Below are 57,671 nucleotides of genomic sequence, written 5' to 3' on the forward strand. Positions count from 1 at the left end.
GCCCGGCCATGGTGAAGACAAAGGCTTCGCCCCCGGGAAGAAGCATCGACGGCAGCCCCGACTCGGCGACGGCCAGCAGCCGTTGGGCGAGCGGACCACTGCATGTCCGTCTCCGTATCAGCCGCGATCAGCCAGGTGGCGCAGCTTCTCCGGCCAGATCCCGTGCCGGCCCGGTGACAGGATCCCGTTCGGGTCCACCGCGTCCTTGATCGTCTCGCAGAAGCGCCGGTACGCGTGGTCGTTGAAGGAGTACTGCGCCGACGCCAGATCCATGAAGTCCAGGTGTGCGCGGTATTCGCCGTACCCGCGCCGCCCCGCCTCCGCCACGAGCACCTTCAGCGCGTCGTAGGCCCGACGGCACTGCTCCGCGTCCCGGTAGTCGTAGTTGAGCCCGGTGACGTACAGCGCCGTCCGCTCATTGATGATCAGCAGCCCGCCGGCCACATTGACCCCGACCTGCTCACGCACGATCCGGTCGAAGAGGTCCACGACCTCCCGGACATCGGTGCCGACCAGCGGAATCGCGGGCGAGAAGCCGATATGGGCGACGCCCTCCGGAATGGCGTCGAGCAGGTCGAGCCCGGGCAGACCTCCCTGGCACTTGTCGGGGATCGAACGGATCTCGCCGTACTCCTGCGGTCCGTACGTCCGCTCGAAGAGCACCTGCCCGCCGGGAATCGCGCTCCAGGCCGCCCGGATCTTCGCCAACTGGTGCTCCACGACGGGGCCGTCCCCCCACAGCGCCCCGCGCAGCGCCCACCTGCCTAGCCCGGTGGCGTCGGCCATCTCGTCCAGGGTCTCCTCGCTGAAGGCGCCGTCGGCACCCGCGAAGCGGCCCATCACATCGGGGAACTGGGCCGCCAGCGTCACGGTGTTGTACATGCTCGGCACCCCGCGCAGTGTGCCGTCGAGGCGGAGCCGGCGGACGATGTCGATGGCCTGTTCCAGGTGCTCGTCCCGCGGCACCGTCAGGAAGAAGGGCGCGTACGCCTCCGGGCGCGGCATCAGCCAGTAGCCCATCCGCGTCACGATGCCGAAGTTGGACTGCACGAACAGGCCGTCGAGCACCGGTCCGAGGCCGCGCTTGTAGGTGTGCCAGGACTTGTTGTCCGGGATGGCACCCATGCCCGTACGCAGCAACTCGCCGTTGGCCAGCACGACTTCCATTCCGCACGGGGCCATGAAGTCGGCGCCGTAGGGCTGGTAGGTGATCCCGCAGTCGAGGGAGTTGCCGATGACGCTGCCCCAGCCGAGGTCGGGGACGGTCACCATCAGGTCCTCGTTGCCGGACTCCTTCAGCGCCTCGTACAGGTCGATCCAGCGCACGCCCGGTTCGACCACCGCGTACGCCAGGTCGCGGTTGATCTCCAGGACACGGTTCATCCGGGTCAGGCTGACCACGACGGTCGCCTTGAGGCGGGGCGAGGAGCCGCCGTAGCCGTAGTTGCGGCCCTGCGAGGAGGTCCAGATCGGCACCCCGAACTCGTTCGCGATGCGGACGACCGCCTGTACCTCCTCGGCGCTGCGCGGCAGCAGGACTGCGGCGGGGTCGTAGGTGTCGTCGTCGCGGTGCCAGTACTTGTCGCGGTACTGCTCGTGGAAACGGCCCTCACCGAGGACGACACCGTCCTCGCCGAGCACGTCGACGAAGCGCCGCAGTGCCTTTTCGCTGAGGTAGGTGCCGTCATCGACGGCGTCCGTGTTCGTGTTCGTGTCAGTGCTCATCGCGCGGCCTCCACCACGGTCTCGGTGCCGTCGGCGGGCGGGGCGGCGGGGGGCCAGCCGGCCGCTGCCTCCTCCAGCACCGAGCGCATGGAGCGAGGCGCCCGCCCGGCAAGGGTCTGGACGGCGTCGCTGAGGGACGACATGTGTCCGAGGCGGATCGCCCGGCTGAAGGAGACCATGTCGTCGCTGTTCCACGGGATCGGAGAGGCGGCGATCGCCTCCTCGTCGTACTCCCGGGGCACGCCCATGGAGTCGAAGATGGCGTACTGCTCCTCGTCGCTGATCGGGACGTACGCGATACCGGCGCCGCTGATCTCGGCGATCATGGCGCACACCTGCCGGTAGGACAGTTCCTCCGGGCCGGTGATCTCGTAGGCCCGGTCGTCCTCGCCGCGCCCGAGCAGCGCACCGACGGCCGACGCGGCGCAGTCCTCCCTGGAGACGAACCCGACCGTGCCCTCGCCCCAGGCGCCGACCATGCTGCCCATGGCGACGGCGCCCGGCGCGATGAAGTAGGCCACCGCCTGTGCGTACTGGGCGTCCCGCAGGGCGTTCCAGCGCAGCCCCGACTCGCGGAGCATCTCCTCGGTCGCGCGGTGCTCCAGACAGACGACCGCGTCGTTCTCCGCGGTGCCGGCGCCGACGATCGAGGTGTAGGCGAGGTACCGCACCCCGGCGCGCCGGGCCGCGTCTATCGCGTTGCGGTGGAGACCGATCCTCGTACCGACCTGGGCGGTGGACACCAGCAGCATCCGCTCCGCCCCCTTGAAGGCCGGTTCGAGGCTGTCCGGATCGGCGAAGTCGGCGTACCGGACATGGACGCCACGGTCGACGAAGGACTGGAGCCTGTCGGGCGCCCGCGTCGTCAGGATGACCTGGTCGGCGGGGACCGACTCCAGCAGCAGTTCCGCCGCGGTCTGAGCCAGCCCTCCGCCGGCACCGGTGATGAGGTACACGTGCACTCCTTTGGTGCTCGCCGACCCGGCCCGCCCGGGTGGTGCTCGCCAACCGTACTCTTTGTATGACGAGACGACAATCACTCTTCATTTCGAGCCTCCCATGGGTTCCGCCCAGTCCACGCCTCGGGCGGCGATGAGATTTGAGGGCGATTTGCCTCTGGACGCCGGTTTCCGTGACGCGCTACCGTCTGCCTCGCGTCGAAACATTGTATGACCAGACGACAATCACACAGATTGGGATCCATCTGGAACCCGTCTGGAATCAGTCACCAAGTCAGGAGGGGTCAGTGCCGACCCACCCGCTCACAGCTGAACCGGAAGCCGTGCTGGCGGTCGACGGCCTACGGAAGCACTTCGGTCCGACAGTCGCCCTCCAGGACGCCGCACTCCGGCTGTTCCCCGGCGAAGTACACGCACTCGTGGGGGAGAACGGCTCCGGGAAGAGCACCCTGGTCAAGATCCTCAGCGGAGTGCACCGCCCCGACACCGGCTCCATGACGACCGGGGGCAGGCCCTTCACCCCGCGCACTCCGGCCCATTCACTGCGCGCCGGCATCGACACGGTGTTCCAGGAGGTGCTCGGCGTCGAGAACCGGTCCGTCCTGGACAACCTGTGGCTCGGCGCGGACCGTCTGCTGCGCCCCATGACCCGTGACGCCGGCCGCCGTGCCAGGGCGGCGGAGATCCTCGCCGCGCTGCTGGTCACGCCGCCCGACCTGGACGCTCCCTTCGGCTCGCTCCAGCTCAGCGACCGCCAGGCCTGCGGCATCGCCCGGTCGCTGCTGCGCGACCCCAAGGTGCTGATCCTCGACGAGGCGACCTCCGCGCTCGACCACGACACCCGCACCCGCCTGTTCGCTCTGGTGAGACAGCGGGCGGCGCTGGGCATGAGCATCGTTCTCATCACCCACCGGATGGACGAGATCCGGGAGATCGCCGACCGCGTCACCGTGCTCCGGTCGGGCCGCACCGTGGGCACCCTCGGCGCGGACTGGGAACACGACGAGATGATCCGCCTGATGACGGGTGGCACGCACCTCGTGCAGGACACGGCCCGCGCGGTCCCAGACGCCACAGCCACCGATTCCGCCCCGGCTGCCGCCACGGATTCCGCCATCGAGGCCCGCCCGGTCGTTCTCAAGGTCACCGGCTCCCGCCTGCGGCCGAACGCGGAACCGTGCCGGGCACAGTTGCGCCGGGGCGAGATCGTCGGGCTGGCCGGCCTGGAGGGCCACGGCCAGGACGACTTCCTCCGCCTCCTCGTCGGGCACGGCGACACCGACGGCGTCGTACGGATCGAGGGAGACCGCGAACACCGGGTGACCGGTCCGGGTAAGGCGCGGGCTCTGGGCATCGCGTACGTGGCGCGGGACCGGCGCGGAGAGTCGATCCTGCCGTGGATGTCCATCCTGGACAACTTCGCCATCGCCACCGCCGAACAGGACGTCAGGAAAGGGCTGCTGTCCGAGCGCGCCGCCGAGACGCGGTTTGGCCAGTACGTGGAGCGGCTCGGCATCAGGTTCGGCCGTACGTCGGACGCGATCACCACGCTGAGCGGCGGCAACCAGCAGAAGGTCGTCATCGCCCGCTGGCTGGCCGCCGACCCCGACGTCCTGCTGCTCAACGACCCGACGAGGGGAATCGACGTGGGAGCCAAACGCGACCTCTACCGGCTGCTGCGCGAGTTGGCCGGGCAGGGGCTGACCGTCGTCATGCTGTCCTCGGAGGTCGACGAGCACGTCGAGCTGATGGACCGCGTCCTGGTGTTCCGGGAGGGCTCGCTCGCCACGGAACTCACCCGGGAGGAGCTGAACAGGGAACGACTCGTCGACGCCTTCTTCGGCGGAGCGGCGGTGGCTGCCTGATGAGCACCGTCGGCCATGCCTCCCGCACATCGCCCCAGGTCCCCGACCGGCCCGCCCGGCGCACGGGCCCCACACCTCGGCGCACGCTCAGATCCCTGTTCGCACGCCACACCTATCTCTTCGCGCTCCTGCTGGCGGCCACGCTCCTCATCGCCAACCTCGCCCTGCAGCCCCGTTTCGGAGTCACCTCCCAACTGGCGGCCCTGGCCCCGCTGGGCATCGCCGCCATGGCGAGCGTGCCCTCGATCATGAGCGGACGCGGCGGCATCGACCTGTCGGTCAGCCCGCTGATGACGCTGAGCGCCCTGCTCTACGCGACCCAGCTCCAGCCGGCCGGCCTGGGCGGATACGTCGCCCTGCCCCTCCTCATGGTGGCGGGCGCGCTGGTCGGCACCCTCACCGGTCTGCTCATCGTCGTGGGCCGGCTTCAGCCGATCGTCGTCACCCTCGCGATGTTCTTCGTCCTCACCGGCGTCGACCTCAAACTCTCTCCCAGTCCCACCACCGTCTCCGGCTCCTGGATGGCCGGCTTCGCGGGGTCCATGGGACCGGTCCCGGGCGGCCTCGTCGCGCTGGCGGTCCCCGCCGCCGTCTGGCTGCTGGTCACCAGGCTGACGACGTACGGCAGCCTGCTGCGTTCCGTGGGCGGCAACGACGTCACGGCGTTCACCAGCGGAGTCCCCGTCGGCGCCGTGCGCGTCCTCGCCTATTCCCTGGGCGGCGCCATGGCTGCGGTGGGAGGCCTGGTCCTCATCGGGCTGGCGTCCACGGCCGAGGCCGGCACGAGCACCTCCTACACGCTCATCGCCATCGCCGCCGTCTCCCTCGGCGGCATCCCCCTGCAGGGCGGGGGCGGCGGAATCGCCAACGCGCTCGCCGGCGCCGCCGCCATCTACCTGTTGCAGAGCCTGCTCGGAGTGCTCCAGGTGTCCCAGACATGGCTCCAGGTGATCTACGGCGTGCTGCTCATCGGCGCGGTGCTCTTCGGTGCCGTCGCGGCACGCGAACTCAAGGAAGGGCGATGATGACCACGCAGCAAGGCTCGCTCGACAGGGCGCCCCTCGCCCCCGGCGGCGACATGCCGGCACCGGTGGCCGCGCACGGGCCCTCGGCCGGACAGCGGCTCCTCTCCCTCCAGCGGCGGTTCCCGCTCGTCCAGCTCCTGCTCACCGTGGCCGTTCTCGCCTGGGGCGCGGCCGTCATGCCGGGATTCCTCGGACCGTCGAGCATGCGCTCGGTCCTGGTGCTCTGCGCGCTCACCGGCCTCGCCTCGATCGGACAGACCCTCGTCGTCCTGATCAGGGGGATCGACCTGTCCCTCGCCGGGTTCATCGTGGCCGGGGCCGTGACCGTCACCCAGTTCGGCGACATCCCCGGAGTGCCGCTGCCCGTCATGCTCGCCGTCGCGGTCGCCTGCGGCGCCGCCATGGGCGGTCTGGTCGGCTATCTGTGCCACCGCTTCGGCATCCACCCGATCATCGTCACCCTCGCCGCGGGCTCGATCGCCGTCGGCGTGACCTCCGTCCTCAGCGGCGGCGGCACCGGGACGGCGGCCCCCGCCTGGGTGAGCCGGCTGAGCGCCCCCATGTCGTCGACCTTCGGAATCCCCGTACCCCCCGTGGTGGTCATCTGGGGACTCGCGATCGCCGTCGTCTCCGTCGTCCTGCACCGCACCCGGCCCGGCCGACGGCTGCTGGCCACGGGGGCGAGTCCGGTGGCCGCGGACCTCGCCCACATCAGCACCCGGAAGGTCTGGGTCACGGTGTACGCCGTCGCGGCGGCCCTCGCCATCCTCGCCGGCGTCGTCCTGGCGGGGTTCGCCGGGAACGTCGACAACCGGCTGGGGAACCCCTATCTGTTCCAGAGCATCGCCGCGGTCGTCCTCGGCGGTACGGCGTTCGGCGGTCCCGGGAGCTACACCCGCACCACTGTCGGCGTCCTGCTGCTCACCGCGGTCTCCACCGTGCTCGTCGGGCTGGGCTTCCAGGACGCCGACCAGCAGATCCTCAACGGCGTCGTGATCCTCGCCGCGATGGCGGTCTACGGCCGCGAGCGCAGGCTCCGCGACCAGGTCTGACGTCTCTCTCCCCCCTTGTTCTCCCCCCCTTGTTCTCCCTCCCTTGTTCCCCCCTCCCCCGTTCTCTCCCTCTCCCCGTGTCTCTCCTCATGTTCCAGAAGGGCTTTCCATGAACAGATCCAGCTCCCGCCACTCCCGCGGAATCGTCGTGGCGTCGTCCACCGGGATCGTCCTCACGGCCCTGCTCGCCGGCTGTGGCGGGGCGGGCGGCACGGTCGCGTCCGGCGCGACCGACACGCAGGGGAAGGCGTCCGCCGCCTGCGGTGCGGTGCCGACCATCGCGCCCAAGGACCCCGACGGCGCTGTCAAGGCCCTGCCCGCGGAGCTCCAGAAGGCCTACAACGCCTACGGCGAGGACGTGTTCGCGAGCGCCTGGCGGGACAAGAAGAAGCTGGGCCGCCCCGCGAAGGTCGGCCTCTCGTATCTGCCGGCGTCGAACGCGTTCGCCGCGTCCGTCGTCAAGCAGCTGGACGCGAGCTTCGCCGAGGCGAAGGCCAAGGGCCTGGTCCAGGGCACACTCGTCAAGCGGATCATGACCGATCCGGCGACCATGACCCCGGCCGAGCAGATCCGCGGCTACAACGAACTGGTCGACTCCGGCGTGGACATCATCTACATCACGGCCCTCTCGGGCGACGCGATGGTCTCCGCAGTCGACGCGGCCGGCAAGAAGGGCGTGGTGACGGTCGCGCTCTCCTCCACCATCCGGTCCAAGTACGCCGTGAACGTGGCCGAGAACTCCTACCTGAACGTCGCCCGGCCGGCCGCCCTCGTCGCCAAGCAACTCGACGGCAAGGGCAACATCGTCGTCGTTCGCGGCTTCCAGGGACTGTCCACGGAGACGATCGGCTACAAGGCCCTCAAGGACGTTCTCGCCGCATGCCCCGACATGAAGGTGCTCGGCGAGGTCAACGGCGCCTTCGTGCCCCCCGTCGCCAAGGCCGAGCTGCTGAAGTTCCTCTCCAGTCACCCGCAGAACGTCGACATGGTGGCGCAGCTGGGCGTCATGGGCTCGGGTGTCTACGCGGCCTTCGACTCGACCGGCCGTAAGGTCCCCAAGGTCGTGGACGCCGGTGCGTCCGCCTCGTCGCTGGCCTCCTGGAAGAAGCTCGAGACGGCCGACGGCTACGAGACCGCCGGGACGGGCGGCAACGGCACACAGGAGGCGAAGGCCTGGTTCACCGTCGGAATGATGGTGCTGGCGGGAGAGGGCCCGAAGATCGGCACGATCACGCGCGAGCCGTCGGTGATCACCAAGGCGAACCTGGCCGACTACCTGCCCGCGGGCGCGACGCCGAGCGATCTCGGAGAGGTCATGGACGGCGAGGCCTGGATGCCGCAGGAGTACCTCGACAAGTTCTTCGACCGCCCCGCCGCCCCCTCGGCGAGCTGAGGACCGGGACCGTATGAACGTGTCATCGAGCAGGAGCCGCCGGCAGCAGGCCGGCGGCCTGCTCGCCGGCCGGACCGCCCTGGTCACCGGCGCCGCCTCGGGCATCGGGCTGGCCACGGTGAGCCGCTTCGCCGACGAGGGAGCGCGGGTCCTGGCCGTGGACCTGGACGCCGAAGGGACGGCCCGGGCGGTGGCCGGGATCAAGGGGGCGGTCCCGGTCGGTGCCGACGTACGGGACAGCGGTCAGGTGGACGCCGCGTACGAACGCGCTCTCACCGAGTTCGGGCGGCTCGACATCGCGGTGAACGCGGCAGGCGTCTCGGGCGCCCAGGCCGACATCTGCGATCTCACCGACGAGGACTTCGAGGAGGTCATGGCGGTGAACCTCGCCGGGACGTTCTACTCGGTGCGAGCCGCCGTGCGGCTGATGCGTCGCAACTCCCCGTCGGGCGGGTCCGTCGTCAATGTCTCCAGCGTGGGAGCCCTCGCCAACTTCCCCCTGCCCGCCATGTACCCGGCCTCGAAGGCCGGCGTGCTGGGACTGACCCGTGCGGTGGCCGCGCTCGTGGCGGACGACGGGATCCGGGTCAACGCGGTGGCGCCCGGGGCGACGGACACCCCGATGCTGCCGGCGGACCAGGAGATCCGCAGTGCCGTCGTGGGCCTCGGGGTGATGCGACGGGCAGCCTCCGCGGAGGAGATCGCGCACACGATTCTCTTCCTCGCCGGCGACGAGTCGGCGTTCTACACGGGCCAGACCCTGTCACCGAACGGCGGGTACGTCATGCACTGACCCGCAAACGCGTGCTGGACCACGCGGGCCCTGGCTTCCCGGCGGCGCGGATCAGAGAGAGGCGGTGCGGCGCGGTTCAGAGAGAGGCGTTGCTGAACGGCAGCCCACTGGTGGCGGACAGCCCCTCCAGCCCCGCCCGCTTCGCCTGCTCGATGTGGTGGTTGCTCGCACGCACGGCAGCGTCAGGATTGCGCGCCTCGATCGCCTCGACCATGGCGCGCAACTCCTGCGCACTGCGGGCCGTGCGCCCCGGCTGGGCCAGCGAAGTGGCTCGCAACAGGCTGAGGCGGGCCTGGACACCGCCGAGCGTGGAGTGGACCGAGCGGTTGCCGCAGCCGCGCAGCAGGACGTCGTAGAAGTGGTCCTTCGCCTTGAGGATCCGCAGGGTGTCACCGTCGCCGTTCACCACATCGGCCAGTTGTTCGAGCGCGGCACGCAGTTCCGCCACCTGGTCGTCCGACGCGACCTCGGTGAACCGGCGCACGGCGAGGGCCTCCAGGGCGGCGCGCAGTTCGTAGAGCTCCAGGGCCTCCTGGAGTGAGGGCACCACGACGACGGCACCCTTCTGCGGGATGGTCTTGACCAGGCCCTCGGCCGCCAGCTCGCGCAGAGCCTCGCGGATGGTGGTGCGCGAGACACCGATCTCCTCGATCAGCTCGCGCTCTACCAGTCGCTGACCAGGCGCGTAGTGGAAGCTGAGGATGGCCTGACGCAGCACATCGAGCACCTGCTGACGCAGAGGAGCGGCGACCCGGCCCACCTGGGCGGCCAGATCGACGGATTCGGCGGAGCTGCGGGGTGCTGAGTTGCCTGATGCGGTCACGGGATCAGGATACGGTACGGCGATCGTACAACCCAGCGGCGGCGAGCCTCCGCGCGCGAATTTCACGTACCGACGCGGGAAGTTCAACCGCGTGACACATGGGCCGGGCGTCGGCATATTAGGAAACGATGTAGTGTCGTTTCCTAAGCGATCGAGAGGAGCGCCGTGAGTGCGACGAACACCCGCCCTGCGGGTCGGCCCATGAGTGCGGAGCGGGAGCGGGCCCTTCTGGACGCCGCACTCGCGGTCCTCCGCTCCGTCGGCTACGACAAACTGACCGTGGTGGCCGTGTGCGAGCTGGCGGGAGCCAGCACCAAGACGGCCTACCGGCGCTGGGCCAACAAGGACGAGCTGCTCGTCGCGGCGCTCCGTCGCGCCGTCGAGCGCGAGGTCGACGGCGTACCGGCTCTAATCCGCGAGGACAATCTGCGGGCGGCACTGATCGCGAACCTGCAGGCGCAGGCCGACTCCTACCGCGCCTCCGCCAACCTGGTGATCGGGCTGATCGTGGCCTCGCGCGTCGACGGCGATCTCGGCGCCATGGCCCGCCAGGTCATCAGGCAGCACGAGACCACGTACTGCGGAGTGCTGCTCCAGGACGCCGTCGCACGTGGTGAGGCACGTCCCGATGTCGATCCCGAGTTCGTGGCCGACCTCGCACGTTCGTTCTTTCTGCACGAGATCCTCGTCCGCGACGAACCCCCGGGTCGCGAACGCATTCGCACCTTCGTGGACCAGGTCCTGGTGCCGCTGTGCGCACCCCGCGAAGCCTGACACTCCCTGACAGAAAGAGGTACGACGTTGTCGGACGACTACAGCGCCAAGTACACCGAGATAGACCACTCGGTCGCCCCGGTGACACTGGAGGACGAGAAAAGTCACTTCGAGGCACTCGCGCTGCCCTCGAAGCAGACCGACCTCTGGGAGGAGACCGCTCTGGGAGTGGTCGCGGAGTCGGGCGATCACGACGTCCTGCTGTGGGCGGCCGGGTACGCGCTGTTCGGTAACGGCAAGGGCGTCTGGGGTCCCGGAGCGTCCGCCGAGCGTGAGGTGCAGCTCATCGTCGTACCCAAGTCCCAGCGGGGCACGATGACCGACAACGACTTCGTGCGTGTCGGCTGGACGCCGACCGAGCGCCTGCGCGGCGAGCAGCTCGTCATCACGGAAGGAAGTGACGAGGTCACCTGGGACTTCGACGGCCTGCGTTTTGTCGCCCTACCGCCGCAGTGGCGTCTGGAAGGGGCTGCGGGCGACGCGGAGTTCGACCTCACCTACCGGACGAAGGGCACCCCGCTGTGGAACTGGGGTCCGTTCTCCGAGGCGGACAAGCAGGACCGCGCCGGTTACGACGTGTTCGTCGAGGTCGACGGCACGATCCGCACCCCCGCGCACGACCTTGAGCTGACCAACGGCTATGGCGTGCGCGAGCACATCATCACCGGGCAGTCGAACGACCCGGTCGCCAACCTGCCCGCGCCGAACTGGATGTGGTGGCTCTACACCATCAAGGACGACGTCAAGGTCAACTTCTTCCAGCCGCGCGACGGACTCCAGCTCGGCTTCGTCAAGTTCGCCGACCAGCAGGTGAACGTCGCGACGGGGCGAGGTGACATGGACTTCGCCGTCACCGAGAAGTGGGAGGACCCTCGCACCGGAATGAACCTGCCGGTCAAGTGGCGGCTCGCGATGGCGAACGACGGGGCCAAGGTGGATGTCGAGATCGCCGCCCACGGTCGCGCGTATAGCCACTGGCCCACCGCGAACGGCACGCGCATGTACTGCTACCTGCTGTCCACGATGACCGGCACCGTCGATCTCCCGGACGGGCGAACGATCGAACTCGACAATCACCTCACCGTCAACTCGTTCTGCCGTACGGTCCTCACCGCACGGGAGACGAGCCAGGGCGCCCGCGGTGACATGGTCTGACCAGGCGTTCAGCTCGCCAGGGAGGCGGCCCGTCTCCGCCCGGTGAGCGGTGATGGTGCCTGACAGACTCCCGTCCGGCGCCTCAGTCGGTCGGACCCTGTGTCGCCACCCACCAGCCCGCGACCTGGGCGCGGGTTCCGACGCCGAGCTTGGCGCGGATGTTCTGCACGTGGAAGTCGACCGTGCGCACTGAGAGGACCAGCCTGGCGGCGATCTGCCGATTGCTCATGCCTCTGGCCACCAGCGCGGCCACTTCCCGTTCCCGGCGCGTCAGGGGGCCGGGAGCGGGGGCCGGGTCGACGTCGCCGGCGAGGGCACAGTCAATGGCCTGACCGGGGTTGTCGTGGCCGCCACCGACCGCGAGTGCCCTCTCGTACCCCTCCTGACCCAGTGCCCGTACGACCGACTGTTCGCACCGTGCGTGGTCGTCGTCCAGCGGCGGACCGAACGCGGAGATGGCCGCACCCACTTCGCGCCACAGCCTGCGCGCAGAGCCGAGTATCCGGCCCGCTCGCTCGTACTCGCCGTACGAAGCGACGATCCAGGCGAGCGTCTCCAGCATCAGCGCCGCGCTGAGCGGCTCGTTGAAGCCCCGCTCGATCTCGAGCGCGGCCTGGATCAGCCCCAGGGCTTCCTCACGCTCACCCTGCCTCCACGCGTGGCAGCTCAGCGTCCACATCGCGTGCGCGCGTGCCCACCGCTCACCGTGCGCCTCCGCCGACGCGACCGCGCGTCGGCCGGTCTCCTGACCCTGCGGATCTCCCAAGTCCATTTGTACGGCACCCAGTTGGAACAGCTCGAACAGCGCCGGCACCTCGCCCGTGGCCTTCGTGTGGGCGGCGACCGCACACTCGAACAACGGCAGCGCCTCCGCCAGCCGCCCCTGGAACGCCGCCCGCACGCCCCGAAGGCCCATGACCTGCGCACGCAGCGCCAGGTCGTCCTGCTGCTCGGCCAGCTCGCCGGCCTCGGCCAGCCACCGGTCGGCCGCCGCTCGGTCGCTCTGCAGCAGCGCCACCCAGGAAGCGGCGCACAGCGCCCGGGCGCGAGCCGGGGTGGGTTCGGGCGCGGCGGCGAGCGCGCGGCCGAGTTGCCGTCGCCCTTCGGCGAGGTGTCCGCCGGCGCACCAGTGGAAGCGCAGCGCCGCGGCCAGCGCGAGGGTGGCCTGCGAATCGTCGTCGAGCGCCAGCGCGGCCAGCAGATTGGCGTGCTCTGCGCGCAGTCGGGTCAGGGCCTCCTCCTGGCCCGGGCCGTACCAGCGGTCGGCGATGCGCTCGGCGAGGGCGAGGTGGAAGTCGCGGTGCCTGAGCATCAGGCGCTCTTCCTCGCCGGACTGGGCGAGCCGCTCCCGGCCGTATTCGCGGATCGTCGTGAGAAGCCGGTAGCGGGGCAGGCCCTCGTGCTCGGTGGGCAGGACGACGGACTGGGCGACGAGCCGGTCGAGGACGTCCAGCACCTCCCGCGTGGGAAGGCCCTCTCCCGCGCAGACGTCCTCGGCCGCGTCCAGGCCGAAGCCGCCGGCGAAGACCGACAGCCGGTTCCACAGCAGCCGATCGGCGGGGGAACACAGCTCGTAACTCCAGTCCATCGCCGCGCGCAGAGTGCGCTGGCGAGGTCGTGCGGTGCGGCTGCCCCCGGTGAGCAGCGCGAAACGGTCCTCCAGCCGTACCGCTGCCTGTTCGACGGTCAGCGTACGGAGCCGGGACGCGGTCAGCTCGATGGCCAGCGGCAGCCCGTCCAGTTCGGCGCACAGCCGGGTGACGGTGGCCGAGTTGGCGTCGGTGATCCGGAATTCGGGCCGTACGGCGCAGGCGCGGTCCCGCAGGAGTTCGACGGCCTCGTCCGGCACTCTCAGGGGCCGCACGGTGAACACATGCTCGCCGGCGATGCCGAGCGTCTGGCGGCTCGTCGCCAGGACACGCAGTCCGGAGCAGGCCGACAGCAGCGCGCCCACGACTTCGGCGCACGCGTCGACCAGGTGTTCGCAGTTGTCCAGCACGATCAGCGCCCGTCGCTCGGCCAGGCGCTCGGCAAGGCTGTCGAGGGCTGGTCTGTCGCCCAGGTCCACGATGCCCACGGCGGTGGCGACCGTCGTCGCCACCGCCGCGTGGTCCTGCACCGGGGCCAGGTCGACCAGCCACGTCCCGTCGGGAAATGCCTTCCTGGCTACGGCTGCCACCTCCAGCGCCAGCCGCGTCTTGCCCACCCCGCCCGTACCGGTGAGGGTCAGCAGCCGCCCCGCGCCCAGGACACGGCAGACCTCCGCGATGTCATCGCGCCGGCCCACGAACGTGGTGAACGCCTCGGGCAGGTTCCCCGCGCGCGACGCAAGAACGGTCATATCAGTAGCCTCCCACAACTGACATTTTACATATCAGTCGCACCGGGTCCGGTGCGGGTTCCACACCCTCGTGCCGTCATCTCGGAGAGAGTTCGCGATTCTTCAGCGGGAACTGGCGATGACAGAGTACAAAATTGATATGACCAGTTCTGCATTCTCACTCGCCCAGTCGGCAAGGATCCCGTAAGTGACCCCCGCCTCCCTCAACGCCCAGACAGCCGCGCTCGGGATCGCCCTCGGACTGGTGTTCTCACTCGTCTGCTACCTGACCACCAACCTCTCCCCCGGCGGGATGGTCACCCCTGGCTGGATCGCCCTCACGCTCATCACCGATGTGCAGCTGACCGGACTGATGGCCGTGGTCGCGGCCTGCACGTTCCTCACCACGAAGCTGATGCAGCGCAACGTGATCCTCTACGGCAAGAGACTGTTCGCCGCTGTGGTGCTGTGCGCGGTGCTGATGCAGACCACCGTGACGCTCACCCTCAGTCACGAGTTTCCGCTGCTCTACACCACGCAGACGCTGGGCTTCATCGTCCCCGGACTGATCTCCTACCAGCTGGTCCGCCAGCCGCTCACGGCCACGCTCGTCTCGACCACCGCGGTGACGACGGCAACGTACGTGGTGCTGCTCGCGGGACTGCTGCTCGGCGCCCTGCCCACCGGCTGACCCGCCGCCGCCAAATTCAGCCTTCCCTCAACAGGAGTACAGGCCTTGCACCATGAGCCTGACAGCGAAAAGAACCGACTGGTTCGCCGCACCGCGCTCTGGACGATCGCCGCGGCGGCCGCCGGGTACGGCTTGGGCCGCCTCGGGCCCGACAGCGGCGCCGGCGACCGGGGTACAGGCGCCGGCCCGAGCACTCGGCCCACGGAGGGCTTCGTCTTCCAGCGGCTGTCCGGCCCCGCCCGCACCGTGGTACGCACGGCCGACGGCAGCACGCTCGCCACCTTCACCGACGGCGCCCGTACCGCCGTACTCGTCGGGCCCACCCGTACCTTCAGCGAGCCGCGGACCACCACTGCCACGGTGACCACGGACGCCTGGGTGCGGGTGCTGCCGTACGAGTGGCAGCGGGGCGCGGAGAAGCGCGACTGGTTCGCGCGCTGGCTCTCCAAGGTGCTGGGTGACACCAGCCCGGACGTCTTCGACGTGGCCTTCCAGTACAGCAGCGCCGGAGCGCCCGACATGCACAACGCCGCCGGTGTGCGCTATCGGGGCACCGCGCACTTCGGCCCACGCAACCCCGAGGTCGACGACGCCTTGGCCTTCGCCTATTACGACCAGCGGTCCGACTTCTACGACTATCTGGGCATTCGCTGGACCTTTCCGGACGGCAAGCGCGTACGGCCGGACAAGACCCGGTACGGCAGCGTCGACTGTTCCGGCTTCCAGCGCCTGTTGTGGGGCTATCGGATGGGCATCCCCCTGCACCACACCAATACCGACTCCGGCGGCACCGGCCTGCCGCGCCGTGCCTTCGCCATCGCCGCCCACGGTCCCGGGCGTCTGCTGATCCCCCACACCGGAGAACGGGTCACCGACCTGAGCTCGCTCCAGCCGGGCGATCTGGTCTTCTTCGCCATCATCAGGGAACGGCCGAAGCTGATCGACCACGTCGGCATGTACATGGGCCTCGACAACCGCGGCCGCCACCGGTTCTACTCCAGCCGCTCCGCCGCCAACGGGCCGACCATGGGCGATCTGTCGGGCCACGCGCTGCTGGACGGCACCGACTTCTACGCCCGCGGTCTGCGTGCCGCCCGCCGTCTGTGAAACATCGCCCTACCCGACCGCTGTTCCGAGAAGGGCCACCATGACCGCCACCTCAGCCGCCCAGCACACCAGCGCCGGCCGCCGCTCGGCGCTGAAGGGCCCGTTCCGTGGACCGGAAGCCGCCCCGCACTGGGAGCGCCCGGCGCTGGCCTCGGTCCTCGTCGTCGCCACGGTGCTGTACGCCTGGGGCATCGACCACGCCGCGATCCACCCGTACTACAGCGCGGCCGCGCGATCCATGGCCACCAGTTGGCGCGCCCTGTTCTTCGGCGGGCTCGACCCCAGCGGTTCGATCACCATCGACAAACTCCCCGGCGCCCTCTGGCCCGAGGCAGCCGCCGTCCGGTTGTTCGGCCCGCACACATGGGCCTTGGCGCTGCCGCAGGTCGTCGAGGGGGTGCTCACCGTCTGGTTGCTCCATCGCGTCGTACGGGCCTGGGCCGGACCGTTCGCCGCACTGATCGCCGCGCTGGTCCTCACGCTCACCCCGGTGACCGTGGTCCTCACCAGGGCCACCATCCCGGACACCACGCTCACTCTGCTGCTGGTCGCGGCCGCCGGAGCTCTGGAGAAGGCGGTGCGTACCGGGCGGCTGCTCCCGCTGATCAGCTGCGGTGTGTGGGTCGGGCTCGCTTTCCAGGCGAAGATGCTGCAGGCGTGGCTGGTACTGCCGGTCTTCGCCGTCGTGTACCAACTCGCCGCGCCGGGCACGCCGTTGAGGAGGGCCCTTCGCTGCCTGCTGAGCGGTGCGGTGTCGCTGATCGTCTCCTGCTCCTGGATCCTGCTCGTCCGGGCGACTCCCGCCACCGACCGCCCCTACCTCGACGGTACGTCCGACAACAGTCCGTTCAGCCTGGTCTTCGGCTACAACGGCCTGAGCCGCTTCGGCAGCGATCCCAGCGCGTTCGGCGCCGCCGCGGGCACCGCCGCCAGCCGCACCACGGGAAACACCGGCTGGGGCCTGCTGATCAACCACACGGTCGGCCCACAGGTCGCCTGGTTCCTGCCGCTGGCCCTGCTTGCCGCCGTACTGGGCGTCGCCTGGCGCAACGGACAACCGCGAACCGACCTGCCGCGCGCGGGATTTCTGCTCTGGGGCGGCTGGCTGGCCGTGCACGCCATGGTGTTCAGCATGTCCAACGGCAACCACGCCTACTACACCGCCGTGATCGCACCGGCGCTCGCCGCACTGGCCGGCGCCGGACTCGCCCTTTTCCGGGGCGAGTACGAGGCCGGCGGCCGGCGGCGCGTGGCCCTGCCCTCGGCGATCGTGGTGACGGTGGCGTGGGCGCTGGTGCTCGACCGGCCCACCCGGTTCCTTCCCTGGCTGCTACCGGTCGCCGTGATGCTCGCGGTGTGCGGCGCGCTCGGTCTGTGGACCGCAGGGGCGCGCACCCCCCGCCGGATGGTCCACTACGCCCTCGCCGCGGGGATCGCGGCCACCCTGGTCGTACCGGCAGGCTGGGCCTTCTCGTGCCTCGAACCGCTCTACGCGGGGGCCTCCGCCGCACCGGTGTGCGGTCCGGTCGGCACCTTCCACCACGACGCCGTCCGCCATCGCGCGTCTCTGCGCAGGGTAGGGCTCGACCAGCCCGGCGCCCGCGACATCGCCCTGCTCCGCTACCTGACCGCGCACCGCCACGGGGAGAAGTACCTGCTCGCCGCCCAGGCCGCCTACACCGCGGAACCGCTGCTGCGCGCCGAGTCCCAGCCCGTGCTCGTCATGGGCGGCTTCACCGGCAACACCCCCTTCCCCACGGTCGAGCGGCTTGACACCCTCGTCGCCACCCGCCAGGTGCGCTACGCGCTGCTCACCGCCCGGCGCCCCGCCACGCCCGCCACCACCTGGGTGAGGGCAAAGTGCCGGTCCGTCCTCCCCAGCGCCTACGGCCGCCGCACCAACGGCAGCCTCACCCTCTACGACTGCCGCCCGCAGGGCTGAGGCAGCGGCCCGTGTGATGGGCGACAGAGCCGCCGCCTATCTGTCCGGCACCGGTCAGATGTCCGGCATCACGAGCGGCGGGCGGAGTCGGCCGCTGTCCCAAGGGCACCAGGGTCACACCGCCATGCCGCTCGCGGTCCGTTCCAGAGCCGCCGGCCACCGAATCAGCTCGGTTGCCTGCGAGGTACTGGTGGGCGGCCGTCGGTCACTTCAGCGAGCGCCTCGTCGAAGTCGTCGCAGTCGTAGGAGTCGTCCGGTGCCAGTTCGGCCAGGCAGTCCAGGAACAGCTCGCCCTGGCCGTGGATGTTGCCGATCGCCACCAGTGAGGAGGCCCGTCCGTGTGCTGCGAGGATCGCCGCGGTCAGCTCCTCGGGGTCCCGGCGGTCGCCGCCGAGATCCACCACCCGCCCGGTGAAGCCGGCGGGAATGGCGTCACGCGCGCTCTTGGTCGGGTGGCCGATCAGGAAGACGACCTCGGCGGCGAGGTCGGGGACGATGGCGCCCATCTGACCGTTGCGCTCGACCCGGTCCGGGCGGCAGTTGACGACCACGTTGAGCGGCCGCCCGATCGCGCCGAGCCGCTCCAGGTACCTGACGTTCATCAGCGTCGACTCGGGGTCGTTCGCGGCGAAGACGTTGGCGAACCGCAGCCGCTTGCCCTCGGGCGTGACGTAGCGCTCCACCGACAGCACGCCCGGGTCCGGCGGCGCGTCCCACATGCCCTGCAACGCGAGCTTCCGCTCCACGCCGAGCAGTTCGGCGACGGCGAGCGCGATCGCCACGTTCTCCTTGAAGGTGAACCAGCTGAAGCCCCGCAGTTCGGCGTCGGCCACCGACTCCGGGTCGACCACGACCAGACGGCAGTTCCGCCTGTCCGCCTCCTCCTGGAGGATGTGCAGCCGGTCCCTCTCCGCTGTCACACACACCCCGCCGACCGGCATCGAGCGGGAGAGCGAGCGCGCGACATCGTCCAGTGTCGGCCCCATCTCCTCCAGATGGTCCTCACGGACGTTGCACAGCACGCCGATGGCGGAGCGGATGAGCTTCTCCTGGTTGATCTCCTGCAGCGCGGGCATCACCGCCATGCACTCGATCACCAGCGCGTCCGGCTGGTAGGCCGCCGCGCGCCGCACGATGCCGATCTGCTCGACGATGTTGGCCAGGCCGAACTTGCGGTGGACCGGCTCCTCGGTGCCGTCGGGATGGATGAACCGTGCAGCGCTGCCGGTGGTCTTGGCGACCGTGACCAGGCCGCCACCGCGCAGCGCGCCCGCGCACAGCCGGGTGATCGAGCTCTTGCCACGGATGCCGTTCACCAGTACTCGCGTCGGTATCTGCGCCAGCGAGGCGAAATGCCGCTTCTGCTCGAGGATTCCGGCGACCAGCAGCCCGGCGCAGCACAACAGGAGTACGAGATAGAGGAAGAGCACGGGGTTCCGTCCTTCTAACGCTGCCGGGCGTTCTCGGGCCGAGAACGAGAAGGGGAGGGGGTGGCCGTGAGACTGGACCTGCCCGCTCGGCCGCCATCCACGAGTGCCTGACGGATCAGCTCCAGGCTGCGGGTGAGCGAGCCGACCTCGTCGTGGTTGACCGGGTACAGCACAGTGCGCCGGTCCCCGTCGGCGAGTCGCTCGCTGAGCAGGGCGAGTGTGCGCAGTGGCCGGATCACCATGGCGTACAGCCAGCCCAGACAGACCACGCCCGCCGTGATGCCGAGGATCCCGGCGAGTGCGGTGCGGTGTTCCGCCTGCACCGCGGGGAGTTGGCGTGCCGCCGTGCCCTCCGCCGTCACCACGTGCCAGGGGAGGCCGACCGTCGGGCCGCTCTGCGGCAGCGGCGCCGCTGCGTCGACCGACAGGCCTGTGAACGAGGCGTGCACAGCCGAGGTCGCGGTGCCCGGTGTGTCGCGGGCCGCGCGAACGAGCCGGGTCAGGCCGGGTTCGGGCAGTGTCTGGAAGGCGCGGTAGCCGACGTTCGCCGCCAGCACCTTGTCACCGGCGTCCGTCAGCCAGACGCGACCCAGTTGGGGCCTGGACAGCATGGAGTTGAGCGTGCTCACATCGATCTCGCCCAAGAGGACCGCGCGGGCCGCCGGTGCGGTGCCATTGACGCCCGGGACCTGGGCGTATGCGGTGATCGCCGGGATCCGGCCCGAGGTGTTGACGGTATTGATCCCGCTGCCGCCGGGCACATGGATGATGCTGCCCAACGGCCTCGCGCCCACCCGCAGCGTGATGTCACCGGAGCCGCCGAGCACATACAGCGAGCGGTACTGCCTGTGGTCGGCAAGAGCGCGCAGCAGAACCTCGGTCTGGGCGGCCGGGCTCCTGCCGGACAGGCTCCCTGCCACTTCGATGAGGTCGGTGTGCGACTGGGCGAGCAGCTGCCAGACCCGGTTCGCCGCGATCTCGGTGCGCGCCCGCTGGTCGGCGACGACCGAAGCCGGAACCGAGGTGGCGGTGTCCACTCGGTTCAACAGGAAGATCATCGGAATCGCCCAGCCGGCCACCAGCACCACGGCGACCAGAGCCAGCGCCCTGCAGCCCGGTCTGCGGCGCGCCGAGGGTGCCGGCGGGCCGCTCCCGCCGGTCAACTGTTGACGCAGCGACTCCAGGGCCCGACCGATCCGGGCCGGCTCCCCGAAGCCGGATACGGGCACCGGCGGGGCCAGCTCCGCCCGCGAGTCCGCTCCACTTCCGGCAGCGCCCCGGGCCAGGCGGCGGGCGGCCGGGAGAAGTCCCAGCAGCGGCCGTTGCACGCAGCACCACAGCACCAGCCACAGCAGCAGCGCGATTCCGGCGAGCACCCCCGCCGCCGTGAGCCCGAACCCCCAGTAGTCGACGGAGGCGGTGTTCGCGGGCGCCGCCCGGGAGGTCAGCACCAGTAACCCGAGGTCGTCGGTGTGGCCCGGCCCGGCCGCCGAGGCGACCTGGGCCCAGCCGGCGACGGTGCGCCGACCGCCTTCACTCGCGCCGAGAATGCTTCCGGAGGCGTCGCTTCGGTGCCCCTGACCGTTCGCCGCGCGGGCTGCCGCCACCGGCAGACCGCTGTCGGCGGCGGTCGACTCCGTGCCCTTCGCGGTGGTGACGAGGACGCGACCGGCGGCGTCGAGTATGGCGGCGGTGCGCCCGTCACCAAATGCCTTGAGGCGGGGTAAGTGTTCGGCGAGGACGAGCAACCACGGTCGCCGGCTGGGGTCCGGGCTTCCGTTCCGGTCCTGGTCGGTGTCCGCTCTCTGCGGGGGCTGCGGGACCTTCGCGAAGTACAGCAGGCAGCACCCGTTGCCCGAGGCCACCAGTCGCGGCCGGATCGCGCCCTGCCCGGACGCCATCGCGGCGAAGTCCGCCCCGGTCAGCAACACCGGCAGGCCGCCGGCCGCCAGTGGGTTGCGGGTGATCGGGTCGAACAACGCACTGCCGAGGACCGCCTTTCTGCCGTAGATCAGCGCCTTGAGCGTGGCGGCGGGTGTCGCTGGGGTCGATGGGGTCGTTGCCATGTACGCCGCGACCCTTCGGCCTATCGAACTCGCCTCGGCGTCGATCGCTTCGCGCTCCAACTGCGCGGTGTCCGCGGCGATCTGCCGCTCCGCTTCCAGCGCCGCCCCCGGCCTTTGCCCGGTGTGGACGCGGCCCAGGGCGACCACGACCAGGGCGGCGATCACCAGCAGTGACACGCTGAGCGAGGCGAGAGGCGGCCGCACCCCTCCCAGCAGCGGCATATCGGCGCGGCGGCGTGCCCGATGTCGGCGCGGCGCCCGCAGGGCGGTGTACAGGGCAGCGGATCCCTTCTCGACCGACACCGAACGCCCAGACGCCCCCCAGGCGCAGGCTGATCGCATGGGCCTACCGGGTCACTGCTGTGCGACGGGGAGAGACCAAAACCCCTTGCTTTCGGCGTCGCGGTACTCGGCGTCAGCACACCACTCTTGGGCACAGACTGTCAATATCAGATTACAGCGTTGACCATATCAACAAGTGAGTACGCAAACCCGCCCTGTGGGAGATCGGCCGGGATGTGGCCGTGGGCCTGCCCGGGAAGAAGATTGCCTCCGGTCACAAGCTCACAGTTGGCGCCGCTGGTAGTGTCAGTACATGGCAGTGGTACTGGCACCAAGCGAACCGAGGCGGGAGAATGAACCGGACCGGTGATGGCCTCGACGAGGGGCAGGCGTCCGATGCCGAGGCGGCGCCGCTCGACCGGTCACCGGCAGGTGGCGCCCCCCACGTCGACGTGGTCACCGCCGACCAGCTGACCGACCTGCTCGCGCAGCGGTCGGACGTCCTGGTGTGGTTCACCACCGGCTGGTGCGTGCCGTGCTGGGAGATAGCCCCGCACCTGGACGAGTTCGCGGTCGCCATCCGGGACCGGCTTCTGCTCGTCGCCGTCGACGGGGAAGCCGGGACCGAGCTACTCCGCCGCTACCAGGTCGCCGCGTATCCAAGTCTTCTCCTCTTCCATCGCGGCGTGCGGGTGTGGCAGCGGGCCGGTGCCCGTGAGTTCTCCGCGGCGGAATTCGCGGGCACGTTCGTGCCGTTGCTCGACGCCCTGCAGGACCCGGACCTGGCGAGCGATGCGGCGGCCGACGACGGACCCGCGCCGCCGCCCCCGAGGCCGGAGCGCACGGTGCTTCTGCCCGACCTCCCGGCGGGGTTCGTCGAGTGCCGGGTGAGCGGGCCTGACGCCGCGGCAGTTCCGTCGCAGCAGGTCGGGCCGGGGCCGAACGACCTGCCGGAGGGTGGGGAGCTCACCGTCCATCTCACCGCCGACCACCGCAACGATCCGCCGTTGGACCTGACCGTCCTCGACGGGTTCGCGCCGGACACGGTCGACCGGCTGATCATCAGCAAGATGCCCGTCTCGCTCCAGAACCTGGAAGGGTTTCCCGCGCTGCGCCGGCTCCAGACACTGGTCCTGCAGGCGGGCAGCACTGTCGACATCGGCCCGGCGGATCTGGCCGCCTTTCCCCACCTGGTCCAACTGGACACGTTCTCCGAAGGGGCCGACGTCCAACTGACCGACGTGGTCGTGAACGGCGGCTGGGCACTGCCGGAGCTGCGTCGCATCGCCCCGGTCACCGACCTGGACGCGCCACAGCCGATCGCCGTGGGTGGCACCGAACCGGTGACCGACGCCGAATTCGCCGACCGCGTCCGGACCGGGCTGGTGCTCGTCGAGTTCACCGTCGCCGGGGCACCCACGTGCGAGGCGATCAAGCCGGTGCTGGGCAAGCTGGCCGAGGACCTTCCCGACCTGCCCGTGCTGGCGCTGGACGTGCGGCGGAGCCACGCGGTCACCGAGAACCACGAGATCGCGGTCGTACCGACACTGCTGCTGCTGCGCGACGGACACGAGATCTGGCGGTCGGCCATCGGCGACGAAACCGACGTCGACACGACGCTGACGAGGGCGTTGCAGGCCGCCCACCGGCCCGCGCACCGGCCCGCCCACCGCACCAGGCAACCGGCGCTCCCGAGGCCGGCGCGCACCTTACGCCCGGCCGGTGACGCCCTCCCCTACCAACTGGCCCTCCAGCCGCCCGGGTTCGGCGCATCCGCCGTCACCGACGTCGACCACGGCGGCGAGGTCGCCGTTCCCGCCGGGTGGAGCGTCTTCGTCCAGATCTACCGCAGTGCCGACGACGAACCGTTCGACTGGACCGCCCTCGACGGCTTCGGTCCGGACGACATCGACGCCCTCACCTATGTCGACGAGAACTCCGACGGGGTGGCCGCGCAGCAGGCTGCCACGGCGGCGACCCGGTTGACCGGGCTGCGTCGGCTGGAGATCCACAGCCGCGCACTGGCGGACCACTGGGGCGAGGCGATGACGACATTGCGCCGGTTGACCTGGCTGCGGGTCCTGCGACTTTCGACGTTCGACATCGACGAGCTGTCCGATGTTTCGCTCGGCGCGCTGAGCGAGGCCCTGCCGGACACCGTCATCAACGATTACTGGAGTGGACTTTCCGATGCCTAGAAACGACGCGCCCCGACGCGGCACAAGACAGCAGTCGCGCCGCGTGGACCTCGCGGCGGGTATCACCGGGGAGCCTGAGCAGACCGGTTCGCTGCGGGCGCGGGCCATCAGCGAGATCCGGTCACGCATCCAGACGGGTGCGCTGGCTCCGGACCACACCTTTTCCGAGGTGACCATCTGCGAGGAGCTCGGTATGAGCCGGGCACCGGTCCGCGAGGCCCTCATCGCGCTCTCCTCCGGTGGATGGCTCGAGTCGCTGCCGCGGGCCGGCTGGCAGGTGCGTGCCCTGACGCTCAACGAGGCACGGAATCTCATGGCCGTCCGCGCGGCCCTGGCACCCGCCGCCGCTGCCGCCGCCGCACGCAGGGCGCCTCATGAGGACGAGGCCGTAGCCGCACTGCAGGGCTACTGCGACATCCAGGCGAGCGACGGACCCGTCGAGGAGGCAATTGTCGGTATGTACCGTTGCCTCAGGCGGATCGCGCGCCTGTCGGGCAACCTCGAGTTCGACCGCTGTCTGGAGGACGTGCTGGCCAGACTCGTTCGCTACTACCTCCTGGCACCGGTCCAGGAGGCGCTGCGGAGCGAGTCGATCCCGTTCCATCCAGTCGTGGCGGCGGTCCTCGCCGGGGACTCGGACGCCGCTCACGATCAGATGCTCGGTTTCGTCACCCAGGACCAGCGGCGGCTCACCGAGGCGATCATCGACAGCGACCTCGTCCAGTCCGTGAAACTGACACTGCCGTCGGGACACACACCCACCCGGAGACGAGACAGTGCCTGAGGAGCCCGATCCATCCGAGGGTCCGAACGTGGTCCCCATCGATTCCTACCGTCGGGCCGGGAAACCCGGCGCGAAGGCGGCGAGGCGGGGCCCGATGACGGTTCCCGGCCGCTGGGGTTGGGACCGGTACGGCCCCAACTCCGCGTGCCGCAACGACATCGACTGCCCACCCGACAAGCTCTGCGAGCACGGCCGCTGCGTGTGAGCCCCCGGCCCGCCACCGCTACCGCTGCGCAGCGGCACGCGCCGACGCCGCCGGTCCACCGAGGGGGCGGTGAACCGGCGGCGTCGTCTTACCGTTGTGGTCAGAGGGTGGTCAGCTCAATTCACGGTGCGGTAGGCGTCGATCAGCGTCTGGGTGACCCGGTTGCCCTTGGTGTCGACGGCCGTGGCACGGAACGACACCGAGCCAGGGGTCTTCGGCTGGCTCAGTGTCACGGACCGCTTGCCGTCGGCCGCACCGTGGACCGCCGTGCTCTTCCAGGTGCGCCCGCCGTCGTAGGACACCTTGACGGCCAGGGACTTGAGCGCGCCCGGGGCCGCCGCAGCGCCCTGGACCACCAGCGGGACGGAGATGCGGGTCCCTGCCTTGGCGGTACTGTCCAGGCTGAGTTTCGGGGTGAAACGGACGACGGACAACGGCATGGTGACGTAGGCATCGGGCGAGGGACGCAGAGTGAAGTCCCAGACCGTGGAGACGCGGGTGCCGACGCGGTACACGGCGGCCCTGCGGGTCGCGTCCATGCTGAGCCGATAGCGGGCGGTGCGGTCGCTCAGGCCGCTGCCTCCTTCGAGGGAGTCGCACAAGTCCTGCTTCTCATCGAGGAGGACGGTGTCGCCCATGGTGAACCGGGTGCGGTACGCGGCTTCGGAAGGGCCGAGGTAGCCGGTGTGGCCTGAGCCGTCGCTGAACAAGGGCACGCAGATCCCGTAGTTGGACTTCATGTACTCCCCGCCGTAGCCCTCGGGCAGGGAGGGGCCGAACACAGCGGTGCCGAAGTTCCTTTCCCGGTAGGAGCGGCCGGGCAGATAAGGGTGGTGCTCACCCTCCCAGGACCCCAGCAGGGAATCGGCCTCGGTACCGAAGGTCGTAGTCAGTTTCCAGCGCAAACCCCCTTCCGCCGAAAGGTAGTTGACCGCTGAGCCGTACGGCGCCTTCCGCGCGACTCCGGCAAGTGCGGGAACGTTGATGGCCTCTTCCCAGCCGGGCACGGTCCAGGCCGCGCTGGGCGTGACCCGGGCGCCCGCCGGGACGGGCCCCATGGCGGTGACGATCTTCGCCAGACCGCGTGCGGAGACGGTTCGGTTCAGTCCGGTGAACATCGATCCCCTGCGGGTGACGACGAGGCCGTACAGCGGATCGGTGGCTCCGCGCTGCCAGATACCGCCGTACTGGACGACGAAGTCCTTCGTGGGAGCGGACGGCCCGGCCTGGGCCACCCGGACGGTGTCGTAGTCGTCCGCGATCAGACCGTTGTAGTACCCGGTCCCGGGGGTACCGGCCGCGAAGAGCAGCTGCGCGCTGCGCAGACGTGCCCGTGCGTCGGGCGCGGTGACGCGGACGGGCTTGGCGGTGCGGGCGTCGAGGGTCAGCGCGCGGTCCCTGTCCATCATCAGCCTGGGCGTCACCAGCCAGGACAGCTCGGAGCGGCTCCCGTTGTCGTCCTCCATCATGGTGTCCACCGTGTAACGCCCCTTGGGCAGCCGGACGGTGACGACGCCGTCACCGTCCTTGTCGCCATAGTCGTAGGGCAGATACAGCCGGGGCCGGTCCAGGGCGGCGACAGCCAGAGCGGTGTTCCTGGCGGGCTTTCCGTCGCGACCGGTGACCTTCAGGGTCAGCGTGTACGAGGGCACCTCGCGCACGACCCCGACGGGGGTGCGCACCGTTTGCCCGCCGCCCGTCGCGGTCACCGAGGCGGACCAGAGCCCGTCGGCCGGCCCGCCGGTGCGCGTGTCGGCCGTGACGGTGGCTTTCGCCGTGCCGCCGGCCGGGATGGTCAGCCGTGCCGGCGAGACGCTGAACAAGGCCGCGGACGCTGTGCGGTCGCCCGGACCGACCGGACCGACCGGATCAGCCATCGACAGGTCGAGAGTGACCGGCCGGTCGCTGAAGTTGCTGTAGGTGAGGGTGCGACGGACCGGCTTGTCGTCAGCGTGCGGCCACTGCTGGACACCGAGATCGAGGGAGGCGGGCTCGACGCTCACCTCCTGCCGGATGGCCCGGGTGAGATCGACCCGGCCGGCCCCCGCCGCATAGGCGCTCTGCCCGGCGAGCGGCTTGGCGGAGGCCATCACGGCGGCCTTGAGGCGCGGGCCGGTCCAGTCCGGATGCTGCTGGGCGACGATGGCGACGGCACCGGCGACCGCCGGGGTGGCCATCGAGGTGCCGGAATAGACGACATAGCCGGGGATCGGGCCGTTGCTCCCCGGACTGTGGGCGGCCTTGGCCGCGGCGATCTCCACGCCGGGTGCGGACAGGTCGGGCTTCATGGCGTTGTCGGCTGTCGGCCCTCGGCTGGAGAAGTCGGCGAGGCGGTCCTCGCGGTCCACGGCGGCCACGGTGAGCGCCGACTCCGCGGAGCCCGGAGAGTCGACCGTGGCATCGTCGGGCCCCTCATTGCCCGCGGCGATGGTGAACAGGGTGCCGGAGGACTTCGACAGGTCGTTCACCGCCTGCTCGATCGGGTCCGCACCGATGGAGTCCGTGCCGCCCAGGCTCATGCTGACGATCCTGGCCTTCTGCTGCACCGCCCACTGCATGCCGGCGATGATCCCCGAGTCGGAGGCGGTGGCGCCGTCGAAGACCTTGCCGACGAGCAGCCGGGCGCCGGGCGCGACGCCCATGTACTTGCCATCGCTCCTGGCACCGGACCCGGCGATGATGGAGGCCACATGCGTGCCGTGCCCGTCGGTGTCGTCCGTGGTGCCGCTGCCGCTGAAGTCCTCGGCCTTGAGGATGGCCTTCTTCACGTCGGGGTGCGTGGCGTCGATGCCGGTGTCCAGGACCGCCACGTCGACGCCTTTGCCGTCGTAGCCCGCCTTCCACGCCACCGGCGCGCCGATCTGGACCGGGCCGCCCTCGGGATCGGGGGCGCCCGCCTGCCTCGCCGCCGTGAGGCCGCGGTCCGCGGGGAGTTTCCTAAGGCCGTCCAGCCAGACCCGGTCGACGCCGGGAGCGGTCTGCAAGGCGCCGGCCCGACCGGCGGGACGGTCGGTCAGCGCGGCCAGGACCTGGCCAATCCGTGCCTTGGGCGCGGCGATCGACTCCCCGCGCACCGCGGGCAGCGGGCGTTGGACATCGGCGTCGGCGGCGCGCAGCGCCTGCCGGGCGTCGCCCTGCGCGGCGCCCTTCCCGTACGTCACGATCAGCGGCAGGGTTCGCCGGTGCGCGTCGTCGTAGTCGGCGGCGGCGAGCCCCGTCACGTCGAACAGCCTCCGGTCCAGACGGCCTTCGGCCAGCAGACCGACGACATCCACGGGAGTCACATACGTGTGCCCGGCGAAGCGCTGCACGGACACCGGTATCCCGGCACGTCCCGGGCCGCGCCTGACCTCCGTGACCCTGCCCCTGGCGTCCAGGGCCACCGTGTCCCCGGTGATCAGCGTGATCCGCTCGACCGTACGGCCCACCGTGCCCTGCACAGGCGGCGGAGCCCCCGCGCTGCCGTCGGCTCCTGGCCCCGGCACAGCTGTCGCGGGCAGTGCCCCGCCGACCATGCCCAGCATGGCTGTGGAGGCGACACCCGCACAAACCGCCCTGCGTATCGTTCCTCTTCTGCTTCCGTCTTCCCACTCCACCCCATCGATTCCCTCCCGGACAGGCCTGTGCACCACAGGACATGAGTGGATGTCACGGTCCGCCCTCCGGCGGCCGACGGGTCCGACTCTTGCCCGGGGGAACAGCCCGGCACCTCACCCGAACGGACACGCCTTCTCGTCCGATCGGTAGATGGCGCAGACAGTGAAGGAAGGGAAGCTTGGTGAAGGTGTGTCAGTGAGGACGTACGCTCACTCCGTCGGCAGCAGGCCGGCTTCGTGAGCGAGGATCGCGGCCTGGACGCGGTTGACGCAGCCCAGCTTGGTCAGTATGTGCCGCACATGCGTCTTCACGGTGCCCTCGCCCAAGTAGAGCCTTCTGCCGATCTCGGCGTTGGACAGCCCGAGGCCGACCAGGACGAGCACGTCCTGCTCTCGGGCGGTCAGAACCTGTAACTGCCGTCGTGCTTCGGCGTTCCGTCGCCCATGGGTGAGCACGTACCGATCGATCAGGTCCCGGGTGACGCGCGGCGAGAGGATGGCCTCGCCGCGCGCGGCGACGCGTACCGCCTGGATGAGTTCCTGAGGGCCGGTGTCCTTCAGCACGAAGCCCGCGGCGCCGGCCTGGAGCGCGCGGGTGATGTACTCGTCCTCACCGAACGTGGTGAGCATGACGACCCGTACCGACGAGGCAAAGGCAGCCAGCCTCTCGGCGGCGGCGAGGCCGTCCACGCGCGGCATCCGGACGTCCATCAGCACCACGTCGATGCGGTGGCTGACGGCGAGGTCGACCGCCTCGGCGCCGTCGGCGGCCTCCGCGACCACCTCGATGCCTTCGGCGCGGGCCAGGACAAGGCGCAGACCCGCCCGCATCAGGGCTTCGTCGTCGGCCAGCAGAACTCGGATCGGCCCGGTCGGATCATCGCTCATACGCGTCGCGTCCTAGGAATCTTCGATGACGTCGTCGTCGACGTCGTATTCACTCATGCCGATCAGACGGTCCCCGCGAAAGCAGAACCGGACGATACGGACCTGGAATTGCCAGTCCTGCACGTACATACAGGAGTCGCGGGAAGGGGTGGGTGACTCCACCAGCCGGGCGGCGAGCCGCGCTATCGGGTCGTCCTCGCCTGCTATGTAGGTGACTTCCTCCCGGGTCATACCGAGCTTCACCATCTCGGACAGGGGGGAAGACACCATCTTCCGGTAGTCCGCGAAGGACCAGGGCATCACAGAGAGCGCGACGGAGAGCAGCGCCGCGACGCCGACCAGGCAGGCGGCGAGCACCACACTCGTGCCCTGGCGCACCCAATAGCCGAAAAGCGTATGCGGCCTGGCAGTTCGAGCCGTCGTGGCCGATGTCGCCCGGTTGTCGACGGCTGCACTGTTCCGCTGGCCCCGCCGGGTGCCGGGAACGGCCCCCGTGGGCTCGCGAAGGGGCAGTTCGGCGCTCATCCGGAAGCCGCCGTCCTCGGTGGGCCCGGCGGAGAAGTCACCACCGAGCAGGGCCACCCGCTCCTGCACGCCGACAAGTCCCATTCCGGTACCGGGCGCGAGCGGGGTCCTGGCGGACGGCGGTGGGCGACTGCTTCCGTTGCGAAGGTCGACGCGTACGGTGTCCCGGCCGCGCTCGACCACGACGGTGACGGCCGAACCGGACGCATGCCGGTGCACGTTGGTCAGCCCCTCGCGGACGATGCGGTGTACGGCCCGTCGCACGGGAGCGGCGACGTCGGACAGGTCGGGACCCTGCCACGTCAGGCCGATGTCAACGCCCGCCGACCGGGATTCCCCGATCAGTCGCTCTATGTCCGAGCGAACACCGGTCTCCTCGGCCGGCTGCAGCACCGCAGCCTCGTGGCCCGGGGTCCGCAGGATGCCGAGGATCAGGCGCAGTTCCCGCATCGCCGTCTGGGCCGTACCGCGGATCAGGGCAGCCTCACCGCCGTCGCCCTTGCCACCGTCGATACGGGCCTCTTCGGCCGATGCCAGCTCCAGCGCTCCCGCGTACTGAGAGATCAGGCTGAGCCGGTGGCCGAGCTGATCGTGCATCTCCTGGGCTATGCGGGACTGCTCCTGGAGACGTGCCGTCGACTGAGCCAACCGGTAGTTCTCCTCCAGGAACAGGGCACGCTCCCGCAGCGCACGGATCACGCGATCCGTCGTCCCGAGCAGGGCCCGCACCCCGGCCGGCAACCCCAGGCAGACCAGGGCCGTGAGCAGGTGAAGCGCCGTCACCACGGAGGCCGGCATGGGGCTGGAGAGCACGGCTACGCCGTAACCGATCAGGGCGGTCACGCCCAGGACGGCGAGCCGCCGCACCGCCGGCCTGGGCTGCCCGCAGACCCTGAAGGCCGCCACCGCGAGAGCACTGCCCGACACGGGCCACCAGCCGAACAACGCGCTCGCGGCGATCACCGCGACGGTCGGCGACCACAGTCGGAGCAGCGTGGTGAGGAGCGCACCGCCCACGGGCGCCCACATCAGAGTCTCCTCCCCGGGGGAGCCCGTCGGCGCCCACTCAGGATTGCTCCACTGTGTGGCCGAGACCCATGTGACCAGCGCGACCAAGCCGAGCAGCCCGAACTCCCGCACGACCCGTTCCATCGGTCGCGCGCTCGGAGACGCCAGAGCCTGAGCCCCCTGCACGATGCGGGATACGACCACCGGCCGCACATCGTTCACCACCGGGCCGGAAACCTCCGGTTCCACTGGAGCCCGGGAACGACCTACCTCGTAGAACTACCGGGTACCGCGAGACCCGCAGATTTACCAGTAGCTGCGGAGGAACCTCCGGACCGACGCTTGATCCACGTCATAGCGGGGCCGGTCCGGCGCACGGCGCCGCGACCTCCCCCGCCCGAAGACGGTACGCACTGGTCCGCGCCTGAAAGCGCTCTCACCCCGGCGGCGCCGCAGGCGCACGACCGTAACCACTCCCCGACACGGAGAGCTCATGTTCGATCGAGCAGCAATGCATCTGCCCAGGTGGCGGATGCGATACCGGGTATCGGCGCTCGCGGCGCTCCTCGCCGCCGTCGCCATCCTGACCCAGGCCGTCCTCTGGACCAGTCCGGCGCGCGCCGCAGGGCTCTTCTCCTGCACGCCGGGCAACACCTCGACGACCTCGTGTACCAATATCGTCAACAACGAGGTGGTCAGCCAACGGCCGAGGCCGGACGAGGTGTACCGCGGCGACTCGCGGCAGCCGTACGACATCTTCAACCACGGCTTCACGGCGGTCGGCGACGACTACGACATCCCACGCCACGTGCACGGAGGCAACGGCGCGCGCAGCGGCTGGATCTCCACCAGCGAGTCGCTGCCGGAGGCGGAGGCCTTCGCCCGCAGCCAGGGCGGCCGCAATCTCGCCTCGGCGGCGGCGCAGCCCCAGTGCCGGGCCGGGCGGTTCGCGCAATGGTCCCCCATTCCAGGACTCGGCTGGTGGCGGACCGAGGACTGCAGCAACGGGTGGGTGCAAGCGGACACCTACGTGTATGTCATCGATTCCCACATGGAGCGCAATGCCATCTACATCCCCGACCAGGTGCGCGGGGACCCGACGCTGGAGCGCTACGCGACCCAAAGGGAATGGGCCTACGAACACCACATCCCGGGCTCCGGGGTTGCGGGCGTGCGCATCTACCGCATGAGGGCGCGCATGACTAACGGAAGGATCGACTTCCGGACCCAGACGTTCACCTATCTCCGCTTCGAGGGCAACTCCCGTCACACAGAGCGGCAGATCTCCTACGACCCGGGCGCCGACCCGGCGGCCCACTTCAGCGCGAGCACCCACCTCGGCGTCCCCCCCCTCCCGGGGAACCCGTATCACCGCGGCTGCGCGACAGTCGACCGGTGCAGGGGCGGCAACGGTGGCTGAGACCGACCCGACTTCCAACGCACCAGGCGACGCGTACGCCACCGTGACCGCCCACCTCCCGCACCCGAGGAAGACCATGCCGGAAAACGCATTCACAGCGCCGGGCCACAGACGCACCACGCCCTGGGGGCGCTCACGCTTCGCTCTGTTCGCCCTTTTGCCCCTGCTGCTGGGGGCCGGCTCACTGCTGCCGGCCGAGCCCGCGCATGCCGACACAGTCAACGGCCTGCTGCTGTGGTACCCGCTCAACGAGGCCTCGGGCACGGTCGCCACCGACTCCTCCGGCCACGGCAACGACGGCACCGTCAAGGGCACCGCCTCCTGGGGCGGCGACCAGGGCCTGACCTTCGACGGCACCGACACCTACATCCAGGCCCCCAACAACATCATGGCGGGGCTGAACTCCATCACCGTCTCCTTCGACACATGGATCGACTCGACCCAGACCACCCCGTACTTCCTCTACGGCTTCGGCAACACCAACACCGGCAACGGCCAGGGCAACGGCTACCTGATGGCCGGCGGCAGCAACTTCCGCAGCTCCATCACCACCACCAACTACACCGGCGAGAAGACCACCAGCCCCGGCACCGCGCTGCCGTCCGGAACCTGGACACACGTCACCTACACCCAGACCGGCACCACCGGCACCCTCTACAAGGACGGCGTGCAGGTGTCCCAGAACACCTCGATCAACGTCACGCCGGGTGCGATCGGCGGCGGCGTCACCGCCGCGGACTTCATCGGCCGCTCCCTGTACGCCACGGACCACTACTTCAAGGGCAAGATGCGCAACTTCCGCGTCTACGACCACGCCCTGAACGCCACCCAGGTCCAGGCCGACGCCGGCGCCCAGTGGGAGGAAGTGGAGGAACTCGCCGAATACAACGGCGCCCTGACCGCGTTCGAAGACCCGAACATCGGTCCCGTCATCATCTTCCCGTCCGACTACACCGGCGACATCAACAACCTGCAGCACCCGAGCGGCTGGACCGACTCCACCGGCGCCACCCCGACCAGCTGGCCCACCACCACCACCGCCAAGAGCGTCATGTTCACCCAGGACCAGATCGACACCGTGCAGGACGCGGTCGTCAACGCGATCCAGCCCGACGGCGACACCACCTACTCCCTGTCCGTGCACTACGACGGCATGAGCGACCGGATCATCGCGCAGACCAACGCCCCCTCGTCCATCACCGACCCGCTGGTCACCCAGTACCCCAACCAGCTCGTCATCCAGGGGCCGCCCGCCAACACCGCGCCCACCACGTGCGCGCCCCAGGTCTCGCTCGACACCAACCCCGGCAACGCCGGGGGCGAGACCGCCGCGAGCGAGCAGCTGCAGGCCCTGGCCGACTACAACTGCGCCCTGGCCTCCTTCCAGGATCCGAAGATCGGCCCGGTGATCATCTTCCCGTCCGACTACTCGGGGGACATCAACAACCTGCAGCAGCCGACCAGCTGGACCGACTCCAGCGGCGCCACCCCGACCAGCTGGCCCACCCCCACCACCGCCAAGAGCGTCCTGTTCACCGCCGACAAGGTCCAGCAGATCATCGCCGCCGCCGTCGCGCAGATCCAGCCCGCCGACTCCACGGTGTTCTACAGCCTGTCCGTGCACTACGACGGGATGAGCGACCGGATCGTGGTCAACACCGACGCACCGTCGTCGGTCACCAGCCCCCTGGTGAGCGCCTACCCCGGCCAGATCACCGTGGCGAGCCAGACGGCCCCGGCAATGAAGATCATCGACAAGAACAGCAACCTCAACCTGGGCGTCTCCGGATCCTCGACCGCTCCCGGCGGCGGGGCCGTGCAGCTCGATCCCGACACCACGACCAACCAGCAGTGGAAGCTGGTGGCCGCTGAAGCGGGCTACTACAAGATCGTGAATGTGAACAGCGGCCTGCTGCTGGGCATCTCCAGCGCCTCCACGGCGGCAGGCGCCACCGCCGTGCAGTGGACCGACAACGGCAGCGCGGACCAGCGGTGGCAGGTGGTCGACGACGGCGGCGGCTACGTCAAGCTGGTGAACAAGAACAGCGGCCTGCTGCTCGGCGTCTCCAGCGCGTCCACGTCCGCGGGAGCCACCGCCGTGCAGTGGACGGACAACGGCAGCGCGGACCAACGGTGGCAGCTCAGCCCCGCCGGCTGACGCAGGCTGAAGCTCCTGGCAGATGGGTGGTCGACCAAGACCAACCTTCTCCGCCAGGAGCTTCGCCGTGTTTGACTGCCCGTCCGGGCTGGATCTGTCCGCTTCAGCGCTACGGCGACGGGTAAGCCCTGCTCGCCCTGGCCCACCTGCGGCCGCCTCCGGCTCACCATGGCCGCTGTCGCACACGTGACCCGCGCCCGGTCAGCGTCGATACTTCCGAGAGCAGGCATATGGAATCGTTCAACCAGTACACCGACCGCATCTGACACCCCGCCATGGACAACTGGCACAACCGAACTCTGACCAGCAAAAACTCAGGTCAGAGGCTCATCTGCTGATCTCACCAGGAGGTACCCGTGAAGATGCTCATCAACGTTCCGGAGACCGTGGTCGCCGACGCGCTGCGGGGTATGGCGGCGGCCCATCCCGAGTTGACCGTCGATGTGGAGAACCGGGTGATCGTGCGGCGGGACGCGCCCGTTGCCGGAAAGGTCGCCCTCGTCTCGGGTGGCGGGTCGGGCCATGAGCCGTTGCACGGAGGGTTCGTGGGGCCGGGGATGCTGTCGGCGGCCTGCCCGGGTGAGGTGTTCACGTCTCCCGTGCCCGACCAGATGGTGCGGGCCGCGGCCGCCGTGGACAGCGGGGAGGGCGTGCTGTTCATCGTGAAGAACTACACCGGCGACGTCCTCAACTTCGACATGGCGGCCGAACTCGCCGAGGACGAGGGCATCCAGGTCGCGAAGGTCCTCGTCAACGACGACGTCGCCGTGACCGACAGCCTCTACACGGCCGGACGGCGTGGCACGGGCGGCACCCTGTTCGTGGAGAAGATCGCCGGTGCGGCGGCGGAGGAAGGGCGCCCGTTGGAGCGGGTGCGCTCCATCGCCCAGCGGGTCAACGACGGCTCCCGCACCTTCGGCGTCGCACTCGGCGCCTGCACCACCCCCGCCAAGGGCAGCCCCACCTTCGATCTGCCGCCGGGCGAGCTGGAGTTGGGCGTGGGCATCCACGGTGAACCCGGCCGGGAGCGGCGCCCGATGATGACCTCGGGGGAGATCGCCGACTTCGCGGTGGAGGCCGTACTGGAGGACCTGAACCCGCGTAATCCCGTGCTGCTGCTGGTCAACGGGATGGGCGCGACGCCGCTGCTGGAGCTGTACGGGTTCAACGCCGAGGTGCAGCGCGTGCTGGACGGGCGCGGGGTCGCCGTGGCCCGCACCCTGGTCGGGAACTACGTCACCTCGCTCGACATGGCCGGGGCCTCGGTGACCCTGTGCGAGATCGACGAGGATCTTCTCGGGCTCTATGACGCGCCGGTGCGTACGGCGGGTCTGCGCTGGGGCATGTGAGCCCGGACGGGCGCGAACCGGCGGTCACAGCCGGGTTCGACAGCGAGACCGACGTACCTACCACGCAAGGAGAACCCTGTGCTCGACGCCGACTTCTTCCGGCGCTGGCTGACGGCGACGGCCGTGTCCGTCGACCGTGAGGCGGAGCGGCTCACCGCTCTGGACTCGCCGATCGGCGACGCCGACCACGGCAGCAATCTGCGCCGCGGCTTCAACGCCGTGGCCGACGTCCTGGAGAAGGACGCACCCGACACGCCGGGCGCCGTCCTCACCCTCGCCGGACGCCAACTCATCTCGACGGTCGGCGGCGCCTCCGGACCCCTGTACGGGACCCTGCTGCGCCGGACGGGCAAGGCGCTCGGTGAGACGGCCGAGGTGAGCGCGCCGGACTTCGCGCAGGCGCTGCGCGCCGGGGTGGACGCGGTGATGACGCTCGGCGGTGCGGTGCCCGGCGACAAGACGATGATCGACGCCTTGGTGCCCGCCGTGGACGCCCTCGGTGAGTCGTTCGCCGCCGCGCGCACGGCCGCCGAACAGGGCGCCCTCGCGACGACGCCGCTGCGGGCCCGTAAGGGCAGGGCGAGTTATCTCGGCGAGCGCAGCGTCGGTCACCAGGATCCGGGGGCCACCTCGGCGGCGCTGCTGATCGCGGCTCTCGCGGAGACCGCCGGTGAGTGACGGCGACGGCGTGGGCGGCGAGGGGTTGGTCGGGGTCGTACTGGTGTCGCACAGCGCGGCGGTGGCCGACTCGGTGGCGGATCTGGCCCGGGGGCTCGTGGGCGGCGGTGCGACCGTTCCCGTCGCCGCGGCCGGCGGCACCGAGTCCGGCGGGCTCGGCACGAGCGCCGAGCTGATCACGGCGGCGGCCCGTTCCGTGGACCAGGGGGCCGGAGTCGCCGTCCTGATGGATCTGGGCAGTGCGGTCCTCACGGTGAAGGCGCTGCTGGCGGAGGGCGACGAACTCCCGGCCGGGACCCGGCTGGTGGACGCGCCGTTCGTCGAGGGCGCGGTGGCGGCGGTCGTCACGGCGTCGACGGGAGCCGACCTCGCGGCGGTCGAGGCGGCGGCCGCGGAGGCGTACACGTACCGGAAGGCGTGAGGGAGGGCGGGGAGGAAGCGGCGGGGTACGGTTGGACGACCGGCCCGCCGCGTCTGCCGGGGCCCGTCCGGGCGGGCCGGCTCAGCCGCCGTTCATGCCCCCGCCGTTCATGCCCCCGTCGCTCCCGTTGCCCCCATCGCTCACGTCACTCCCGTTGCTTACGTTGCTCGCGTTGCTCGCGTTGCTCGCGTTGCTGTCGATGCTCACGTCGCTCGCACTGCTGTCGCCGATCTGGTCGCCCTGGTCGCTCTCGCTGCTGTCGTCGAACGCGTCGACCTGGCCCACGAATTGTTTCGCCAGCTGCTCTCCCAGCTCCACCGCCGCCGCGTGGTCCTCGATCGGCGACACCCTGGAGTTCTTGAAGACGATGTACGTGACTCCGTAGGGGGCCCCGCCGCCGTGCGGGTCGGGGTTGATGCCGAGCGCGTCGGCGGTGGCGTAGGAGGCCTCGCCGATGATGTCGCGCGGGCCGGTGTCGCCGACGACCGCGTACTGCACCCGGTCCTTGTAGACGACGGCGGCGACCGAGCCGCCCCGGATGCCGTATTCACGGTAGTTCCAGATGCTGCTGGCGACCGGTACGACGATGAACGGCAGGCGTTCGGGGTCCAGTTGACGGCCGTCGGACTGCTGGTAGGCGGTGCTGTCGGCGAAGGACGGGTCGGTGCGGCTGTTGCAGCGCGGCCCCGGGCTGCCGTCGCAGTCGATGTCCATGTCGGCCTTCCAGAACACGGCTTCCGCAGTCCCGCAGACAGGGATGTCGGCCCGGGTTCCGGCATCGCTGCGGTAGTGGCCGTGGGACACGGGCGCGCAGTCACGCACCCTGGCCAGCAGGTCGGCGGCCCGGACGCTGCCCTCGTACCGCACCGGTTCGTGCGAGTGGAGGGCGCCGGGCAGCGTGGTCGGGGCGAGCAGGGCGGCGCCGGCCGCGGCGAGCGTCAGCGTCTGGACACGCACGATAGGAGGCCTCTCCTGGGGGATCTGACGGACACTCGGTCCAATCTGGTGCCGGTCCGATCACGTGGCCACCGTTAGGGGGCCGTACGGTGCATGCCCCGAACTCCCGACAGGGGCCGGGCGTCTGAGCCTGCGTCGGCTCCGGCCGCCCGGCCGCCCGCACCGGCGCGGGTCCTGCGACGACAGCGGTTCCGCGCCCCTGACATGAACTGCCGCAACGACAGGGCGAGTTCAGCCTTGATGAGCGTCAGCATACGTAATCGCGGCGGCCGTAGGACAACCGCGCCCCCCTTGTGCGCACACCCCGCCGGGTCCATATTGGTCCGGACCAATACCGTGCGGGAGGGCGGAGGAGGGGCAGCTGTGCGACACGTCGTCCGGTACGTGACTGTCGTGGGCGGGGGGCTGCTGCTCACCGTCTCCTGCGCCTGGAGCGGGGACGGGAGCGGTACGGGGGTCCGGCTCCCGCCCGCCCCGGCCGGGGTCACGGCCGCCGCGGGCAGCGCCACCAGCGTCCATGTGATGTGGAACCGGGCGCCGGACGGGCCCGCGGCGGCCGTGTACGAGGTGTACCGGGGCGAGGTGAAGGTCAGGGAGGTGCCCGGTTCGGAGCACATGGTGGATGTCGTCGGGCTCGCACCGTCCACCGCGTACGTCTTCACCGTGCGGGCGCGGAACGCGGACGGGCACTCCGGGCCACCCAGCGCGGGCGTCCGCGCGAGGACCCCCGCCGCCTCCCCCGCGGACACCGCCGCACCGACCCGCCCAGGCCGTACGCGGGGCGACCGGGCCGGCAGCCGGTCGGCGGAGTTGTCGTGGGGCGCGTCGACGGACGACCGGGGTGTGGTCTCGTACGACATCTACCAGGGCGCCGTGAGAATCCACACCGTGGGCGGGGACCGGACGGCGGCCGTGGTCACCGGGCTGCGACCGGGCACCGACTACACCTTCACAGTCCGCGCGCGCGACGCCGCCGACAACGTCTCCCCCGCCGCTGCCCCCGTACGGCTGACCACCGCGCCGGGCACCGACGCCGGCCGCGCCACCGCCCCCACCGGTTTCCGTGCGGCGACCCGTCCCTCCGCCGGGGCGTACTACCTCGACCTGTCCTGGGTGCCGCCGCGTGCGGACGGCGTGATCACGGAGTACGACATCCAGCTGGACGGGCGTCCGGCGACCTCCCTCGTATGGGGCGGGCCCGCTCCGCGCGGACGGGCCTCGTACAGCTTCTATGTGGGCCGGGAAGCCGGGACCGTCCACCGGGTGCGGATCAGGGCGCGGCTGCCGGACGGCACTTGGGGCGGGTTCTCGGCGGAGCGGTCGGTGACGACGGCGCCGTAGGGCGACGCCGTCGGTGTCGGGCCCGGGTCGCCCGCACGGCGCATCGGCGGTCCGCCGTACGAACGAATCCGTCACCTGCCCGGTGGCCGTCCGGGTGCGGCCCCGGCCGGGGGCACGTTGGCTGGCCCCGAGGCAGCACGGGCGATCCCCGACCCCTCGGCGGCGCATGGGACGTACCGCCAACCGTGCCGCCGGAGGGCAGTCCACATGCGAACCGTTCCACTCCTCCTCCGATCCGGCCTGACCGTGGCGGCCATCTCCGTGCTTCCGCTCGCCCTCACCGCCCAGACCGCTTCGGCGGCCGGGATCTCCGTGAGCACCAGCGGGTCGACGGTCTCGGTGACCACCAGCGCCTGCCCTACCAGCAGCGGCAGCGGCTACGGCAGCGCCTCGCTCCTCAACAGCAGCCAGCGGGCCTTCAACGACGGGCGTGTGGTCACGCTGTCGGGCACGAGCACCAGTCAGTCCGCCGTCTGGTCCGATGTCCCCGTCGGCACCCACACCGTCACCGTGCGCTGCGCGAACGGTTCCACCGCCGGTTCCCAGGCGGTCATCGTCAGCACCGCCCCGACACCCACCGTTCCCACCTCGACGCCCACCATCTCCGCCACGGCCTCCGCCCCCAGCAGGGGCGTGATGGGCGGACTCGGCGGTGCCGCCAGGGACTACGGCACCGTCACCCTGGTGGCGGGCGGCGCGCTGGTCGCGATCGGTGTGGTGGCGGCGGCCTGGGTACTGCGCCGGCGTGCCAAGCCCCACCGCCTCTGAGCCGGGCCCGCGCGACGGCCGCCGGTCCCCCACGCGAGAGTGCTCGCGCGGACGGCCGACGGCCGCCCGGCGTGTCTAGGGCCTGTCGTCAAATTCCCGCCTGCCTCGCGACGACAGGCCCTAGTGGCCGACGCCGATCACCACGGTCGCGTACAGCTCCTCGGAGATCGCGAGCCGCGTGGCCAGGCCGCCTGCCTCGAACGCCTCGATCGCGGACGGTGCCTGGCGTTCGCTCGTCTCGACGAGGAGGCAGCCGCCGGGGGCCAGCCACCGGCGTGCCCCGGCGGCGACCCTGCGCAGTACGTCGAGGCCGTCGCCGCCGCCGTCCAGGGCGACCAGGGGTTCGTGGTCGCGCGCTTCCGGGGGCAGCAGCCCCACCTCGTCGGTGGGGACGTAGGGCACGTTGGCGGCGAGGATGCCGACCCGGCCGCGCAGGTCGGCGGGCAGGGCGTCGAACAGGTCGCCCTCGTGTGCGTGGCCGCCGTACGCGGCGACATTGCTGCGGGCGCAGCGCACGGCCGCAGGGTCGATGTCGGCGACGTGCAGTTCGACGCCGGTGAGCGCGGCGGCCAGCGCGGCGCCGACCGCGCCCGAGCCGCAGCACAGGTCCACGACGACGGAGGCGTCCGGGGCCTGGGCGAGGGCCTCGGCGACCAGGAACTCGGTGCGTCTGCGCGGCACGAACACGCCGGCCTCGACGGCGATGCGCAGTCCGCCGAACTCGGCCCAGCCCAGGACGTGTTCGAGCGGCAGGCCCGAGGCGCGACGGGCGACCATGGCGGCCAGTTCCTGCGGGTCACGGGCGGTGGCGAGTATCAGGCGTGCCTCGTCCTCGGCGAAGACACAGCCGGCGGCGCGCAGGGCGGCGACGACGGGAGCCGGGGTGGAGGCGGGCGAAGAAGAACTGGGGGGCATTGAATGGAGAGCCTTTCGAAAGCCGAAGGGCGCTCTCGCGGTCGCCTAGCGGAGGCGGCCCGCGCTGCCTCGAGATGAGAGCACCCGACCTGACACAGCGGTAATGGGTCTCACCTCCCGTGACGATGTCCGGCTGGGGCGTTCCACAGCCGGACGGCAACACTACCCGAACAGTCGAGCGCGGGCTCCCCAACTCCAGTTGTTCCCGCTACGGCACCGCCAACTCCCGCTCGTCGCCCAGGCGTTCAGGTACGCGGGCGGCCAGGAACGCGGTTCTGCGGCGCAGCCGGAAGCCGAGAGACTCGTAGAGCCGGATGGCGTGGGTGTTCCGTGCGGCGGTGTGCAGGAAGGGCGTCTCTCCGCGTTCCCGGATGCCGTGTCCGACCGCGCGGATCAGTCGGGTCGCCAGGCCCTGGCCGCGAACCGCGGGATCGGTGCAGACCGCGCTGATCTCGGTCCAGCCGGGCGGATGCAGCCGCTCCCCCGCCATGGCGACGAGGGCGCCGTCCCGGCGGATGCCCAGATAGGTGCCCATCTCGACGGTACGGGGCAGGAACGGGCCGGGCTGGGTCCGTTCGACGAGGTCGAGCATCTCGGGCACGTCTGCGGGGCCGAGGCGGACCGACTCCGGGTCCGGCTCGGCGAGGAGGCCGTCATCCACCAACTGCACGCCCTCGATCTCGAACGTGATCTCCCAGCCCTCCGGGACCCGTCCCGCGAAACCCGCCAGTGGCACCTCCGCACCGGGGCCCGCGAGCCGGGCGACATCGGCCCAGTCGTCGGCGACGGGCTCGTCGGGCAACGCCAGCCACGGCGACACGTCGACGGGGTAGCGCAGCACCCTGCCGCGCCGCTCGGCGAAGTGGGCGTGCGGGCCGGTCAGCGAGGCCAGGGCGGGATTGTCGAGGACATGCGCCGTGTCGACGTTCATCGGGCGACCTCGATCACGATCTTGCCGCGCGTATGGCCCTCCTCGACCGTGCGCAGGGCCTCGTCGGCCCGGTCGAGCGGGAAGGTGCCGGTCACATGCGGGTTCAGGTCGCCGCGTACGACGAGGTCCGCGACCGCCTCGAGGACGGCGGCGTTTCGGGCGCGGACGACCCGGGCGCCGCCCAGCTCCTCCACGGCTTCGGCGGACGCGCCCACCGTGACCAGCTTCGTGCGGTCGGCCAGCAGGGTCGCCGCCTCGGCGAGCACCTCGCCGCCGACGACGTCGTACACGCCGTCGACGCCCTCCGGGGCCGCCGCCCGCACCCGCTCCGCCAGTCCGGGGCCGGACGGCACGTGCACCGCGCCCAACGACTCGACGAAGTCCTTCTTGCCGTCGCTCGCGACGCCGACGACCCGCAGTCCCCGGGTCCGGGCGATCTGGACGATCGCGGCGCCGACGCCGCCGCCCGCGCCGGTGACCAGCAGGGTCGCGCCCTCGGGCAGGGCGAGCTGGCCCACGCCGTCGTACGCGGTCGCCGCCGCGACGGGCAGGGTCGCCGCGTCCGTGAAGGAGAGCGCGGCCGGCTTGGCGGCGGTCACCGTGACCGGCAGCAGCGCGTACTCGGCGTAGCCGCCGGCGACCGGGTTGCCGAAGACTTCGTCCCCGACGGCGAACCCGGTGACGTCCTCACCGACCTCCGTGACGACCCCGGCGACCTCGTTGCCGAAGACGGCGGGCAGTTCGCGCGCCGCGCCACCCGCGCGGGCGTAGCCGGTGCGCTGCTTCCAGTCGACGGGGTTCACACCGGCCGCGCGGACCGCCACGAGCAGCTGTCCGGGCCCGGGGCTCGGCCGGTCCACGTCGATCAACGCCTCGGTCTCCGGACCGCCGAACCGTGTGAAGACGTACGCCTTGGGCATCTGCTCCCACTTTCCTTGTTCACTGACCGGTCGATCGGCGCCGATCACCAGGATCCGCACTCAACGCCAAGGCCGATCGCCCGAGCGCTATTCCCGTGGGTGCGGAGACCGGTGGAGAGTTCATACACCCGCAATGATCACCGCCGACCCGGCGTCCGGGGCACCCACGCCGACCCCGTACGGTGGTACGCGACCCACTGACCAGGCCTGACCGTGAGGCGCCCCACCCCATGAACGTCACCCGAGGCTTCACCGGACGCCCGCGCGTCCACAACTCCGGTCTGCCGCCCGGCCAGTACGACGCGGGCGACGACTGGCCCGTCCTGTCCGCCGAGGTCACCCCCGATCTGGCGCCCGCGGACTGGTCCTTCCGGATCGACGGCCTGGTGGCCGAACCCCGCACCTGGGACTGGGCCGAGGCCCACGCGCTGCCCGCGTCGGCGTACGAGGGTGACATCCACTGTGTGACGAGCTGGTCGAAGTTCGGGGTGCGCTTCGGCGGCGTGTCACTGGACGCGTTCCTCGACGCGGTACGGCCGGACGCGTCCGCCACGCACGCCGTCGCCTACTCGCACACCGGGTACACCACGAACCTCCCGCTCGCCGATCTGACCGGCGGCCGGGCGTGGATCGCCTGGGAGTACGAGGGCCGGCCGCTGCCCGCCGAGCACGGTGGCCCCGCGCGGCTGCTGGTGCCGCACCTGTACTTCTGGAAGAGCGCCAAGTGGATCGCGGGCCTGCGCCTCCTCGACCACGACGAGCCGGGGTTCTGGGAGCAGAACGGCTATCACGCGCGCGGCAACCCCTGGGAGGAACAGAGGTACTCCGGTGACTGAGGCCTTCGTCCCGCCGACCCGTTTCGCGGTGCCCGGCCGGATCGCCGTCAGCAGTCGTGCGGCGGCCCTCTGGCAGACGGCGACGCTCACCGAGGTCCGCCGGGAGACGCCCCACGCGTCCACCTTCCGGTTCGCGGTGCCGGGCTGGGCGGGTCATCTGCCCGGCCAGCATCTGATGCTGCGGCTGCGGGCCGACGACGGTTACACGGCCCAGCGCCACTATTCGATCGCGTCACCGCCGGACGACGCCGGTCACATCGAACTGACCCTGGACCACGTCGTGGGCGGCGAGGTCTCCGGCTGGTTCCACACGGTGGCCAAGCCCGGCGACGAGGTGGAGGTGCGCGGCCCGCTCAGCGGCTTCTTCGCCTGGCCGGGCGACCGGCCCGCGCTGCTGATCGGCGCGGGCTCCGGGGTCGTACCGCTGATGTCGATGATCCGCCACCACCGCGCGCGCGGCCTGACCGTGCCGCTGCGGCTGCTGGTGTCCGCGCGCGGCCCCGAGGAGCTGATCTACGCGCGGGAGTACGGGGCCGAGACCACGCCCGTCTTCACCCGCCGGGCGCCCGAAGGTCAGCCGGTCGGCAGGCTGGCGGCCGCCCAGGTGGCATCGGCGCTGGCGGCCGAGCAGCCGCCGGGTGGCTGGGAGGCGTATGTGTGCGGCTCCAACGCGTTCGCCGAGCACGCCTCACGTCTGCTGGTGGCGGCGGGCCAGCCCGTGGACCGGATCCGGATCGAACGCTTCGGCTGAGGCCAGGACCGGGCCTCGGTGCCAGGGTGGTGCGCCGGGCCCACGGGGGCGCGAGCCCGTCGTGCGCGCTGACTCTCGTGCGCGGCTCCCGTTCACACGGTGGCACGGGCGACGATGGGCCGGTGGGAGTCCCAGGGCTGACGCGGGTGTACGGCCTGCGCCGGCGGCGCAATCCGCTGCGGCGCCGGTCGGACGTCGTGGAGGCGTGGACGAGGCTCGTCCTCGCCGTGACGCTGTTCGTCGGCGCGCCCCTGGCCGGGCTGCTTTCGGCGCGCTGGGCGTACGACGAAGGGCGCGCGACGGTCACGGCACAGCGTGCCGAGCGTCATCGCGTCCACGCGGTGGCCGTCGCCGCGGCCGGAACGGGGGCGGCGCCTCCCGCGCTCGCCGGCCGTCAGTACCTGTACCGCGTGCGGGTGCTGTGGACGGAGCCCGGGGCGGGGACTCACACGGCGACGGCACATGTGCCGGCCGGTACACGCCGTGGTGACACCATCGATCTGTGGCTCGACCGGCGCGGACGGATCGTCGCCCCGCCGCCGGGCGCCGCCGCGGTCCGGCAGCACACGGTGGCCGTGGGCATCTGCGCCACCGGCGTGACCGCCGGACTGGTCCTCGTCACCCGAACCGCCTTACGCCGTACGGTCGTTCAGCGTCGGCTCGGGGAATGGGAACGCGCGTGGGCGCGCACGGAACCGGAGTGGACGGGACGGCGGCCGTAATCCATACGTCTCTATGCCATCTCCTGCATCCGGCGGGCGATCCGGCCATGGTCGGTGAGCGCGTCCCGCAGTCCCGAAAGGACGGGTTCGCCCCGGTCGACGAGGACGCGTCCGGCGACCACCGTCGTCCACGCGCGGGCCGGTCCGCAGCGCAGCCACGCCTCCACGGGGTCGCTGAGCGCACCGGCGAGCGCGACCTCGTGCAGGTCCCAGACGACCAGGTCGGCGCAGGCCCCAGGCCGCAGATGCCCGAGTTCGTCGGCGCGTCCCAGACAGCGCGCCGAGCCCCGGGTGGCGATGTCGAGGGCGTCGCGCGCGGTCATGGCGCCGGGGCCGCCCCGGTAGCGGCCGAGGAGCAGGGCGCCGCGTGTCTCCATCCAGAGCGAGGCGTGATCGGTGGAGGCGGAGCCGTCGCAGCCGATGCCGACGGGCAGCCCCAGTTCACGCATCTCCTTCACGCGGGCCGTGCCGCCGCCGATGAGCATGTTGGAGCTGGGGCAGTGCGCGACGCCGACGCCCGCGGCGGCCAGCCGGCGCAGTTCGGCGTCGTTCGGGTAGATGCAGTGCGCGACCCAGGTGCGGTCGCTCATCCACCCGGCCTCCTCGAAGTACTCGACGGGCCGGCAGCCGTATGTCTCCAGGCAGTACGTGTCCTCGTCGTGGTCCTCCGCGAGATGCGTGTGGAGGCGTACGTCGTACCGCTCGGCGAGTTCGGCGGTGGCGGTCATGAGCTCCTTGGTCACCGAGAAGGGTGAGCAGGGGGCGAGGGCGACCCGGATCAGCGCGCCCGATTGCGGGTCGTGGTGGGCCTTGATCAGCCGTTCGCTGTCGGCGAGGACCTCGTCCTCGGTCTGGGTGACGCTTCGGGGCGGCAGACCGCCGTCCTCCACGGACCGGGTCATCGAACCGCGGGTGGCGTGGAAGCGGAAGCCGATGTCGCGGGCGGCACGGATCTCGGCGTCGACGAGCCCGGGACGGGGGTGGACGTACAGGTGGTCGGAGGAGGTGGTGCAGCCGCCCATGAGGAGTTCGGCCATGCCGACGTACGCGGAAACGTACGCCGCCTCCTCGTCGAGTGCGGCCCACAGCGGGTAGAGGGTGGTCAGCCAGTCGAAGAGGGTGCCATTGACGGCGGGCGCGTAGGAGCGGGTGAGGTTCTGGTAGATGTGGTGGTGCGTGTTGATCAGGCCCGGGGTGACGAGTCGCCCGGCCGCCGAAACGACGCGCAGCGCCTCGGGCTCGGTCCCGGGGGTGCCCACGGCGGTGACGCGTCCGCCGTCGACGGCGACCCACCCGCCGGGAATCTCGCGCGCGCCGTCCACGACGAGCAGTTCGGCATCCCTGACCAGCAGTTCCACAGCAGTCGGCATGGGCGTCATCGTAGAGGTGCGCGGTCCGCGCGGGGCTCCCGGCAGGGGCGCGCGGCCTGGCGGGTCGCGGGCCCTCCCACGTACGGTGTGATCATCCGCAAGCGCTTGCCACTACCCGCGAAGGTGGTCCTGCATGGCCCAGTTCGACCTCCCCCTCGACGAACTCATCGAGTACCGCAGCGCGTCCGCGGAGCCCGAGGACTTCGACGCCTTCTGGTCCAAGACGCTCCAGGAGACCCGGGAACACGACCTGGACGCCCGTTTCGAACCGGTGGACACAGGTCTGACCACGGTCGACGTGTACGACGTGACGTTCGCCGGATTCGGCGGCCATCCGGTGAAGGGCTGGCTGCGGCTGCCCGCCGGCGCCTCCGAACCGCTGCCGGTGGTCGTGGAGTTCATCGGCTACGGCGGCGGACGCGGTCTGCCGCACGAGAACCTGCTGTGGGCGTCGACCGGCCGGGCCCACTTCGCCATGGACACACGCGGCCAGGGCAGCGCCTGGGGCGGCGGTGGCGGTACGGCCGACCCGGTGGGCAACGCGCCCTCGTACCCCGGGTTCATGACCCGTGGCATCGACGCGCCCGAGAACTACTACTACCGGCGGGTCTACACGGACGCGGTGCGCGCGGTGGAGGCGGCCCGTTCGCATCCGCTCGTCGACGCGGCGCGCACGGTGGCGCTGGGTTCCAGTCAGGGCGGCGGGATCACGATCGCGGTCGGCGGGCTGGTCCCGGACCTGGTCGCGGTCGCCCCGGACGTGCCGTTCCTGTGCGACTTCCCGCGCGCGGCGACCCTCACGGACCGTCACCCCTACCGCGAGATCGGCAGTTATCTCAAGACCCACCGCGGCCGTACGGCCGACGCGCTGAAGACGCTCGCCTACTTCGACGGCGTGCACTTCGCGGCCCGCGGCCGGTCCCCGGCACTCTTCTCGACGGCCCTGGAGGACCAGACCTGCCCGCCCTCCACGGTGTTCGCCGCGTTCAACGCCTGGGCGCACGACGACAAGAAGGTCGAGGTCTACGACTTCAACGACCACGAGGGCGGCGGCCCCTACCAGGAGGCGACGAAGATGAGCTGGCTGCGCTCGTACGCCTGACGGGCCGGTGGCCGACTGGTCGACTCCGACGCCTTCCGCGCGATCCGACCAGTCGGTATGTTCATCGGTGCCGGGTCACAGCGTCGTGGCCCGGTGTTCCGGCGAACCACGGAGGACCCATGTCCGAGCACGTCCCACTCGTTCACGGCGACTGCGACGCACGCTTCGCGGCGGTGCGCACGGCGTTCGAGGAGAACTTCCGCGACCGCGAGGAACTGGGCGCCGCGGTGAGCGTCACGGTCGACGGCGAGACCGTGGTCGACCTGTGGGGCGGCTGGGCCGACTCGGGGCGCACGCGCGCGTGGGAGCACGACACGCTCGTCAACGTGTGGTCGACGTCGAAGGGGCCGACGGCGCTGTGCGCGCACATCCTCGCCGACCGGGGGCTGCTCGACCTCGACGCCCCGGTGGCCACGTACTGGCCGGAGTTCGCGGCGGCCGGCAAGGAGGGCGTCCTCGTACGGCATCTGCTGTCGCACCGCTCGGGTCTGTCCGGCCTGCGGGAGCCGCACTCGCTGGCGGAGCTCTACGACTGGGAGCTGACGACCAGTCGGCTGGCGGCGACGGAGCCCTGGTGGGAGCCGGGGACACAGTCCGGCTATCACGCGATCACCTACGGCTTCCTGGTCGGCGAGGTGGTCCGCCGGGTGTCGGGGCTGCTGCCGGGCGCCTTCCTGGAGCGCGAGGTGACCGGGCCGCTGGGCATCGACTTCCGCCTCGGACTGCCGGAGAAGGAGGCCGGGCGGGCCGCCGAACTGGTGCAGCCGCCTGCTGCCTCCAGCAGCGAACAGGCCGCGATCTTCGCCCAGTTGACGCCTGCCGCCATCGCCGCCCTGGCCAATCCCCTCGCGGGCGCGGCCGAGGCGAACAGCCCAGGGTGGCGGGCCGCCGAGATACCGGCGGCCAACGGCCACGGCACGGCGCGTGCGATCGCCGCCCTGTACGGAGTGTTCGCGGGACAGGGCTCGTACGGCGGACGTCGCATCCTCTCCCCCGAGTCGGCCGAGCGGGTGCGCGAGGGACAGGGCAGCTGCCGCGACCTGGTGCTCGGCGCGGGCTTCGACCACGAGACGGAGATCGGACTCGGGCTGTGGCTCAGTGGGCCCAACGGATCCTACGGGCCGAATCCGAGGGCGTACGGCCATGACGGCTTCGGCGGTTCCTGCGGCCTGGCCGACCCGGACGGCGGAGTGTCCCTGGGGTATGTCATGAACCGTATGGGGCCCCATATCGCCGACGACCCACGCAAGATGGCACTCATCGACGCGCTCTACAGCGCGCTCTGACCTCAGGTAAGGACCACAGGGACTGAGTGGGTCGTACCGGCTGGATGGCAGGTGCAGTCGGATGACAGATTCGGTGAAGGCGGCGTGCGCATAGGTTCGAGACATGACATCCGACGGCGTACCGCAGACAGTGCGGACCGCGCGTCCGTCGGATGACGTCTCCACCTGAAAGGCATTCATGAGCACCTTCACCACCTCCGACGGAACCGAGATCTTCTTCAAGGACTGGGGGACGGGGCAGCCGGTGGTGTTCAGCCACGGCTGGCCGCTGAACGCGGACGCATGGGACGGTCAGGCCCGTCTGGTCGCCGAGAACGGCTTCCGGGCCGTCGCGCACGACCGGCGGGGGCACGGCCGTTCCGCGCAGCCGTGGCAGGGCAACCACATGGACCAGTACGCGGACGACCTGGGCGAACTGATCGAGTCGCTGGACCTCGACAACGTCGTCCTCGTCGGCCACTCCACCGGCGGCGGCGAGGTGACCCGCTACATCGGCCGACACGGCACGGCCCGGGTCGCCAAGGTCGTCCTGCTGGGCGCGGTGCCCCCGGTGATGCTGCGGACGGACACCAACCCCGAGGGCACGCCCATGGAGGCCTTCGACGGCATCCGGGCCGGCGTCGAGGGTGACCGTTCGCAGTTCTACTGGGACCTCAGCGAGGCCTTCTTCGGCTTCAACCGTCCGGACGCGACCCCGTCCGAGGGCCTGCGCCGCGCGTTCTGGCTGTGGAGCATGCAGGTCGGGCTGAAGGCGGCCTACGACTGCGTCAAGCAGTTCTCTGAGTCCGACTTCACCGAGGACCTGGGCCGCATCGACGTACCGACGCTGATCGCGCACGGCGCCGACGACCAGATCGTGCCGATCGCCGCCTCGGCGGAGAAGGCGGCGCAGCTGGTCAAGGACGCGACGCTGAAGGTCTACCCGGGCGCCCCGCACGGCCTGGTGGGCGAGTTCGAGAAGGCGTTCAACGCCGACCTGCTGGAGTTCATCAAGAGCTGACGGGGTACCCGCCGGCGGTCCGCGTCGCCACCACCATCCGGCAGCGCGGACTGCCGTCCGGGCGTCGCCCGAACTCGGGCAGCGCGACGGTCTCCACGTCGAAGCCGGCGTGCGTCAACTCCCTTCGTACGTCGGCCAGTCGGAAGTCCCGGTAGTACATGACGAACGGTGGCCGCCAGACGGCGTTGCGCACCCTCATCACCGTGTCGAAGCCCAGCAACGCCCAGTAGGCGAGCGTTCCCGGGCGGGCCGGCGCCACGATGGGAAAGGCGAAACGCCCGCCCTGCCGCAGTACGGAATGAACTTGGGCGAACAGTCCCGGCAGTTCGTCCAGCAGGAAGTGCCCGAACGCGCCGAAGCTGACCACCAGATCGAAGGCGGGGGCGGCCGAGGGGGCGGACGCGAAGGGCAGGGCGCGGGCATCACCTCGGACGAGGGAGACACGGGGTCCGTCAGCCCCTTCGCCCATCCCCTTACGCTGCCTGGCCACTTCCAGCATGCCCGCGCTGATGTCGATGCCGGTGACGCTCCCCCGGCACACCCGTTCCAGCACCGTGAGTCCGGCGCCGGTGCCGCAGCACAGGTCGAGTCCGTCGTCGAAGGGTCCGAGCGGGCCGAGCGCCGACGTCACCGCGTCGAGGATCGTGTCCGGGGTGCGGAACGGCGTGTGGTCGAACTTCGCCGCGAGCAGGTCGTAGCCGTGCTCCACGGACGACAGGGCCTGCACGGCGAGTTCACGGATCGTCGGGCCTTCGGGGCTGAACATCGGCCCAGCTTAGAAGGAGTCCTCGGGTCGGCGCCCAGGACGCCCGCTCGGACGGTTCACCCCTTAGGGTGATCCGATGCGCGCTTTTCGTGAGGCAGTTGACGCCCGTGATCTCGACGCCGTCGAGGCACTGTTGGCGGAGGACATCGTGTTCACCAGTCCGGTCGTGTTCCGGCCCTACACCGGGAAGGCCATCACCGCGTCGATCCTGCGTGCGGTGATCCGGGTTTTCGAGGACTTCCGGTACGAGCGGGAGATCGGCGCGCCCGACAGCCGTGACCACGCGCTGGTGTTCAGGGCACGGGTCGGCGGCCGCGAGCTGCAGGGCTGCGACTTCCTGCACCTGGACGAGAACGGCCTGATCGACGAGCTGACAGTCATGGTCCGCCCCCTGTCGGCCGCGCAGGAGCTGGCGGCGGCCATGGGCGCCCAGTTCGAGCAGATCGCGCAGGAGGCGCAGGCCGCCGGGTCCGCCTGAGCGGGGGCGGTCGACAGATCCGGCCGAAGAGACGCGTCCGCGCTTCGGCGGCGGGCGCGTTTTGGTTGGATGACTCCATGACCGCCGACCAGCACGCGCGGATGATGCGGGCCAACCAGGCCAACTGGGACGCCCGCACCCCCGTCCATCTCGCCAGCCGTTTCTACGGCCTGGGCGAGAGCCTCGATCCGTCGCGCTGGTTCGCCCCCTGGGAGTGGGACGACCTCGGCGCACTGGCCGACCGCGATGTGCTGCACCTCCAGTGTCACCTCGGCACGGAGACCCTCGCCTTCGCCGAACGCGGGGCGCGGGCCGTCGGGCTCGACTTCTCCGAGGCGTCCGTGACGGCCGCCCGGGGCATCGCGGCGAAGGCGGGCCTCGACGTGAGCTACGTACGGGCGAACGTGTACGACGCCGTCGAGGCCCTCGATGAGCGGCGGTTCAACGTCGTGTACACCGGGAAGGGCGCCCTGTGCTATCTGCCCGACCTGACACGGTGGGCGGAGACAGTCGCTCAACTCCTGCGCCCCGGCGGCCTGTTGTACATCGTGGAGTTCCATCCGCTGCTCAACTCGCTGGGCCCCAAGCCCGCTCCGGGTGATACCGGTGAACTGCTCTTGCGGCACGACTACTTGGGTGCGCGGGGTGCCGTGCACCGCGACGCGACGTTCACCTATACCGACGGGCCGGCGGTTTCGGGGGCCACCGAGAGTTTCGAGTGGATGCACGGAATCGACGAGGTCGTCAACGCGTTGATCGGGGCGGGACTGACCATCCGGCGGTTGCGCGAGAGCGACGAACTGCCCTGGCCGCGCTGGCCCCGTATGGAACGCACCGCGTCGGGCTGGTGGCGGTTGCCCGAGCCGCGCATCCCGCTGCTCTACGGGCTCCTCGCGAGCCGGTGAGCCGCTGAGCCACAACTCACAGTCATGCTCGTCCGAGATGTGGTATCGTCCTGACAGCACTTGTGTACGCCCCGTTGCGGGCGCCGGTGCCAGTTCCCTCTCAGATCGCTGACCCGCCCGTCGGTTTCCGATCGGCGCATCAGCTTTTCTCCCGCCGCCCGTGGCGCGCTCGGCGCGCTCAGTTCTCGCGGCCTCTCCTCACCCGTTTTCGTTCCGCTTCTTCCTTCCGCGTGCCTCGCGGCATGCGTCCTCGTCCGTGAAAGGACTCTCCGACCATGACCACCACACTCGAACGCCCCCCTGTGGCACAACTGCCCCCGGCCCGGATCGCGACCGGTGTCCTCGACATCGACGGCAACGGGAAGGGCTGGCTGCGGGCCGCCGACAGCTGCCTGCCCGCACCCACCGACCTCCAGGTCTCCCCCGCCCTCATCCGCCGCCACGGCCTGCGCAAGGGCGACCTCGTCGTCGGCGCACAGGGCGGCCAGCGGGCCCTGACCGAGGTCGGGCTCGTCAACGGCCGTACGCCCGAGGAGCTGCGCGGCCGTCGCCACTTCCGCGACCTCACCCCGCTGCACCCCCGCGAGCGGATCCGCCTCGAACACCCGGCGGCCGGGCTCGCCGGACGTGTCACCGATCTGATCGCGCCCGTCGGCAAGGGTCAGCGCGGGCTGATCGTGGCCCCGCCCAAGACCGGCAAGACCGTGCTGCTCCAGCAGATCGCCGCGGCCGTCGCCGGAAACCACCCCGAGTGCCGCCTGATGGTGGTGCTGCTCGACGAGCGGCCCGAGGAGGTCACCGACATGCGGCGCTCCGTGCGCGGCGAGGTGTACTCCTCCACCTTCGACAGGACGCCCAAGCAGCACATCGCGCTCGCCGAACTCGTCGTCGAGCGGGCCAAGCGGCTCGTCGAGGCGGGTGAGGACGTCGTGATCCTGCTGGACTCGCTGACCCGGCTGTGCAGGGCCCACAACAACGCGGCGGCCTCCGGTGGGCGCACCCTCAGCGGCGGGGTCGACGCCGCGGCCATCCTCGGGCCGAAGCGGCTGTTCGGCGCCGCGCGCCTGGCGGAGGAGGGCGGTTCGCTCACGATCCTGGCCACGGCCCTGGTGGAGACCGGCTCCCGTGCCGACGGCTTCTTCTTCGAGGAGCTGAAGGGCACCGGCAACCTGGAACTGCGGCTGAGCCGCGAACTGGCGTCCCGGCGGGTCTACCCGGCCGTCGACATCAACCCCTCGGGCACCCGTCGCGAGGAACTCCTGCTGTCCCCCGCCGAGTTGACGACCGTACAGGGACTGCGGCGGGCACTGCAGTCGCGGGACGGCCAGTCGGGGCTGGAGACCCTCCTCGATCGGCTCCGTGACACGCCCGACAACGCGACCTTCCTGCGGCGGATCCAGCCGACGCTGCCCGCTGCGTAGACGCCGCGTCGGCCGCTCGTGTCTCTCCCGCGTGCCCCCGTGTGCGGCATCCGGGTGTGCGGCATCCGGGTGTTCGGGACCCCTCCTCGGCCCCGGCAGCGCCGCGTTCGGCACGTCCATTCTTACGTTTGCGGTATGACCATCAGATTCTCTTCCCGGATCGCCGCCTCCTGCTGTGCGCTGTCCGTGACGGGCGTGCTGGCGCTCGCGCCCGTCCCGGCGTCCGCCCGCACCGCTGCCGACCCCGGCACCCCGACGGCGACGGCGACGGCGACGGACACGCGACTGCTGTACCGCACGGGCACCCACGCCCGGCTCCGCTCCGGCGCGCCCCGGCTCCCCCGGGACGTCTCCGCGCTGTCGTGGCTGGTGGCCGACGCCGGCACCGGTGAGGTGCTCGCCGCGCACAACGCGCACCGCAAACTGCCTCCGGCCAGCACGCTCAAGACGCTCTTCGCCCTGACGGTGCTGCCCACGCTGCCCGCGGGCCTGCGGCACAAGGTCACCGAGGCCGAGTTGGCGGGGGTCGGCGCCGGCAGCAGTCTGGTCGGGGTCGCGCCGGGGCGCACCTACCGGGTGTCCGACCTGTGGCGGGGAGTGTTCCTCAACTCCGGCAACGACGCCGTGCACGTGCTGGCCGCCATGAGCGGGGGCTGGCGCGACACCGCTGTCCGGATGCAGGCCAAGGCCCGCTCCCTGGGCGCCCGCGACACCCAGGTCCGCTCGCCCGACGGCTACGACGCCTCGGGGCAGGTGTCGTCGGCGTACGACCTCGCGGTGTTCGGGCGGGCCGGGCTGCGCAACGCGGACTTCGCCGACTACTGCGGCACGGTCCGGGCGAGGTTCCCGGGCGGAGGCGGCTCGTCGTACGAGATCCAGAACACCAACCGGCTGCTGTCCGGCGCCAACGGCGTCAGGCGCTACCGGGGGATGATCGGCGTCAAGAACGGCTACACCAGCAGGGCGGGCAACACGCTGGTCGCCGCCGCGCGCCGGGACGGGCGCACCCTGGTCGTCACGGTGATGAACCCTCAGGAGGGCGACGGGTACGCCGTCTACGAGGAGGCCCGCTCGTTGCTCGACTGGGGGTTCGGGGCCGCCGGACGCGTCGAACCCGTCGGTTCGCTGGGCACCGAGCGGCCCGTGTCGCAGGCGGGTCCCCAGGCGCCGGCGAAGGCGGTGCCGGTGCCGGTGGCCGCCACCGTGGCGCCCGACAGCGGGCCCGGCTGGCCGGAGACCTGGACGATCCTCGCGGCGGCCGTCCTCGGCGCCGGTGCGGTGTCGCTGGCGTTGCGGATCGGCGGTGTGAAGCCGGTCTGACCGGCGCCGTCCACCGGCAGCCACAGCAGCAACCCGAGCGTGACCCAGGCGTACGCGCTGCCACCGACGAAGCCGTCCACCCCGGACGCGTCGTCGAACCAGAGCCACACCACGCTCGTGCACAGCACCGCGTACAGCGCGCCCGCCACGCGCGCGTGGCCGGTGCGCAGCAGGACGGCGAACGACGGGAGCAGCCAGACGAGATGGTGCACCCAGGTGATCGGGCTGACCAGACACGCGGTCAGCCCGGTGAGGGCGAACGCGGCCCACCAGTCCCCCACCGCGACGGCCCGGCGGGCCCGCGATGCCCAGACACCGAGCACGACCACGACCACCACCAGCCACACGGCGCGGCTCGGTTCGCCGGGCTCGGCAAGTCGCGCCAGCACGCCCTGGAGCGACTGGTTGGAGACGTATGCCGCCTCCCCGATGCGCCGGGTGTCCCACAGCGCCTCGCTCCAGTAGAACCGTGACGCGTCCGGCGCGACCCACGCCGCGAGCGCGGTCGCCGCCCCGGCGACGGCCGTCGCGACCCCGGCGGCCCGCCGTCGCCCGGCGAGCAGCAGCAGCCCGATGAAGAGGGCGGGCGTCAGCTTGACGGCCGCTGCGAGTCCGATCCCGATGCCCGCCCAGCGGGCCCGACCGTTCGTCAGCAGCCAAGCGTCGGTGAGGACGAGGGCCAGCAGTACGAGGTTCACCTGGCCGAAGCTGACGGTGTCACGGACGGGTTCGAACAGCGCCAGCGCGCACCCGGTCAACGCCCAGCCGTACCAGCCGAACCGGCGCAGCAGGGGCCCCGCGAGCAGCCACACCACCGCGCCGAGCGCCGCCAGGTTGAGGAGCAGCGCGGCGGTGATCGCGGCGCGCAGCCCGAGCAGCGCCATCGGCAGCATGCTGACGGCCGCGAACGGCGGGTAGGTGAAGCCGTATGGGGTGCCCGGCACCCGGTAGTCGTAGATCCGGCCGCCGTGGTGGACCCAGGTGTCGACGGTCCCGTAGTAGACGCGCAGGTCGAACCAGCCGCGCAGCAGAGGCACGGTCGCGGTGAACACGGTGATCACGGCGGCCAGGGCGAGGACCAGGAGCAGCCGTTCCCGGTCGGTGCGGGGCAGTCTGACCGGGCTCATGCGGTGCTCTCCCTGAGGGGTGTCCGGACCGTCTGGTGGGCCTGCCAGAGGACGACCACGGCCAGTGCGCCGCCGGAGCCGGCCAGGACCAGTTCCCCGGTCCCGGCGGGCGCGCCGCTCGGCAGGGCGAGGAGCGCGACGACTCCGGTGACGGCCGCGAGGCGGTGGCGTATCGCCGCGCTGGTGCTGGGCGCGGCCGCGGCGATGAGGAACAGGGCCCACAGGGCGTACCAGGGCCGGATGGCCGGGCCGAGGACGACCACAACGGCCAGGCTCAGGCCGAGTGCGTAGAGCGGGCTGAGGCGTGGGGTGCGCAGCCAGATGAAGGCGATGGTCAGGACGGTGACGACGATGCCGAGGACGTGCCAGGCGGGGACGGCGAGCGGCGCGAGGCCGCTGCCGATCTCGGTGAGCGCGGCGGCCGTCGCACGCCCGAGGAGGCTGGTGAGGGCCCAGTTCTCGGGTGACACCGGGGTTTTCAGGGCTCCGATCCAGCCGTATCCGGTGCCGGCCAGCGCGGTCGCGGCGACGGTGGTCGCGACTGCCGCGCCTGCCGTGGTCAGTACGGCCCGCGCCGGGCTGCGGCCCGCACGGATCTGGAGCGCCACGACCGCGGCGAGACCGAGAACCGCGGGTGCCTTGACGAGGGCGGCGAGCGTGACGAGTACGGCGCCCAGGACCGGCCAACGGCCCAGGGCCGCCACCAGGCCGACGCCCAGCAGCCCGAGCATGATCGCGTCGTTGTGGGCGCCGGCCACCAGGTGCAGCAGGACCAGCGGGTTGAGGGCGCCCAGCCAGAGCGCGGCGGCCGGGTCGGCGCCGCTGTGCCGGGCGAGGCGTGGCAGGGCCGCCGCCATCAGCGCGACGCCCAGCAGCGCGACCAGCCGCATGCCGAAGAGGCCTGCCGGGATCTCGCCCCGGGTCAGTCCGGAGAGCCCGGACGCGACCGCGAGGAACACCGGGCCGTAGGGGGCGCCGGTGTGCTGCCACACCGGGGCGACCTCGGCGGCGAGCGGGCCGCCGAGCAGGGCCGGGCCGTGCGTGTACACGTCCATGTGGGCGTCGACCATCGCGCCCTGGGCGAGATAGCTGTAGACGTCGCGGCTGAAGAGGGGTGGGGCGAGGAGGAGGGGGGCGGCCCAGACGGCGAGGACGAGCATCAGGGACCGTACGGTGGGCGGGTTCTTGCCCCGGACCAGTCTGCCCAGGAGGATCCAGGCGGCTATGAGGAGGACGACGCCGAAGTAGACGCCGACGAGGCCCAGTGCGGCGCGGTCGCTTGAGGGAGCGATGAGTTCTCGTACGGGGAGGGCGCCGGCGGTTTCGCCGCCGAGGGCCAGGCATGCGGTGCCGGTCAGGCCTATGGCCTGGCAGCGGGGGAGGTTTGTCGAGGGGACCTGCACGGGGGCAGCGTGGCAGGGGTGGGTGGACGTGGGGCTACGAGAAGGTGAGTGGTCGGCTGCGGGCCGGTGGGGGTTGTTCGCGCAGTTCCCCGCGCCCCTGAGGCGCGCCCCCGCGCAGGGCGTTGAGAAGTCCCGTCAGGACACGCACTGCTCAGAAGACCGAGACTCCCGTCAGTGTGGTGAAGCGGTCCAGGGCTGCTACGCCTGCTACCGAGTTGCCCCTCTCGTCCAGGCCGGGGCTCCAGACGCACAGGGTGCAGCGGCCCGGGACTACGGCGATGATGCCGCCGCCCACTCCGCTCTTGCCGGGGAGGCCCACTCGGTAGGCGAAGTCGCCGGCCGCGTCGTAGGTGCCGCAGGTGAGCATGATGGCGTTGATCTGTTTGGCCTGGCTGCGGGTCAGCAGGCGGGTGCCGTCGGCTCGGATGCCGTGGCGGGCCAGGAAGCCGGTGGCGAGGGCGAGGTCGGCGCAGGACGCCTCGACGGAGCACTGGCGGAAGTACTGCTCGAGCAGGTCGGGAACCGGGTTGTCGATGTTGCCGTACGAGGCCATGAAGTGGGCGAGGGCCGCGTTGCGGTCGCCGCGTCCGGCCTCGGAGGCGGCCACCTCCTTGTCGAAGGTGAGGCCGGGATTGCCGGACTCCGCCCGCAGGAAGTCGAGGAGCGCCCCGGCCGCGTCACCGGTACGGGTGTGCAGGCGGTCGGTGACGACGAGGGCGC

General features: G+C 71.1%; 44 protein-coding genes and 3 pseudogenes (1 of these 47 running past the window's edge). 29 read left to right on the top strand and 18 right to left on the bottom strand.

The window, feature by feature from the left end; all coding sequences use genetic code 11:
* Positions 1-117 precede the first annotated feature (117 nt).
* Together ABZ855_RS17655 and ABZ855_RS17660 are read right to left on the bottom strand one after the other, a co-directional pair.
* The gene (locus tag ABZ855_RS17655) at positions 118-1,725 is read right to left on the bottom strand and encodes an FAD-binding oxidoreductase (protein ID WP_360807697.1); all 1,608 of its coding nucleotides are present in this window, start codon (positions 1,723-1,725) and stop codon (positions 118-120) included.
* Positions 1,722-2,681 carry an SDR family oxidoreductase gene (locus ABZ855_RS17660; RefSeq protein WP_360807699.1) on the bottom strand — a complete coding sequence of 320 codons (960 nt, stop codon included), beginning with the start codon at positions 2,679-2,681 and terminating at the stop codon, positions 1,722-1,724. The genes ABZ855_RS17655 and ABZ855_RS17660 overlap by 4 nt, the downstream gene beginning before the upstream one ends.
* Before the next feature lie 290 nt (positions 2,682-2,971).
* On the opposite strand from ABZ855_RS17660, the gene ABZ855_RS17665 reads away from it, so the two are divergent.
* From ABZ855_RS17665 to ABZ855_RS17685, 5 genes are all read left to right on the top strand, one after another.
* Entirely contained in the window at positions 2,972-4,549 is a 1,578-nt protein-coding gene (locus ABZ855_RS17665; protein ID WP_360807701.1) for a sugar ABC transporter ATP-binding protein, read from the top strand.
* On the top strand, positions 4,549-5,574 hold the full coding sequence (locus tag ABZ855_RS17670) for an ABC transporter permease (protein WP_360807703.1): 1,026 nt from the start codon (positions 4,549-4,551) through the stop codon (positions 5,572-5,574). Before ABZ855_RS17665 ends, ABZ855_RS17670 begins: the two co-directional genes overlap by 1 nt.
* Positions 5,574-6,626, top strand: a complete 1,053-nt coding sequence (locus tag ABZ855_RS17675; protein WP_360807705.1) for an ABC transporter permease — start codon at positions 5,574-5,576, stop codon at positions 6,624-6,626. Before ABZ855_RS17670 ends, ABZ855_RS17675 begins: the two co-directional genes overlap by 1 nt.
* 109 nt (positions 6,627-6,735) lie before the next feature.
* Positions 6,736-8,019: a substrate-binding domain-containing protein gene (locus tag ABZ855_RS17680; protein ID WP_360807707.1), complete on the top strand. Its 1,284-nt coding sequence runs from the start codon at positions 6,736-6,738 to the stop codon at positions 8,017-8,019.
* Between the two features lie 13 nt (positions 8,020-8,032).
* Positions 8,033-8,812: an SDR family NAD(P)-dependent oxidoreductase gene (locus ABZ855_RS17685; protein WP_360807709.1), complete on the top strand. Its 780-nt coding sequence runs from the start codon at positions 8,033-8,035 to the stop codon at positions 8,810-8,812.
* A 76-nt stretch (positions 8,813-8,888) separates the two neighbouring features.
* Here the strand turns inward: ABZ855_RS17685 and ABZ855_RS17690 are convergent, their stop codons facing one another.
* Entirely contained in the window at positions 8,889-9,635 is a 747-nt protein-coding gene (locus ABZ855_RS17690; protein ID WP_360807711.1) for a GntR family transcriptional regulator, read from the bottom strand.
* Positions 9,636-9,800: 165 nt separating this feature from the next.
* Here ABZ855_RS17690 and ABZ855_RS17695 point away from each other — a divergent pair, with 165 nt between their 5' ends.
* Positions 9,801-10,409, top strand: a complete 609-nt coding sequence (locus ABZ855_RS17695) for a TetR/AcrR family transcriptional regulator C-terminal ligand-binding domain-containing protein (protein ID WP_360807713.1) — start codon at positions 9,801-9,803, stop codon at positions 10,407-10,409.
* A 27-nt stretch (positions 10,410-10,436) separates the two neighbouring features.
* The gene (locus ABZ855_RS17700) at positions 10,437-11,564 is read left to right on the top strand and encodes a lipocalin family protein (RefSeq protein ID WP_360807715.1); all 1,128 of its coding nucleotides are present in this window, start codon (positions 10,437-10,439) and stop codon (positions 11,562-11,564) included.
* 82 nt (positions 11,565-11,646) lie between these two features.
* On the opposite strand, the gene ABZ855_RS17705 is transcribed toward ABZ855_RS17700, so the two are convergent.
* Positions 11,647-13,905, bottom strand: a complete 2,259-nt coding sequence (locus ABZ855_RS17705) for a LuxR C-terminal-related transcriptional regulator (protein WP_360807717.1) — start codon at positions 13,903-13,905, stop codon at positions 11,647-11,649.
* A gap of 187 nt (positions 13,906-14,092) precedes the next feature.
* On the opposite strand from ABZ855_RS17705, the gene ABZ855_RS17710 reads away from it, so the two are divergent.
* From ABZ855_RS17710 to ABZ855_RS17720, 3 genes are read left to right on the top strand one after another with little or no spacing between them, the layout of a single operon-like run.
* On the top strand, positions 14,093-14,575 hold the full coding sequence (locus ABZ855_RS17710) for a poly-gamma-glutamate biosynthesis protein PgsC/CapC (RefSeq protein WP_360807719.1): 483 nt from the start codon (positions 14,093-14,095) through the stop codon (positions 14,573-14,575).
* 45 nt (positions 14,576-14,620) lie between these two features.
* The gene (locus ABZ855_RS17715; protein WP_360807721.1) at positions 14,621-15,682 is read left to right on the top strand and encodes an NlpC/P60 family protein; all 1,062 of its coding nucleotides are present in this window, start codon (positions 14,621-14,623) and stop codon (positions 15,680-15,682) included.
* A 40-nt stretch (positions 15,683-15,722) separates the two neighbouring features.
* Positions 15,723-17,624, top strand: coding sequence for a glycosyltransferase family 39 protein (locus ABZ855_RS17720; protein ID WP_360807723.1), 1,902 nt, complete (start codon positions 15,723-15,725; stop codon positions 17,622-17,624).
* A gap of 245 nt (positions 17,625-17,869) precedes the next feature.
* Here ABZ855_RS17720 and pgsB read toward each other — a convergent pair.
* Both pgsB and ABZ855_RS17730 read right to left on the bottom strand, forming a co-directional pair.
* Positions 17,870-19,054, bottom strand: a pseudogene (gene pgsB / locus ABZ855_RS17725) (poly-gamma-glutamate synthase PgsB); the annotation flags it as partial.
* A 14-nt stretch (positions 19,055-19,068) separates the two neighbouring features.
* The gene (locus tag ABZ855_RS17730; protein ID WP_360807725.1) at positions 19,069-21,423 is read right to left on the bottom strand and encodes a HAMP domain-containing protein; all 2,355 of its coding nucleotides are present in this window, start codon (positions 21,421-21,423) and stop codon (positions 19,069-19,071) included.
* A 332-nt stretch (positions 21,424-21,755) separates the two neighbouring features.
* Here ABZ855_RS17730 and ABZ855_RS17735 point away from each other — a divergent pair, with 332 nt between their 5' ends.
* Both ABZ855_RS17735 and ABZ855_RS17740 read left to right on the top strand, forming a co-directional pair.
* Positions 21,756-23,600, top strand: coding sequence for a thioredoxin family protein (locus ABZ855_RS17735; RefSeq protein ID WP_360807727.1), 1,845 nt, complete (start codon positions 21,756-21,758; stop codon positions 23,598-23,600).
* Positions 23,593-24,384 carry a GntR family transcriptional regulator gene (locus ABZ855_RS17740; RefSeq protein ID WP_360807729.1) on the top strand — a complete coding sequence of 264 codons (792 nt, stop codon included), beginning with the start codon at positions 23,593-23,595 and terminating at the stop codon, positions 24,382-24,384. Before ABZ855_RS17735 ends, ABZ855_RS17740 begins: the two co-directional genes overlap by 8 nt.
* Before the next feature lie 321 nt (positions 24,385-24,705).
* On the opposite strand, the gene ABZ855_RS17745 is transcribed toward ABZ855_RS17740, so the two are convergent.
* From ABZ855_RS17745 to ABZ855_RS17755, 3 genes are all read right to left on the bottom strand, one after another.
* Positions 24,706-28,113 (bottom strand): S8 family serine peptidase, encoded by a 3,408-nt coding sequence (locus ABZ855_RS17745; protein ID WP_360807731.1) that lies wholly within the window; start codon positions 28,111-28,113, stop codon positions 24,706-24,708.
* Between the two features lie 282 nt (positions 28,114-28,395).
* Positions 28,396-29,073 (bottom strand): response regulator transcription factor, encoded by a 678-nt coding sequence (locus tag ABZ855_RS17750; protein ID WP_360807733.1) that lies wholly within the window; start codon positions 29,071-29,073, stop codon positions 28,396-28,398.
* Between the two features lie 12 nt (positions 29,074-29,085).
* Positions 29,086-30,750, bottom strand: coding sequence for a histidine kinase (locus tag ABZ855_RS17755; protein WP_360807735.1), 1,665 nt, complete (start codon positions 30,748-30,750; stop codon positions 29,086-29,088).
* 349 nt (positions 30,751-31,099) lie between these two features.
* Between ABZ855_RS17755 and ABZ855_RS17760 the strand changes: the two genes are divergently transcribed.
* The 5 genes from ABZ855_RS17760 (at position 31,100) to ABZ855_RS17780 (ending at position 36,632) form a co-directional block, all read left to right on the top strand.
* On the top strand, positions 31,100-32,026 hold the full coding sequence (locus ABZ855_RS17760; protein WP_360807737.1) for a hypothetical protein: 927 nt from the start codon (positions 31,100-31,102) through the stop codon (positions 32,024-32,026).
* A gap of 76 nt (positions 32,027-32,102) precedes the next feature.
* Positions 32,103-34,184, top strand: a complete 2,082-nt coding sequence (locus ABZ855_RS17765) for an RICIN domain-containing protein (RefSeq protein ID WP_360807739.1) — start codon at positions 32,103-32,105, stop codon at positions 34,182-34,184.
* Positions 34,185-34,540: 356 nt separating this feature from the next.
* Complete coding sequence (dhaK, locus tag ABZ855_RS17770) at positions 34,541-35,533, top strand: dihydroxyacetone kinase subunit DhaK (RefSeq protein WP_360807741.1); 993 nt, start codon at positions 34,541-34,543, stop codon at positions 35,531-35,533.
* Positions 35,534-35,611: 78 nt separating this feature from the next.
* Positions 35,612-36,211 carry a dihydroxyacetone kinase subunit DhaL gene (gene dhaL / locus ABZ855_RS17775; RefSeq protein ID WP_360807743.1) on the top strand — a complete coding sequence of 200 codons (600 nt, stop codon included), beginning with the start codon at positions 35,612-35,614 and terminating at the stop codon, positions 36,209-36,211.
* A gap of 10 nt (positions 36,212-36,221) precedes the next feature.
* Positions 36,222-36,632 (top strand): PTS fructose transporter subunit IIA, encoded by a 411-nt coding sequence (locus ABZ855_RS17780; RefSeq protein ID WP_360808053.1) that lies wholly within the window; start codon positions 36,222-36,224, stop codon positions 36,630-36,632.
* A gap of 279 nt (positions 36,633-36,911) precedes the next feature.
* Here the strand turns inward: ABZ855_RS17780 and ABZ855_RS17785 are convergent.
* Positions 36,912-37,589: pseudogene (locus ABZ855_RS17785) on the bottom strand (glycoside hydrolase family 75 protein); the annotation flags it as partial.
* A 405-nt stretch (positions 37,590-37,994) separates the two neighbouring features.
* On the opposite strand from ABZ855_RS17785, the gene ABZ855_RS17790 reads away from it, so the two are divergent.
* Complete coding sequence (locus tag ABZ855_RS17790; protein WP_360808055.1) at positions 37,995-38,930, top strand: fibronectin type III domain-containing protein; 936 nt, start codon at positions 37,995-37,997, stop codon at positions 38,928-38,930.
* Positions 38,931-39,137: 207 nt separating this feature from the next.
* Complete coding sequence (locus ABZ855_RS17795; protein ID WP_360807745.1) at positions 39,138-39,698, top strand: hypothetical protein; 561 nt, start codon at positions 39,138-39,140, stop codon at positions 39,696-39,698.
* Positions 39,699-39,818: 120 nt separating this feature from the next.
* Here the strand turns inward: ABZ855_RS17795 and ABZ855_RS17800 are convergent, their stop codons facing one another.
* The 3 genes from ABZ855_RS17800 to ABZ855_RS17810 form a co-directional block, all read right to left on the bottom strand.
* Complete coding sequence (locus tag ABZ855_RS17800; RefSeq protein ID WP_360807747.1) at positions 39,819-40,613, bottom strand: putative protein N(5)-glutamine methyltransferase; 795 nt, start codon at positions 40,611-40,613, stop codon at positions 39,819-39,821.
* Between the two features lie 208 nt (positions 40,614-40,821).
* On the bottom strand, positions 40,822-41,544 hold the full coding sequence (locus ABZ855_RS17805) for a GNAT family N-acetyltransferase (RefSeq protein ID WP_360807749.1): 723 nt from the start codon (positions 41,542-41,544) through the stop codon (positions 40,822-40,824).
* Positions 41,541-42,464, bottom strand: a complete 924-nt coding sequence (locus ABZ855_RS17810; RefSeq protein ID WP_360807751.1) for an NADP-dependent oxidoreductase — start codon at positions 42,462-42,464, stop codon at positions 41,541-41,543. Before ABZ855_RS17810 ends, ABZ855_RS17805 begins: the two co-directional genes overlap by 4 nt.
* 230 nt (positions 42,465-42,694) lie before the next feature.
* On the opposite strand from ABZ855_RS17810, the gene ABZ855_RS17815 reads away from it, so the two are divergent.
* The 3 genes from ABZ855_RS17815 (at position 42,695) to ABZ855_RS17825 (ending at position 44,773) form a co-directional block, all read left to right on the top strand.
* The gene (locus tag ABZ855_RS17815; protein WP_360807753.1) at positions 42,695-43,300 is read left to right on the top strand and encodes a sulfite oxidase-like oxidoreductase; all 606 of its coding nucleotides are present in this window, start codon (positions 42,695-42,697) and stop codon (positions 43,298-43,300) included.
* A complete protein-coding gene (locus tag ABZ855_RS17820) occupies positions 43,293-44,051 on the top strand; it encodes a ferredoxin reductase (protein ID WP_360807755.1) in 759 nt (252 codons plus the stop codon). The genes ABZ855_RS17815 and ABZ855_RS17820 overlap by 8 nt, the downstream gene beginning before the upstream one ends.
* A 122-nt stretch (positions 44,052-44,173) precedes the next feature.
* Positions 44,174-44,773, top strand: a complete 600-nt coding sequence (locus ABZ855_RS17825) for a hypothetical protein (RefSeq protein ID WP_360807757.1) — start codon at positions 44,174-44,176, stop codon at positions 44,771-44,773.
* 11 nt (positions 44,774-44,784) lie between these two features.
* Here the strand turns inward: ABZ855_RS17825 and ABZ855_RS17830 are convergent, their stop codons facing one another.
* Complete coding sequence (locus ABZ855_RS17830; protein ID WP_360807759.1) at positions 44,785-46,143, bottom strand: 8-oxoguanine deaminase; 1,359 nt, start codon at positions 46,141-46,143, stop codon at positions 44,785-44,787.
* 133 nt (positions 46,144-46,276) lie between these two features.
* Here ABZ855_RS17830 and ABZ855_RS17835 point away from each other — a divergent pair, with 133 nt between their 5' ends.
* The 3 genes from ABZ855_RS17835 (at position 46,277) to ABZ855_RS17845 (ending at position 49,531) form a co-directional block, all read left to right on the top strand.
* Entirely contained in the window at positions 46,277-47,245 is a 969-nt protein-coding gene (locus ABZ855_RS17835) for an acetylxylan esterase (protein ID WP_319202815.1), read from the top strand.
* A 119-nt stretch (positions 47,246-47,364) separates the two neighbouring features.
* Positions 47,365-48,531 (top strand): serine hydrolase domain-containing protein, encoded by a 1,167-nt coding sequence (locus ABZ855_RS17840; protein WP_360807762.1) that lies wholly within the window; start codon positions 47,365-47,367, stop codon positions 48,529-48,531.
* 178 nt (positions 48,532-48,709) lie between these two features.
* Positions 48,710-49,531 carry an alpha/beta hydrolase gene (locus ABZ855_RS17845; protein ID WP_360807764.1) on the top strand — a complete coding sequence of 274 codons (822 nt, stop codon included), beginning with the start codon at positions 48,710-48,712 and terminating at the stop codon, positions 49,529-49,531.
* On the opposite strand, the gene ABZ855_RS17850 is transcribed toward ABZ855_RS17845, so the two are convergent.
* A complete protein-coding gene (locus ABZ855_RS17850; RefSeq protein WP_360807766.1) occupies positions 49,521-50,297 on the bottom strand; it encodes a class I SAM-dependent methyltransferase in 777 nt (258 codons plus the stop codon). The two genes, ABZ855_RS17845 and ABZ855_RS17850, sit on opposite strands and share 11 nt — an antisense overlap.
* Positions 50,298-50,373: 76 nt before the next feature.
* Here ABZ855_RS17850 and ABZ855_RS17855 point away from each other — a divergent pair, with 76 nt between their 5' ends.
* The 4 genes and pseudogenes from ABZ855_RS17855 to ABZ855_RS17870 form a co-directional block, all read left to right on the top strand.
* Positions 50,374-50,775 (top strand): nuclear transport factor 2 family protein, encoded by a 402-nt coding sequence (locus tag ABZ855_RS17855; protein WP_360807768.1) that lies wholly within the window; start codon positions 50,374-50,376, stop codon positions 50,773-50,775.
* Between the two features lie 77 nt (positions 50,776-50,852).
* On the top strand, positions 50,853-51,680 hold the full coding sequence (locus tag ABZ855_RS17860; protein ID WP_360807770.1) for a class I SAM-dependent methyltransferase: 828 nt from the start codon (positions 50,853-50,855) through the stop codon (positions 51,678-51,680).
* Positions 51,681-51,955: 275 nt separating this feature from the next.
* Positions 51,956-53,101 (top strand): transcription termination factor Rho, encoded by a 1,146-nt coding sequence (gene rho, locus ABZ855_RS17865; RefSeq protein ID WP_360807772.1) that lies wholly within the window; start codon positions 51,956-51,958, stop codon positions 53,099-53,101.
* 135 nt (positions 53,102-53,236) lie between these two features.
* A pseudogene (locus tag ABZ855_RS17870) lies at positions 53,237-54,121 on the top strand (serine hydrolase); the annotation flags it as partial.
* Positions 54,122-54,156: 35 nt separating this feature from the next.
* Here ABZ855_RS17870 and ABZ855_RS17875 read toward each other — a convergent pair.
* The 3 genes from ABZ855_RS17875 to ABZ855_RS17885 form a co-directional block, all read right to left on the bottom strand.
* Positions 54,157-55,548, bottom strand: a complete 1,392-nt coding sequence (locus tag ABZ855_RS17875; RefSeq protein WP_360807774.1) for a glycosyltransferase 87 family protein — start codon at positions 55,546-55,548, stop codon at positions 54,157-54,159.
* Positions 55,545-56,951: a polyprenol phosphomannose-dependent alpha 1,6 mannosyltransferase MptB gene (gene mptB / locus ABZ855_RS17880; RefSeq protein ID WP_360807776.1), complete on the bottom strand. Its 1,407-nt coding sequence runs from the start codon at positions 56,949-56,951 to the stop codon at positions 55,545-55,547. Before mptB ends, ABZ855_RS17875 begins: the two co-directional genes overlap by 4 nt.
* Before the next feature lie 151 nt (positions 56,952-57,102).
* Positions 57,103-57,671, bottom strand: the 3' portion of a protein-coding gene (locus tag ABZ855_RS17885; RefSeq protein WP_360807778.1) for a glutaminase. 376 nt of this gene lie beyond the right edge of the window; only the last 569 of its 945 coding nucleotides appear in the window; its start codon lies off the right edge, out of view — the gene reads right to left on this strand; its stop codon occupies positions 57,103-57,105.

Source organism: Streptomyces sp. NPDC047042 (genome assembly GCF_040644035.1).
GTDB lineage: Bacteria > Actinomycetota > Actinomycetes > Streptomycetales > Streptomycetaceae > Streptomyces.

What these genes read in the sequence shown, in the direction of transcription:
- ABZ855_RS17860 (WP_360807770.1), top strand. Translation starts at nt 50,853, where the DNA reads ATGACCGCCGACCAGCACGCGCGGATGATGCGGGCCAACCAGGCCAAC.
- ABZ855_RS17750 (WP_360807733.1), bottom strand. Translation starts at nt 29,073, where the DNA reads ATGAGCGATGATCCGACCGGGCCGATCCGAGTTCTGCTGGCCGACGAC.
- ABZ855_RS17745 (WP_360807731.1), bottom strand. Translation starts at nt 28,113, where the DNA reads ATGCTGGGCATGGTCGGCGGGGCACTGCCCGCGACAGCTGTGCCGGGG.
- ABZ855_RS17835 (WP_319202815.1), top strand. Translation starts at nt 46,277, where the DNA reads ATGGCCCAGTTCGACCTCCCCCTCGACGAACTCATCGAGTACCGCAGC.
- ABZ855_RS17760 (WP_360807737.1), top strand. Translation starts at nt 31,100, where the DNA reads ATGTTCGATCGAGCAGCAATGCATCTGCCCAGGTGGCGGATGCGATAC.
- ABZ855_RS17705 (WP_360807717.1), bottom strand. Translation starts at nt 13,905, where the DNA reads ATGACCGTTCTTGCGTCGCGCGCGGGGAACCTGCCCGAGGCGTTCACC.
- ABZ855_RS17720 (WP_360807723.1), top strand. Translation starts at nt 15,723, where the DNA reads ATGACCGCCACCTCAGCCGCCCAGCACACCAGCGCCGGCCGCCGCTCG.
- ABZ855_RS17795 (WP_360807745.1), top strand. Translation starts at nt 39,138, where the DNA reads ATGCGAACCGTTCCACTCCTCCTCCGATCCGGCCTGACCGTGGCGGCC.
- ABZ855_RS17815 (WP_360807753.1), top strand. Translation starts at nt 42,695, where the DNA reads ATGAACGTCACCCGAGGCTTCACCGGACGCCCGCGCGTCCACAACTCC.
- ABZ855_RS17830 (WP_360807759.1), bottom strand. Translation starts at nt 46,143, where the DNA reads ATGCCGACTGCTGTGGAACTGCTGGTCAGGGATGCCGAACTGCTCGTC.
- ABZ855_RS17680 (WP_360807707.1), top strand. Translation starts at nt 6,736, where the DNA reads ATGAACAGATCCAGCTCCCGCCACTCCCGCGGAATCGTCGTGGCGTCG.
- ABZ855_RS17840 (WP_360807762.1), top strand. Translation starts at nt 47,365, where the DNA reads ATGTCCGAGCACGTCCCACTCGTTCACGGCGACTGCGACGCACGCTTC.
- ABZ855_RS17675 (WP_360807705.1), top strand. Translation starts at nt 5,574, where the DNA reads ATGACCACGCAGCAAGGCTCGCTCGACAGGGCGCCCCTCGCCCCCGGC.
- ABZ855_RS17685 (WP_360807709.1), top strand. Translation starts at nt 8,033, where the DNA reads ATGAACGTGTCATCGAGCAGGAGCCGCCGGCAGCAGGCCGGCGGCCTG.
- ABZ855_RS17755 (WP_360807735.1), bottom strand. Translation starts at nt 30,750, where the DNA reads ATGGAACGGGTCGTGCGGGAGTTCGGGCTGCTCGGCTTGGTCGCGCTG.
- ABZ855_RS17740 (WP_360807729.1), top strand. Translation starts at nt 23,593, where the DNA reads ATGCCTAGAAACGACGCGCCCCGACGCGGCACAAGACAGCAGTCGCGC.
- ABZ855_RS17850 (WP_360807766.1), bottom strand. Translation starts at nt 50,297, where the DNA reads ATGTTCAGCCCCGAAGGCCCGACGATCCGTGAACTCGCCGTGCAGGCC.
- ABZ855_RS17855 (WP_360807768.1), top strand. Translation starts at nt 50,374, where the DNA reads ATGCGCGCTTTTCGTGAGGCAGTTGACGCCCGTGATCTCGACGCCGTC.
- ABZ855_RS17805 (WP_360807749.1), bottom strand. Translation starts at nt 41,544, where the DNA reads ATGAACGTCGACACGGCGCATGTCCTCGACAATCCCGCCCTGGCCTCG.
- ABZ855_RS17800 (WP_360807747.1), bottom strand. Translation starts at nt 40,613, where the DNA reads ATGCCCCCCAGTTCTTCTTCGCCCGCCTCCACCCCGGCTCCCGTCGTC.
- rho (WP_360807772.1), top strand. Translation starts at nt 51,956, where the DNA reads ATGACCACCACACTCGAACGCCCCCCTGTGGCACAACTGCCCCCGGCC.
- ABZ855_RS17810 (WP_360807751.1), bottom strand. Translation starts at nt 42,464, where the DNA reads ATGCCCAAGGCGTACGTCTTCACACGGTTCGGCGGTCCGGAGACCGAG.
- ABZ855_RS17670 (WP_360807703.1), top strand. Translation starts at nt 4,549, where the DNA reads ATGAGCACCGTCGGCCATGCCTCCCGCACATCGCCCCAGGTCCCCGAC.
- ABZ855_RS17765 (WP_360807739.1), top strand. Translation starts at nt 32,103, where the DNA reads ATGCCGGAAAACGCATTCACAGCGCCGGGCCACAGACGCACCACGCCC.
- ABZ855_RS17845 (WP_360807764.1), top strand. Translation starts at nt 48,710, where the DNA reads ATGAGCACCTTCACCACCTCCGACGGAACCGAGATCTTCTTCAAGGAC.
- ABZ855_RS17735 (WP_360807727.1), top strand. Translation starts at nt 21,756, where the DNA reads ATGAACCGGACCGGTGATGGCCTCGACGAGGGGCAGGCGTCCGATGCC.
- ABZ855_RS17655 (WP_360807697.1), bottom strand. Translation starts at nt 1,725, where the DNA reads ATGAGCACTGACACGAACACGAACACGGACGCCGTCGATGACGGCACC.
- ABZ855_RS17875 (WP_360807774.1), bottom strand. Translation starts at nt 55,548, where the DNA reads ATGAGCCCGGTCAGACTGCCCCGCACCGACCGGGAACGGCTGCTCCTG.